The organism is Streptomyces sp. NPDC047453 (assembly GCF_040643155.1).
Taxonomy (GTDB): Bacteria; Actinomycetota; Actinomycetes; order Streptomycetales; family Streptomycetaceae; genus Streptomyces.
On record NZ_JBEYTS010000014.1, the window covers coordinates 114,227 to 165,931 of the forward strand.

The window sequence follows — 51,705 nt, forward strand, 5'->3', positions numbered from 1 at the left end:
ACCCGGCGGACCGCGCCCACGAGTACCTGTGGATGATCGGCGTCGCACCGGCCCGCCAGGGGGAGGGCCTGGGCAGCGCACTCGTCCAGCACGTCCTCGACCGCTGCGACCGCGAGGGCCTGCCCGCCTATCTGGAGGCCAGCAGCGAGCGCAGCACGAAGCTCTACGAACGCCTGGGCTTCACCTACGCCGACCGCACCCTCGACATCCCGGACGGCCCCCGGATGTGGCCGATGTGGCGCGAACCCGTCACCGGCCGGGACAGATCCTGACCCCGCGGACCCGCCGGGCTCAGGACCGCTCGTCCTGCGACCGCTCCAGGAAGCGCAGCATGTTCCCGGCCGGATCGTGGAAGGCGCAGTCGCGCACCCCGTACGGCTGGTCCGTCGGCTCCTGGACGACATCGGCACCGTACTCCTGGACGCGGGCGAAGAGGGCGTCGCAGTCGGCGGTGGTGAAGATGACCCCGCGCAGCATCATGCCCTTGGCCAGCAGCCGGGCCATGGCCTCCCGGTCGGCGGGGGAGGCGTCCGGGTTCGCCGCGGGCGGCTCCAGGACGATCTCCACGTCCGGTTGCAGCGGCGACCCCACGGTGACCCACCGCATCCCCTCGAAACCGACGTCGTTGCGGACTTCCAGCCCCAGCACGTCGCGGTAGAAGGTGAGCGCCTTGTCGTGGTCGTCGACGGCGATGAAGCACTGGCGCAGTTTGAGGTCCATGCCCTCACGCCAGTGCTGCGACCGGAAGGTTCACCGGCTCGCGACGCCACTAGGGCGCGGGCGGCGGTCCCGCTCGCCCGGGGCGGGTGAAGGTCCGGACCACGCAGGCCGGGATCACGGCGCGGTCCGTGCGAGCGCGGCCACGTCCAGCGGCTCGGCGTACTCACCGTCCATACGGTCCCGGGTCCGCCGCAGCCGCACCAGGTCCTCGGGCGTCACTCCGCCGGCATGCCACGTCGGCCGCCGGCCACATGGGCGGGAGAAAAAGACCGCACCCGGGCCGCATGGACGCCGTGTTCGGCGGTCTGCGGGCCGGGTGCGGGCCGGGTGACCGAGCGGTCGAGGAGACCGCGGGTCGGAAAACGTGATCGAAGGTCAGGCCTTCTTGGTCTCCCAGAAGATCTTGTCGATCTGGGCGATGTAGTCCAGCGCCTTCTGGCCCGTGGCCGGGTCGGTCGAGGCCTTGGCGGCGGAGAGGGCCTTCAGCGTGTCGTTGACCAGCTGGTGGAGCTCCGGGTACTTCTCGAAGTGCGGGGGCTTGAAGTAGTCGCTCCACAGCACGGAGACGTGGTGCTTGGCCAGTTCGGCGCGCTGCTCCTTGATGACGGTGGCACGCGTCTGGAAGTGCGGGTCGTCGTTCGCGGCCATCTTCTCCTGGACGGCCTTCACCGACTCCGCCTCGATGCGGGCCTGGGCCGGGTCGTACACACCGCAGGGAAGGTCGCAGTGCGCGCTGACCTTGACCTTGGGGGCAAACAGGCGGGAAAGCATGGAGCCATCCTTCCTCGTGATCGTCTTCTCAGGTGGGACATTACTCCCTGCCAGGTGTGTTTTCGCGAGTGCCCCCTAGGGCTTAGGACAAAAGTCCGGGGTGAGACTGAGACTGGTGGAGGAACGTGACCGGGGAGGTGCCGGGGATGCCGGAGCTGTCGCAGGAGACCGAGCGCAGGGGCGCCGTACTGCCCTTCGGGCTGGCCGAGGTGACCGGGCCGTCCATGGTGCCCACGCTGCACCACGGGGACCGGCTCGTGGTGCAGTACGGCGCCCGGATCCGGCCCGGTGACGTGGTGGTCCTGCGGCATCCGTTCCAGCAGGACCTGCTGGTCGTCAAACGCGCCTCGGAGCGGCGCGACAGCGGTTGGTGGGTGCTGGGCGACAACGCGTACGCGGGCGGGGACAGCACCGACTACGGGGCCGTGCCCGAGGATCTGGTCCTGGGCAGGGTACGGTTCCGCTACCGGCCGCGCAGACGCGCTCAGCGCTCGCCGCTGGCGCTGGTGCGCTGGGCGCTGTCGGCCGCCCGGCCCGTGTTCACCGACCGGTCGGCCTCCAGGCGCTTGCGGGCCCGGTAGGCGGCGACGTTCGCGCGGGTCGCGCAGCGGTCGGAGCAGTAGCGGCGCGAGCGGTTGGTGGAGGTGTCCAGGTAGGCGTTGCGGCACGGCGCGGCCTCGCACAGGCCGAGGCGGTCGACGCCGTACTCCGTGAGGTGGAAGGCCAGCCCCATCGCCGCTATCGCCGCGTAGCCGGCGGTCGCGTTGGACGGGTGGTCCGCCAGGTGCATGTGCCACAGCGGGCGGCCGTCGTCGTCGCGGTGGTCGTGTCCCGAGATCTGCGGGCTCACCGGGAACTCCAGCAGCAGGGAGTTCAGCAGGGCCACCGCGAGCGTCTCGTCGCCCTGGTCGGCCGCCTCGAAGACCGAACGCAGCCGGCCCCGCACCGAGCGGAAGCGCGTGACATCGGCGTCGGTGGCGCGGCGGGCCGCCGAGGAGTTGGCGCCGAACAGGTCCCGGATCGCGTCGACCGAGGTCAGAGTGTCCTTGCCCCGGGCCGGTTCCTCGCTGTTGACGAGCCGTACGGCGTAATCCGAGTAATAGGCCAGTTCCACTTGTAGTCCTTACGGAGGCGCTCTATGGTCGAGGGAGCGGTCGGGTAACAGCCGGCTGGCCTTCAAGGGTATTACGTGACGTGGGCAGGGAGGGCTGCGATGACGGACATGAGGACGGGCATCACCGCGGAGGGGGCCGACTGGGCCGCCTGGCAGGAGAGCTGGGACCGCCAGCAGGAGTGGTACATGCCCGACCGCGAGGAACGCTTCCGCATCATGCTCGACATGGTCGAGGCGCTCGTCGGCACCGCCCCGCGCGTCCTGGACCTCGCCTGCGGCACCGGCAGCATCACCGCCCGGCTGCTCGCTCGCTTCCCCGGGGCCACCAGTACCGGCGTCGACCTCGACCCGGCGCTGCTCGCCATCGCGCGCGGCTCCTTCGACGGCGACGAGCGGGTCTCCTTCGTGACCGCGGACCTCAAGGACCCCGACTGGCCGGCGAAGCTGCCCTACGACTCCTACGACGCCGTCCTGACCGCCACGGCCCTGCACTGGCTGCACAGCGAACCTCTCGCCGCCCTCTACGGCCGGGTCGCGGAACTCGTCCGCGACGGTGGTGTCTTCATGAACGCGGACCACATGATCGACGAGACCACCCCCAGGATCAACGCGGCCGAACGCGCCCAGCGGCACGCGCGCATGGAACAGGCCAAGCGGGCCGGCGCCCTGGACTGGGCCGAGTGGTGGCAGCTGGCCGCCAAGGACCCGGTCCTGGCCGAACCGACGGCCCGCCGCTTCGAGATCTACGGCGAGCACGCCGACGGGCACATGCCGTCCGCCGCCTGGCACGCGCGCGTACTGCGCGACCAGGGCTTCACGGAGGCCCGCCCGGTGTGGTGCTCGCCGTCGGACACGCTGCTGCTCGCCCTCAAGTAGGGCTCCCGCGCACCGCACGCGGGAGGGGCGGTACGGGATCCGTCCCGTACCGCCCCTCGTCCGTTCTCGTGCCTGCCCTGCTACAGCACCTTCGACAGGAACGACTGCGTGCGCTCGTGCTGCGGGTTCGTCAGGACCTCGCGCGGATGGCCGGATTCCACCACCACGCCCTCGTCCATGAAGACCAGGCTGTCGCCCACCTCGCGGGCGAAGCCCATCTCGTGGGTGACGACGACCATCGTCATGCCGGACTCGGCGAGGTCGCGCATGACGTCGAGGACGTCACCGACCAGCTCCGGGTCGAGCGCCGAGGTCGGCTCGTCGAACAGCATCAGCTTGGGGTCCATGGCCAGGGCGCGGGCGATCGCCACCCGCTGCTGCTGGCCGCCGGAGAGCTGCGAGGGGTAGTGCCCCGCCCGGTCGGCCAGGCCCACGCGCTCCAGCAGCTGCACGGCCCGGTCCCTGGCCTCGCTCTTGTTCACGCCCTTGACCTGGACCGGCGCCTCGATGACGTTCTCCAGGGCGGTCATGTGCGGGAACAGGTTGAAGCGCTGGAAGACCATGCCGATGTCCCGGCGCTTCAAGGCGACCTCGCGGTCGCGCAGCTCGTACAGCTTGTCGCCCTGCTGGCGGTAGCCGACGAGCTCGCCGTCGACGTACAGCCGGCCCGCGTTGACCTTCTCCAGATGGTTGATGCAGCGCAGGAACGTCGACTTGCCGGAGCCGGAGGGGCCGATGAGGCAGAACACCTCGCCGGGCCTGACCTCCAGGTCGATGCCCTTGAGCACCTCCACCTGGCCGAAGGACTTGTGGACACCCTCGGCCTTCACCATCGCGACGCCGGCGTCGCGCACGGTGGTGTCCTGCTTGGTGAGCTTGTCGGTCATGCCGTGACCTTCCTGCTGGAGAAGGACGTCAGGTGCGCCCTGACCTTCTGCCACGGCGTCGGCGGCAGGCTGCGGCTGGAGCCGCGGGCGTAGTACCGCTCGATGTAGTACTGGCCGACGCTCAGCACCGAGGTCATGATCAGGTACCAGGCGGCGGCGAGGAAGTACATCTCCACCGGGGCACCGGAGACCTGGCCGATGTCCTGGGCGTAGCGGAACAACTCCGAGAACTGGACGGCCGCCACGAGCGAGGTCGTCTTCAGCATGTTGATGACCTCGTTGCCGGTCGGCGGCACGATCACCCGCATGGCCTGAGGGATGACGATCCGGCGCAGGGTCTTGGAGTGGCTCATGCCCAGCGCGTGGGCGGCCTCCGTCTGGCCCTCGTCGACGGCGAGCAGACCGGCGCGGCAGATCTCCGCCATGTACGCCGCCTCGTTCAGACCCAGGCCGAGCAGCGCCGTCAGGAGCGGCGTCATGAAGTTCGACCAGTAGTCCTTGTAGAACGGCATCAGGTTGATGTACTCGAAGACCAGGCCCAGGTTGAACCACAGGAACAGCTGGACCAGGACCGGGGTGCCGCGGAAGAACCAGATGTAGAACCAGGCGATGGACGAGGTCACCGGGTTCTTCGACAGGCGCATCACCGCCAGGATGATGCCGCCGACGATGCCGATCACCATCGACAGGACCGTCAGCAGGAGGGTCTTGCCGACGCCGGTGATAATCCGGTCGTCGAAGAAGTAGTCCGGAACCGCGTGCCAGTTGATCTTGCCCTGGCCGAACGCGTAGATGATCGCGACCAGAATCGCGATCGCGACGGCGGCGGTGAGGTACCGCCCGTAGTGCCGGACCGGAATGGCCTTGATGGCCTGCGGTCCGGCCGGGGGCGTGTCCTTGGTCCCCGCCGTCTTGTCGATGTCAGCAGTCACGGGTGTCGCCTCTCAGCGGCTGCTCGGCGCGGTCACTTGCCGCCGTTGATGACGGATTCCTTCACGGCACCGTCCTGGGCGCCCCACTTCTCCAGGATCTTCTCGTACTCGCCGTTCTGGATGATCGCGTTCACCGCGGCCTGGAGCGCGTCGCGCAGCTGGGTGTTCGACTTGCTGACGGCGATGCCGTACGGGGCCGCCTGGACCTGCGGACCGACGACCTCGAAGTCGTTGCCGCCGCCGGAGGTCTTCACCGCGTACGCGGCGACCGGGAAGTCGGAGGAGACCGCGTCCGCGCCGCCCGAGCGCAGACGGGTCTGGGCCTGCTGGTCGTCGTCGAACGGCTCGATGGTGAGCTTCTTGCTGGCCGGGCACTTCTTCGCCTCGGCCTTCGCGAGGTCCTCCGAGACGGTGCCGCGCTCCAGGGCGATCTTCTTGCCGCACAGGTCGGACCAGCTGTTGATGCCCTTGGTGTCGCCCTTGCGGGTGTAGATCGAGACACCGGCCGTCAGGTAGTCGACGAAGTCGACGCCCTCGCCGACCTTCTTGCCCGTGCTCGGGTCGATGCCCTCCTGACGGCTCTTGTTGTCCGTCATGGCCGACATCGCGATGTCGTAGCGGCTGGACCGCAGACCGGTGAGCAGGGCGTCGAAGGTGCCGTTCTCGAACTCGAAGGTCACCCCGAGCTGCTTGCCCAGGGCGGCCGCGACGTCGGGGTCGAGGCCGACGACGTTGCCGGACTTGTCCTTGAACTCGACCGGCGCGTACGCGATGTCGGAGCCGACCTTGATGGTGCCCTTTTCGCGGATCTGGGCCGGGAGCTTGTCGGCCAGCGGGGCCGTCTTCGCCGAGCCGCTGCCCGACGGCTCCTTCTTGTCCTTGGTCTGGTCACCGCAGCCGGTGAGGATCAGGGCGCCGGTGACCACGATCGCACCGACCGCAGCTAGCCGGGAGTGCGCGGCGGTCGTACGACGGGTGGAGCGTGCGGTCATTGTGGTTCCTCCGGCTGATGGATGGAGCTGCCGACGGGGCGACGAGGACACACACCTTCGGGTGTTGCGACCTCGTGTGATTGACCGCATCTTGCCATTGGGGCTGGGCCAATCAGGGGAGTCGCCATGTCAAAATCGGATAACGGGTGACCCCCGAACCACGCGGAGCGGCTTCGGCGAAGCCGGACCATCTGCGGGAATGCCTTCTTTCGGCCGGAAGATCTTCGTCCCGTCTCAGGATGCGGTCCGCCGGGACATGATGTTTGAGTGCAGTTGCGGCTTTGTCGGGCAATCGACGACGAGTTGTCCCCATATTGGGCCAAGTGCCGCGCCTCCGTCATGTGACCTTGACGTTATGGACTCGTCGTTGACGCCGGTCGTCCGGTAAGAAGGTTCTTTACACCCCTCATCCGGGGCTCAGAGCGCGTGTGCGGCGCGCCCGTCGCGTAGGGGACCGAAGGCATCACTCACGGTCCGTGCGCGGTCCCGCCCGCTCCTCACCAGGAGCGGCAACCCTCAAACCATGAACACTTTAAGGGGTAAAACGAAGTGGCAGCGGAGATCGTCAATCCTCGCAGCGACAGCGGTACGGATCAGGACGGCGGGGCTGAGCCGCTCGATTCCTTCGATCCGGCCTTCGCGCTGCACCGCGGCGGCAAGATGGCCGTGCAGGCCACCGTGCCCGTCCGCGACAAGGACGACCTGTCCCTGGCGTACACGCCCGGCGTCGCGCGCGTGTGCTCCGCCATCGCGGAGCAGCCGGAGCTGGTCCACGACTACACGTGGAAGTCGTCCGTGGTCGCCGTCGTGACCGACGGCACGGCCGTACTGGGGCTCGGTGACATCGGCCCCGAAGCCTCCCTCCCGGTGATGGAGGGCAAGGCGATCCTGTTCAAGCAGTTCGGCGGCGTGGACGCGGTGCCGATCGCGCTGAACTGCACCGACGTCGACGAGATCGTCGAGACCGTGGTGCGCCTCGCGCCGTCCTTCGGCGGCGTGAACCTGGAGGACATCTCGGCCCCCCGGTGCTTCGAGATCGAGCGCAGGCTCCAGGAGCGTCTGGACATCCCGGTCTTCCACGACGACCAGCACGGCACGGCGGTCGTGACCCTCGCGGCGCTGCGCAACGCGGCCCGGCTGAGCGGGCGGGCGATCGGGGACCTGCGGGCCGTCATCTCGGGCGCGGGCGCGGCCGGTGTGGCCATCGCCAAGATGCTGATCGAGGCCGGTATCGGCGATGTCGCGGTCGCCGACCGCAAGGGCGTGGTGTCCACCGACCGCACGGACCTGACGCAGGTCAAGCGCGAGGTGGCCGAGTTCACCAACAAGGCCGGCATCAGCGGTTCCCTGGAGGGCGCGCTGGCCGGCGCCGACGTCTTCATCGGCGTCTCCGGCGGCACGGTGCCGGAGAAGGCCGTGGCGTCGATGGCCGAGGGCGCGTTCGTGTTCGCCATGGCCAACCCGAACCCCGAGGTGCACCCCGAGGTCGCGCACAAGTACGCGGCGGTCGTGGCGACCGGGCGCTCGGACTTCCCCAACCAGATCAACAACGTTCTGGCCTTCCCCGGCATCTTCGCGGGCGCGCTCCAGGTGCGGGCGTCCCGGATCACCGAGGGAATGAAGATCGCGGCGGCCGAGGCGCTGGCCGGGGTCGTCGGGGACGACCTCGCCGCCGACTACGTGATCCCCTCGCCGTTCGACGAGCGGGTGGCCCCGGCCGTGACCGCGGCCGTGGCCGCCGCGGCCCGTGCCGAAGGCGTGGCGCGTCGCTGAGCCGACCCGAACGGCCCCGTCCCCCGAGGACGGGGCCGTTTCTTTTTTCGCCTTCCTGTCCGGTGTGCTCCTGCCTGGCAAGAGGGTGAGCGTCACAGAGGCGCGTGGTTCCGCCGGCCGGGGCGCACCCCTATGGTCAAGGTCATGTTCGCTGTCTACGCCGCCCGAATCGACCGCGACCAGCCGCTGAGCGGCCTGGAGTCGGGGGAGCGCCCCGCCCCCGAGGCCCGACCCGGCTGGAGCACGGTCAACGTCAGGGCCGCCTCGCTGAACCACCACGACCTCTGGTCGCTGAGGGGGGTGGGGCTGTCCGAGGACAAGCTGCCCATGATCCTCGGCTGCGACGCCGCCGGCGTCGACGAGGACGGCAACGAGGTCGTCCTGCACTCCGTGATCGGACAGAGCGGGTACGGGGTCGGGCCCGGGGAACCCCGGTCCATCCTCACCGAGCGCTACCAGGGCACCTTCGCCGAACAGGTGGCCGTGCCGACCTGGAACGTCCTGCCCAAGCCCAAGGAGCTCTCCTTCGAGGAGGCCGCCTGCCTGCCCACGGCCTGGCTCACGGCGTACCGCATGCTCTTCACCAACGCAGGCGTGCGTCCCGGCGACTCCGTACTCGTCCAGGGAGCCGGCGGCGGTGTCGCCACGGCCGCGATCGTGCTCGGCGAGGCGGCCGGGCTGCGGGTGTTCGCCACCAGCCGGGACGAGGCCAAGCGCAGGCGCGCGGTGGAGCTGGGCGCCGTGGAGGCGCTGGAGCCGGGGGCGCGGCTGCCGCAGCGGGTGGACGCGGTGATAGAGACCGTCGGCGCGGCCACCTGGTCGCATTCGGTCAAGTCGCTGCGGCCCGGCGGCACGATCGTCATCTCCGGGGCCACGAGTGGCGACCGGCCGTCCCACGCCGAGCTGACGCGCATCTTCTTCCTGGAGCTGAAGGTCGTCGGCTCGACCATGGGCACCAAGGACGAACTGGAGGACCTGCTGTCCTTCTGCGCTGCCACCGGGGTCCGTCCCGTCATCGACGAGGTGCTGCCGCTCGACCGGGCCCGCGAGGGCTTCGAGCGGCTGGAGTCGGGCGGCCACTTCGGCAAGGTCGTGCTCACCAACTCCTGACTCTCGCCACCTGTTCTCCGAACGGCGGGCCCGGGCGTCTTCCGGGCCCGCCGTTCGTCTGCCCGCGCCTCGGGCGTCTCCGGCCCCTCGGATGTCTCCGCCCCCGCCAGACATGTCAACCATGGTTGACGAGCCCGCAGTGTCAATGTAGGTTGACAGCGTGACCGAAGCAACGGATCTCGCCGAGCGCGCCGGCGACCGCGATCCCCGAGTCGGACTGCGGGCCGTCGCCGCGCTGCGCCGGCTGCTCGAGCAGCTGGAGGCGGTACAGGTGCGCAGTGCGCGCAACCAGGGCTGGTCGTGGCAGGAGATCGCCGCCGAGCTCGGAGTGAGCAGGCAGGCCGTGCACAAGAAGTACGGGAGGCAGTGATGTTCGAACGGTTCACGAAGGACGCCCGGGCCGTAGTGCGGGGTGCGGTGGAGTACGCCGAGGACGCGGGAGCGCAGTCCGTGGACGCCGAGCACCTGCTGCTCGCCCTGCTCGACCGCGAGGGCAGCCGTGGGTCCTTCGCGCTGGCGGCACTGGGGCTCGACGAGCGCGGGGAGCCGGTGCGGCAGGCGCTGCGCGACGCGCGGCGGCGTGCGGGCCTGTCCCGGGCCGACACCGACGCCCTCGCGGACCTGGGCATCGACGTCTCCGAGATCGTCTCCCGGGTGGAGGAGGCACATGGCGTCGGGGCGATGTCCGGCGACCGGCAGGGCAAGGGTGCCTGGCCGGGCCGCCGCACCTTCGGCCGGAGCACCAAGGACACGCTCGAGAAGGCCCTGCGCTCGGCGGTGGCCCACCACGACCGGCACATCGGCGACGAGCACATCCTCCTCGCCCTGACCGTCCGCCCGGGCGTGCCCGCCGAGGCCCTCGCCGACCACGGCGTGACCTACGAGTCGGTGACCCGCGTGCTGTACGACGGGGGACAGGCACGGGCGGCCGGTTGAGTCGAGGGGCGGCCGCCCGAGTGGGCCGGCGGGCGGCCGTCAGACCTTCGGGCGGTGCAGGAGCGAGGCGATATGGGCCGCTGCCGTGGACAGATGGCGGCGGGTCTCACGGAGCTGGTCGGCGGTGATGCCGTTGTCCCGGGCCGTGTCGCGGATGTCGTCGCGGAAGCGGTCCAGCAGGCGGTCCAGGTCTCGGGCCGGGTCGCCGGTGAGGTCCTCGTGCGCCCAGGCCGGTTCGTAGTCGGCCGGGAAGTCCTCCGGGGTCGTGGAGTACTCGGGGCGGGCCGTGCGGCCGACGTAGTCCTTGCCGAAGTCGCCGAACTCCTTGGCCAGTTCGGTCAGGCCCTCACGCACCCCCGTGGGCCAGTCGCCCCGGTTGAAGTGGTCCTGCACCTGCTCCTGGACCCGCTTGGCGATGCGCTGCAACTCCTCCTGAGCCTGGGTCCGCGCCCGCTCCTGCGCCTCCTTGGCCTGCCGCCGGGCCCGCTGGGCCTCGTCGCGCGCCCTGCGGCTCTCCTCCTTCGCGCGCCGCGCCTGCTCCTTCCACTCCTGCTTGACGCGCCGCATCTCCTCCTTGGCGGCCTGCCAGGCCTCCTTGTCGTCGGCCTTGACGTGCTCCCCGTGCTCTCCGTGTTCCCCGGCGCCCTCCCGGGCCTGGGACGCCGCCACGCGCATCTCGCGCCGCAGATCGCCCGCGGCGCCGCGCACATCGGCGCGGATCTCCGCGGCGAGTTCGGCGACGGACTCGCGGATCTCCAGCTCCAGATCGGCCAGTTCACCACTGCGGTCGGCCAGTTCGGCGCGGCCCGCGTCCGTGATCGCGTACACCTTGCGGCCGCCCTCGGTGGTGTGCGTCACCAGGCCCTCGGCCTCCAGCTTGGCCAGCCGCGGATACACCGTGCCCGCCGAGGGGGCGTACAGGCCCTGGAAGCGCTCCTCCAGCAGCCGGATCACCTCGTAGCCGTGGCGTGGGGCCTCGTCGAGCAGCTTGAGCAGGTAGAGGCGCAGGCGGCCGTGGGCGAAGACGGGAGGCATGTCAGAGCACCTTCTTGTCGGTCGTGCCATTGCCGGTACCGCCGCTGGAATCCCCGGCCGGGCGGGCGTCCCGCGGCTCCGCCTCCCACGGTCCGTCCTCCGTCGGCGGGCGCCGCAGCAGCGCGATGGAGCCGGAGACGGTGGTCGCCTTCAGCCGGCCGTTGCCCGCTCCGAGGCGGCCGGTGATCCGCTTGGCGCCCCACTGGCCGCTGACCTTGAGGTCCTCGAAGGCGTTGGACACCGTCCCGCTCGCGGTGTTCGCGTCCACCTGAGCGTCCGCCGGGTGGGGGAGCCGGATGGCGATCTCGCCGGAGACGCTGGTCAGGCTGACGTCGGTGGGGCCGCCCGTCGGGTCGAGGTCGACGATCATCGATCCGCTCACCGAGTCCGCTTTGACCGAGGGACCGGCGCCGTCGACCACCGTCAGGTCGCCCGAGACCGAGTTGAACCGCAGATCACCGGAGAGGGCCTGCGCCTCCACGTTCCCCGACACGGTGTCGGCGCGCACCGGGCCCGTCAGGCCCACCAGGGTGGTGTCCCCGGAGACGCCCTTGACCTCCGCGCGTCCGTCGATCCCCGAGACCGTCGCGCCGGCACCGACGACTCCCAGCTCCACGCGCGCGCTCGCCGGAACGGCCACGGAGACCACGGCGCTGCGCCGCCAGCCCTTGCTGTCCAGCCACTTGAGGAAGCCCTTCCAGGGCAGGTCCTCGTAGGCCACCGTCAGCGTCCCGCCCTGCTGGGTGACGACCAGGGGCGGCCCCTCGATCTCCGAGACCTCCAGGCGGGCCGGGCCCTCGTCGGTACCCACGACGTTCACCGTTCCGTGCACGATGCGGACGTTGAGTGCGGTCACCGGCTCGTCGAAGGTGAGCTTCCTGGGCTCACCGACGGACCATTCGGACATGGTGCAGACCTCCCCGGACGGGACGCGACACGCCATATCGCGTCGCCTGCTATCCACGATATATCGCGTTCATGGGAAGTCAAGACACTCGTTCCGGTGAGGCGGGGGCAGGTCCCCTGAAAAGCGAACGGGGCACCCTCAAGGGGGTGCCCCGCACCGAACGGACGTCGGTCCCTACTCGTCGTCCTCGTCGTCCAGCCGGGCCAGCCAGGTCGCCAGCCGCTCGACCGGCACCTCGAAGTCCGGATTCAGGTCGACGAAGGTCCGCAGCTGCTCGGCCAGCCACTCGAAGGTGACCTCCTCCTCGCCCCGCCGCTTCTCCAGCTCTTCGATGCCACGGTCTGTGAAGTACATGTGTTCAAGGATAGGTGCGCCGAAACGACCGGGCCGCACCCCCGTTGAGGGGGTGCGGCCCGGTCAGGTACGGCTCGCGGGAGCGATTACGCCTCGAACACCTCGCGCACGAGCTGCTCCTGCTCCGCCTGGTGCCGCTTCGCGGAACCGACGGCCGGGGAGGAGCTGTGCGGACGGGAGATGCGGCGCAGGCGCTCGCCGGCCGGGATGTCCGCGCCGACCGCCAGGTCCAGGTGGTCGATGAGGTTCAGGGCGATGAACGGCCACGCACCCTGGTTCGCCGGCTCCTCCTGGGCCCACAGGTACTTCTCCGCGTTCGGGTACTTGGCGATCTCGGCCTGGAGCTCGGCACCCGGCAGGGGGTACAGCCGCTCGAGGCGGATAATCGCCGTCTCGGCAGCCGCAGCGTCCGTCACGCCCCGCTTGCGGCGCTCGGCGTCCAGGTCGTAGTAGACCTTGCCCGCGGTGAAGACGACCTTCTTGACCGCCGCCGGGTCCACCGACGTGTCGCCGATGACCGGACGGAACTGGCCCGTGGTGAACTCCTCCGCCTTCGACGCCGCGGCCTTCAGGCGCAGCATCGACTTCGGGGTGAAGACGACCAGCGGCTTGTGGTGCGGGTTGTGCACCTGCCACCGCAGGAGGTGGAAGTAGCTCGACGGCAGGGTCGGCATCGCGACCGTCATGTTGTTCTGCGCGCAGAGCTGGAGGAACCGCTCCGGGCGGGCGGAGGAGTGGTCCGGGCCCTGGCCCTCGTAGCCGTGCGGCAGGAGCAGGGTGACGCCGGAGGTCTGGCCCCACTTCTGCTCGGCGGAGGAGATGAACTCGTCCACCACCGTCTGGGCGCCGTTGGTGAAGTCGCCGAACTGGGCCTCCCACATCACCAGCGCGTCCGGGCGGGCCAGCGAGTAGCCGTACTCGAAGCCCATCGCCGCGTACTCGGACAGCAGGGAGTCGTAGACGTTGTACCGGGCCTGGTCCTCGGACAGGTAGAGCAGCGGGGTGAAGTCCTCGCCCGTCTCACGGTCGATGATCACCGCGTGCCGCTGGCCGAAGGTGCCGCGGCGGGAGTCCTGGCCGGACAGCCGGACCGGGACGCCCTCCAGGAGCAGCGAGCCGATGGCGAGGGTCTCGCCCATGCCCCAGTCGATCGTGCCGTCCTCGACCATCGCCGCCCGGCGCTGGAGCTGCGGCAGCAGCCGCGGGTGGACGGTGATGTGGTCGGGGATGTTGACCTGGGACTCGGCGATGCGCTTGACGACCTCGGCGGAGACGGCCGTGGACACCGCGACCGGGAAGCCGTCCTGCGGCGCCTGGACGTCCCCGGAGGCCGGCTGGGAGGTGGCCTCGCGGACCTCGGTGAAGACCTTCTCCAGCTGGCCCTGGTAGTCCTGGAGCGCCTGCTCGGCCTCTTCCAGGGTGATGTCGCCCCGGCCGATCAGCGACTCGGTGTAGAGCTTGCGCACCGAGCGCTTCTTGTCGATCAGGTCGTACATCAGCGGCTGGGTGAAGGCCGGGTTGTCCGACTCGTTGTGACCGCGGCGGCGGTAGCAGATGAGGTCGATCACCACGTCCTTGTTGAACGCCTGGCGGAACTCGAAGGCCAGCCGCGCCACGCGGACCACGGCCTCCGGGTCGTCGCCGTTCACGTGGAAGATCGGAGCCTCGATCATCCTCGCCACGTCCGTCGCGTACATGGACGAACGCGAGGACTCCGGGGCGGCCGTGAAGCCGACCTGGTTGTTGATGACGATGTGGACCGTGCCGCCGGTGCGGTAGCCGCGCAGCTGCGACATGTTCAGGGTCTCGGCCACCACGCCCTGGCCCGCGAAGGCCGCGTCGCCGTGGATGGCCACCGGCAGGACCGTGAAGTCCGTGCCGCCCTTGTTGATGATGTCCTGCTTGGCGCGGGAGACGCCCTCCAGGACCGGGTCCACCGCCTCCAGGTGGGAGGGGTTGGCCACCAGCGAGACGTTGATCTGCTCGCCGTCCAGGCCGGTGAAGGTGCCCTCGGCGCCCAGGTGGTACTTCACGTCGCCGGAGCCGTGCATCGACTTCGGGTCGAGGTTGCCCTCGAACTCGCGGAAGATCTGCGCGTACGACTTGCCGACGATGTTGGCCAGGACGTTGAGGCGGCCGCGGTGGGCCATGCCGATGACGACCTCGTCCAGGCGGGACTCGGCCGCCGAGTCGATGACCGCGTCGAGCAGCGGGATGACGGACTCGCCGCCCTCCAGGGAGAACCGCTTCTGGCCGACGTACTTCGTCTGCAGGAAGGTCTCGAAGGCCTCGGCCGCGTTCAGCCGGCGCAGGATGCGCAGCTGCTCCTCGCGCTCCGGCTTGGAGTGCGGGCGCTCCACACGGTCCTGGATCCACTTCCGCTGCCTGGGGTCCTGGATGTGCATGAACTCGATGCCGACCGTGCGGCAGTACGAGTCGCGCAGCACGCCGAGGATGTCGCGCAGCTTCATCAGCGTCTTGCCGGCGAAGCCGCCGACCGCGAAGTCGCGCTCCAGGTCCCACAGGGTGAGCCCGTGCTCGGTGATGTCCAGGTCGGGGTGCTTGCGCTGCTGGTACTCCAGCGGGTCGGTGTCGGCCATGACGTGGCCGCGGACCCGGTAGGAGTGGATCAGCTCGAAGACGCGGGCGGCCTTCGTGACGTCGTCGTCGTGCGAGGCGTCGATGTCCTTGAGCCAGCGGACCGGCTCGTAGGGGATGCGCAGCGACTTGAAGATGTCGTCGTAGAAGTCGTGCTCGCCGAGCAGCAGGTTGGCGACGGCGCGCAGGAACTCGCCGGAGGCGGCGCCCTGGATCACCCGGTGGTCGTAGGTCGACGTGAGCGTCATGACCTTGGAGATGCCGAGCTTGTTCAGGGTGTCCTGGGAGGTGCCCTGGAACTCCGCCGGGTAGTCCATGGAGCCGACGCCCATGATCACCGACTGGCCGGGCATCAGGCGCGGCACGGAGTGGACCGTGCCGAGACCGCCGGGGTTGGTGAGGGAGACGGTGACGCCGGTGAAGTCGTCCATCGTCAGCTTGTTGTCGCGGGCGCGACGGACGATGTCCTCGTAGGCCTGCCAGAACTCGAAGAAGTTCAGCGTCTCGGCCTTCTTGATGGCGGCCACGACGAGCTGGCGGTCGCCGTTGGGCTTGACCAGGTCGATGGCCAGACCGAGGTTGACGTGGTCCGGCTTGACCAGGGTGGGCTTGCCGTCCTTCTGGGCGAAGGACCAGTTCATCGACGGCATCTGCTTGATGGCCTGGACCATCGCGTAGCCGATGATGTGCGTGAAGGAGATCTTCCCGCCGCGGGCCCGCTTGAGGTGGTTGTTGATGACGATGCGGTTGTCGAACAGCAGCTTCACCGGGACGGCGCGCACGGACGTGGCCGTGGGCAGCTCCAGCGAGGCGTTCATGTTCTTCGCGACCGCGGCGGAGGGGCCACGCAGCGTGACGAACTCCGGACCCCCGGGTGCCTCCGCGGCGGGCTCGGCCTTGGCGGCGGGCTTCGCCGGCGCCGGGGCCTGAGCGGCGGGCTTCGCGGGAGCCGGAGCGGCTGCCGCGGGCCGGGGCGCGGCCGGGGGCTGCGCGGGAGCGACCGGCGCGGCGGCGGCCTGCGGAGCGGGCCGGGCCGGGGCAGCCGGAGCGGCGGGCGCCGCCTGAGCCGTGGTGGTGGTCTCCGCGGCCCCCGCGGCCGCGGTACCCGCCGGAGCCTGCGGGGCGGCGGCCCCGGGCCTGTAGTCGGCGAAGAAGTCCCACCAGGCGCGGTCTACGGAGTTCGGGTCCTGGAGGTACTGCTGATAGATCTCGTCGACGAGCCACTCGTTGGCACCGAACGCGGCCGCGGGGTTCTTCCCGGCTTGGTCGGTGTCGGTCGAGATGCTCGAGTTACTGGGGGACTGTGGCGACACGGCGGCAACCGCCCTCTTCCGCTTCACAAGAATGATGGACAGCGGGAATAAAGGCTACGCCCCTGAAGGGGGGAAGGTCAGGTCGGGCCACTCCTTCGTCATGTAAGTCACATCAAAACCCGGGTTTCGGGGCTTGAAATGGCGGGAAACAAGCGTAGTTCCGCTGCGTCAGGGAAGGGGGGACCCGGGCCTGACCCCTGTGGGATGCAGGCCCCGGCCTGATCACACGTGTCCGCCTGCGCGGATGCTCGTGGATCTTGGGGTTCGTGATCGAACTTTACGTCAACTTGGCAAAGAGGGCAGGCCCGGAAGGGTGACGAGGATCCGGCAGCCTCGCTCGGATTCGGCCACCCCGATCCGGCCGCCGTGCAGGTCCACCGCCCAGCGGGCGATCGCCAGGCCGAGTCCGGTGCCGCCGTCGCTGCCCGGGCCGTGCGGCCGGTTCACCGAGCCCCGGTTGAAGCGCTCGAAGACGCGGTGCCACTCCGAGCGCGGGATGCCGGGCCCCTCGTCCAGGACCTCCAGCTCCAGCGACTGAGGCTGTGGGCCGCGCCGTGCCTTCACCGTCACGCGCCCGTGCGGCGGGCTGTGCTTGACCGCGTTGTCGATCAGGTTGGCGACCACCTGGTGGATGCGCTCGGGGTCGGCGTGCGCGGTCAGGTCGGGCGGAAAGACGTCCAGGTGCAGATGGACGTCCGTACGGGTGTGGCTGCCGGAGTCGGAGGCGATGCCCGCGCGGGCCGAGGCGACCATGTTGGCCTCCTTCAGCACGCCCGACAGGTAGGGCCACACCTCGAAGCGGCGCAGCTTCAGCGGCACGACGCCGTTGTCGAGGCGGGACAGGTCCAGCAGCGTCTCCACCAGCCGGCCGAGCCGCTCGGTCTGCTTCAGCGCCGTGCGCATGGTCTCGGGATCGGCCTCGGTGACCCCGTCGACGATGTTCTCCAGCACCGCGCGCAGGCCCGCGATGGGCGTGCGCAGCTCGTGCGAGACGTTCGCCACCAGCTCCTTGCGCTGGCGGTCCTGGGCCGCCAGCTCGTCGGCCATGCGGTTGATCGTCTGGGCCAGGTCGCCCAGCTCGTCCCGGCGGTTCTCGCGCACCCGGCGCGTGTAGTCGCCGTGCGAGATGGAGCGGGCCACCGTGTTCATCTCGTCCAGCGGCGCGGTGAGCGAGTGCGCCACGAACTGCGTGATGAGCAGTGTGGCGATCATCGAGAAGACCGTGATGAAGCGCAGCTCGGTCGCCGTGCGCACCGCGATCATCAGCAGACCGGTGGTGATCAGCACGGATATGACGACCAGCGCGCCCAGCTTGGTCTTGATCGAGAACGGGCGCACGCCACCCCAGGGCTCGCCCTGGTCCCTCCGTGCGGCCGGCCCGTCGCTCACGGTGTCGGTGTCTCCAGCGCGTAGCCTACGCCGTGCACCGTGCGGATCCGCTCGGCGCCGATCTTCCGGCGCAGCGCCTTGATGTGGCTGTCCACGGTCCGGGTGCCGGAGGCGTCCGCCCAGTCCCACACCTCCGCCAGTAGCTGCTCGCGCGAGAGCACCGCGCGCGGGGTGTTCGCCAGGCAGACCAGGAGGTCGAACTCGGTCGGGGTGAGGTGGACGTCCTCGCCGCGCACGCGCACCCGGCGCTGGGCGTGGTCGATCTCCAGCTCGCCCAGGCGCAGGATGCCGCTGCGCGGGGTCGCCGCGGCCAGCGCGGCCCGCTCCATGCGGCGCAGCAGCACATGCACGCGTGCGGCCAGCTCCCGCATCGAGAACGGCTTGGTCATGTAGTCGTCCGCGCCGACCCCGAGGCCGACCAGCATGTCGGTCTCGTCGTCGCGCGCGGTGAGCATCATCACCGGCACCGGGCGCTGGGCCTGCACGCGGCGGCAGACCTCCAGGCCGTCGAAGCCGGGCAGCATGATGTCGAGGATCAGCAGGTCGGGCTGCCAGGCCTCGGCGGTGTCCACGGCGGCCGGCCCGTCGCCCGCGGTCTGCACGAGGAATCCCTCGGCGCGCAGGCGGGTGGCGATGGCATCCATGATGGTCGGGTCGTCCTCGACCACCAGGACCCGGCGCTGGGCGCCCGGGGTGGCCGTCGTGCCGTTGTGCGCGGTGTGTGTCTGCTCCATCGCCCGCCCCTGAGTGTGCTTTCCGGAATCCGTGGGGTGATTCCTTGACTGCGCGTAGTTGCGATTGACGCTTGAATGATCGGCGCCAAGGGAGCAGCGTACGGGGACTCCCCACACCTTTGCTATCCAGGTAGGACCGCGAGATGCACGACGTCCGGAACGCCCCGGGCAACGGGGACCTCTTCGGTGCGCACCTGTCGGAATCCGACATTCCGCAAGGTTCCTTCAAATTCCGCAGATGGCTTCGCGGACCACACGGCGAGTACCCCGCCCGGCTTCAACGCCCTTGCGCAGCTTGTCAGTCCGGCCTGTCCGTACAGCTCCTGGTTGTCCTCGGTCACCGTCCAGTCGGGGCCGTTGTCGATGTCCAGGCACAGCGCGTCGAACGTGTCGGATGTCTCATTGACGTAGGCGATCAGGTCTCCTTCGACGATCTCGGTGCGCGGGTCGGCCAGCGCGCCGGCGGTCAGCTCGGCGAGGGGGCCGCCGCGGTGCCAGTCGATGATCGCGCGTTCGCGTTCGACAACGGTGATCCGTCCCCAGTGCGGGTCCGCCGCGGCGTGCGCGAGTGAGAAGCCGACGCCGAGGCCGCCGATCAGGACGCTCGGTGCCCGCCGCTTTGGCAGCGCGGTGAGTGCCGCGTCGACCAGGAGGCGCTCGGAGCGCCCGTCGGAGGTGTCCATCAGGAAGCAGCCGTTGGCGATGATCTGCAGCAGCGCCCCGTGCCGGCGCAGCACGACCTCGCCGTGGGGGCCCTCGCGGCGGTCCAGCACCTCGGGGGCGTCGTACGAGCCGGTCATGGGGTCATCCTGCCCCAACGGACGCGTACGGCCACATGAATTAGGGGTGACACCCGTGTGCGAGCGCGTCGCTGGCCTCGCCCGTCTGCGGGTTGCCAGGGGCGCTGGGGTCGTCGGGGTCATTGGGGTCGCTGGGGTCGCTGGGGTCGCCGGGAACCTAATAGGTTGCTGAGAATTGTTGCGTGGGTGGCGTCGGTCATGGACAGGGGCGCCCGGCACACGAAGTGTGGAGCGCGACGGAAGGAGTGCCGCACCGTGGAACGGACCGCGACGGCCGGCCCCTCGGGCCCGCCGGCACCTTCGGGTCGCCCCCTGCTTCCGGACGCCGTCGTGGACGAGAGTGCGGACGGGGGCGCGGACGCGGCCGTGGCCGGCGTTCCGGTGCAGGTGTCGCAGGCGCTGTACGGGATGCCGCAGCAGCGGGCGCGCGGCGCCGTCCTGGGAGGCCAGCGCGCGGAACCGGCCCGCTCGGCGCGGTCCGCCGCGGGAATCAGGGGGCTGCGCGGTCTGCGTCCCTGGCGGCTGCTGCCCAGCCCCACCGGCACCCCTTTCACCTTCGGGTACGCGGCGCTGCTGGCCGTCACCTCGCTCGTCGCCCGGTACGCCGATCCCGCGGTGGTGGACGCCCTGTACCAGAGCTCCAGCACGGATGTCGCCCACCTCGTGCGGGCGCCCCTGCTGGTGCTGCCGGCCAGCGCGCTGTGGATCGCGGGCGGCGTCGTGTCGGCGTACTCCCTGTGCTTCCTGCTGGTGCTCACCGCGCTGGAACGCCGGATAGGCGGTCTGCGCACCGCCGGCGTGTTCCTGTTCGGGCACGTGCTGGCCACCCTCGCCACCGAGGTCCCCGTCGGGCTCGCGGTGCTCGCGGGCCGCCTGCCGGGCAGTTCGGCGCACCGCCTCGACTACGGCATCAGCTTCGGTGTCGCGGCCAGTCTCGGCGCCCTGGCCGGCCTGCTCACGCCCTGGCTGCGCTGGCCCCTGCTCACCATTTTCGTGGGCATGCTGGCCCAGGACCTGGCCGCGTTCGACGATCCGATGACGAGCTGCGGCCATCTGATCGCGGTGGGGCTCGGCGTGGCGACGTGGCCGGTGATACGGCGCTGGCGGCGGGCGCGCCTCGCGGAGTCGGGTACCGCGCCCGGGACGGCCTGAGCCTCTTCAGGCTCCCTGTGCTCTCCCTCTATCCCTCTCTCCTTTCTCTCCTCTGTCTCCCCTGCCTCCCCTGTCTCCTTTCTTTCTCCTTCCTTTCTGCCTGTGTGTGCTGTTTGTGGATGCCCGATCGCTCAGAGCGAACAGATGCCGGGGAACAATCGACCGGCGTCGTGCATTGAGTCGGCATAGCTCAACTTGACTGCCGAAGGGGAGATCATGGCTGCTGAGTCCACTGCCTTCACACCGCTCACCCTGCCTGTGCTGCCGCTCGACGACGAGGTCGTACTGCCCGGGATGGTGGTTCCGCTCGACCTGAGCGACGCCGAGGTACGGGCCGCGGTGGAGGCCGCGCAGGCCGCCGCGCGGGACGAGCCCGGCAAGCCCAGGGTGCTGCTGGTGCCCCGGGTCGAGGGGACGTATGCCAGGACCGGTGTGCTGGGCACGGTCGAGCAGGTGGGCCGGCTGGCCGACGGTGACCCGGGCGCGCTCATCCGCGGTCGCGGACGTGTGCGGATCGGCGCCGGGACCACCGGTCCTGGCGCGGCGCTGTGGGTCGAGGGGACCCGGATCGAGGAGAACCTGCCCGAGCCGCTGCCCGGCCAGATCGCCGAACTGGTGAAGGAGTACAAGGCGCTCGCCACCGCCTGGCTGCGCAAGCGCGGCGCCTGGCAGGTGGTCGACCGCGTACAGGCCATCGACGACGTCTCCGCGCTCGCCGACAACTCCGGCTACTCGCCCTTCCTGACCACCGAGCAGAAGGTCGAGCTGCTGGAGACCGCCGACCCGGTGGCCCGTCTCAAGCTCGCCACCCAGCAGCTGCGCGACCACCTCGCCGAGCAGGACGTGGCCGAGTCCATCGCCAAGGACGTCCAGGAGGGCGTCGACAAGCAGCAGCGCGAGTTCCTGCTGCGGCGCCAGCTGGAGGCCGTCCGCAAGGAGCTGCGCGAGCTGAACGGCGAGAGCGACGGCGAGGAGTCCGACGACTACCGCGCCCGCGTCGAGGCCGCCGACCTGCCCGAGAAGGTCCGGGAGGCCGCGCTCAAGGAGGTCGACAAGCTGGAGCGCGCCTCCGACGCGTCCCCCGAGGGCTCCTGGATCCGCACCTGGCTCGACACGATCCTCGACATGCCGTGGAGCGAGCGAACCGATGACAGTGCTTCCGCCTACGACATCCAGGGCGCCAAGGCGGTCCTGGACGCCGAGCACGCGGGTCTGGAGGACGTGAAGGAACGGATCACCGAGTACCTGGCGGTGCGCAAGCGGCGCGGCGACCGGGGCCTGGGCGTGATCGGCGGGCGGCGCGGCGGTGCCGTGCTCGCGCTCGTCGGGCCGCCCGGTGTGGGAAAGACCAGCCTCGGCGAGTCCGTCGCCCACGCGATGGGACGGAAGTTCGTGCGCGTCGCCCTGGGCGGCGTCCGCGACGAGGCCGAGATCCGCGGCCACCGGCGTACGTACGTCGGCGCGCTGCCCGGGCGGATCGTGCGCGCCGTCAAGGAGGCCGGGTCGATGAACCCGGTGGTCCTGCTGGACGAGATCGACAAGGTGGGTTCCGACTTCCGCGGGGACCCGGCCGCGGCCCTGCTCGAAGTCCTGGACCCGGCGCAGAACCACACCTTCCGGGACCACTACCTGGAGGTGGAGCTGGACCTGTCCGACGTCGTCTTCCTGGCCACGGCCAACGTCCTGGAGGCGATCCCGGAGGCGCTGGCCGACCGGATGGAGATCGTGCGCCTGGACGGCTACACCGAGGACGAGAAGGTCGTCATCGCGCGCGACCACCTGCTTCCGCGCCAGCTTGAACGGACGGGCCTGCGCCGGGACGAGGTGACGATCGAGGAGGGCGCGCTGCGCAAGCTCGCCGGCGAGTACACGCGCGAGGCGGGTGTGCGCACCCTGGAGCGGTCCATCGCACGGCTGCTGCGCAAGATCGCGGCGCAGCACGAACTGGGCGAGCGGGAGCTGCCGTTCACCGTCACGGACGGTGAGCTGCGGGGGCTGATCGGCCGTCCGCACCACGTTCCGGAGTCCGCTCAGGACCCGGCCGAGCGGCGGACGTCCGTCCCGGGCGTGGCGACGGGCCTCGCGGTCACCGGGGCCGGTGGCGACGTCCTCTTCGTCGAGGCGTCCCTGGCGGACCCGGAGACGGGCGCGGCCGGGCTGACCCTGACCGGTCAGCTGGGCGACGTGATGAAGGAGTCCGCGCAGATCGCGCTGAGCTTCCTGCGCAGCCACGGCGCGGAACTGGAACTGCCCGTGGGCGATCTGAAGGACCGGGGTGTGCACATCCACTTCCCGGCGGGCGCGGTGCCGAAGGACGGTCCGAGCGCGGGCATCACGATGACGACCGCGCTCGCCTCGCTCCTGTCCGGCCGCCTGGTCCGCACGGACGTGGCGATGACCGGCGAGGTCTCGCTGACCGGGCGTGTCCTGCCCATCGGCGGCGTCAAGCAGAAGCTGCTCGCCGCCCATCGCGCGGGTGTGACGACGGTGGTCATCCCCAAGCGGAACGAGCCCGATCTGGACGACGTCCCGGCGGAAGTGCTGGACAAGCTCGACGTCCACACCGTCACCGACGTCCGCCAGGTCCTGGAACTGGCCCTGAACCCCGCGACGAACGGTGCGTCACCGGAGATCCCGGCCGCCGCGTAGCGCTGCCGCGCGGTGAGCGGTTCATCGGGGCGCGGGGTTCGGCCGGGGCTTTCCCGTCCGAACCCCGCGCCCGGGGCGCAAGTACGGCCCACCTCGGCTCGCCGGGCCGGCAGGCGCCGCCCGCCCGGCTCCGGTCGCAGCACTAGCGACAGGCCACCGCGGCCGGCGCGGGAGGCCTGGCCGGGGCGACCGGACGGCGAGCGCGGCGAGCCTCCGACTGTGTGGCCACGCCCCGGGGCTCCCGGCCGTATGGCTGGGTCCCCGGGTTTCCGCTTGTCACCCCCCGGGACTCCCGGCGGTGCCGCTGTCGCCGGGGCTCCGGTCGAGACGTTGCGCCCCGGGACGGCGGGGGGTTCGTGGGGTTCGTAGGGTTCCGGGGCGCGCCCGGTGTGGGCCGCCGCGCTTGCGCCGGGGGCGCCCCGGGCCCCGGCCGGGGCGACTCCCTGCCCCGGCCGGGGGTTGGAGGCCAGTGCCGCGACCCTAGCCGTTGGCGAGTGCCTGTACGCGGTCCAGCGCGCCGTTGAACTTGTCGTGGTCGCCGACCGTCGGACCGGACGACGTGTACTGCCACATGGTGTAGTAGCCCCAGCCGGCCGGCAGGGTGCCCGGGTCGGAGGCGTAACGGGCTATCCACAGCGGGTTGTTGGCGGCGAAGCCGCCGTAGTTGCCGGTGCACTGGGTCCACCAACTGGTGGCCGTGTAGATCACGGCGTCCCGGCCCGTGCGGGCCTTGTAGGTGTTCAGGAAGTCGGCGATCCAGCCGACCATCGCGCTCGCCGTCTTGCCGTAGCAGGCGGCGCCGTAGGGGTTCCACTCGATGTCGAGGGCGCCCGGCAGGGTCTTGCCGTCGCGGGACCAGCCGCCGCCGTGGTCGACGAAGTAGTTGGCCTGGGTGGCGCCGCTGGTGGTGTCCGGGGTCGCGAAGTGGTACGCGCCGCGGATCATGCCGACGCCGTAGGAGCCGTTGTACTGCTGGGCGAAGTAGGGGTTCGTGTAGTACGTCCCCTCGGTGGCCTTCGTGTACGCCCACCTGACGCCGCTGTTCCACAGCGTGGACCAGGCGACGTTGCCCTGGTAGCCGGACACGTCGACGCCCTCGGTCTGGGTGGCGTCGCCGCCGGCCGGCGTGCCGCCCTGGCCGTCGTGCGGCACGACGCCCATGCCCATGTAGGCGGAGCCGCGGGCGGGCACGGTGGCGGCGGCGGAGGGGAGAGTGAAGAGCATGGAGAACGCGGCGAGCAGGATTCCCGCGGCGGTGAGCCGCCGTACGCGGGCCGTTCCGGATCTGTGCACGGACATGACGTGCCTCCGAAGCTCGGTGGTGCTCGGTGGGGGGATACGGGCATGTCCCGGTCACGGGCATGTCCCGGTCGCGCTGACGAGCAGGGCCACGCCGGCCCGCGGCCGCGGGCGCAGCAGTGGTGTGAGCATGCCAATAGGCCTGACAAAGAAGCTACGCACGTAGACCGCCGCCTGGGAAGGGGGCCCGGAGTCTGCCGATGGTCTACGCCTGCGAAATACTGACGGAGCTGCGGTGATGGCGCCGACTGGCGGAAACTTTCAGGAGCGGGAAACCTTCAGGCAGGGGCTGACGTGCACGAAGACGCAAACGGCGGCGGACGCGAGGTCGCGTCCGGCGCGGCACCGAGTGGTGCGGACCGGGAGTTCCTGTCCCTCGAACGGGAACTGACGGTGCTGCTTCGGCGTGCGCGGGCCAACCAGGGCGAGATGGCCCGCGAGGTCCACCCCCATCTGGAGCCCGCCGCCTACGGACTGCTGGTCCGCCTGGAGGAGTGCGGCCGCCAGCGCGCCACGGAGCTGGCCGGCTACATCGGCGTCGGTAAGGCGACCATGTCACGCCAGCTGCACGCACTGGAGCAACTCGGCCTGGTCGCCCGGGAACCGGACCCCGCCGACGGCCGGGCCTGGCTGGTGGCCCTCACCGACGACGGCCGCCGCCGAGTCGGCCAGGTGCGCGAGGCCCGCCGCGCCCGCTACGTCAGCCAGCTCGCCCACTGGGACCGCCGCGAGGTGGCCGAACTGGCCCGGCTGCTGCACGAGTTGAATGAGGTCACGGAGAAGTAGCCGGCCCGCGGCGCCGGCCGCTCACGGCTCCACGAACACCACCGTCGCGTCGTCGTGCGTCTTGCTGCGGCGCAGATACGTCCGCTCCTCCTTGTCGGCCGCCTCCAGGGCCCGCACCCGGCCCACGAGCGAGCCCGCCCCCTCCTCGCGTACGAGACCGAGGCACCGCGCCCAGTCGCCCGCGTGGAACTTCTCCACCCACCGCGCCGCCCCGTCCGTCAGCGCGGCCAGCGCGCGGACCCCGGCGCGCGGCACGCTGCCCGTCACGGCACGGGCGGCCACCGAGGGATCCGCCGCCGCGGTGAAGAAGCCGCCCTCCTTGTTGCGCACGACGGCGTCGATGAGCGCGTCCGTGGCGAGCGAGGCCCGGGGCAGCCGGGCCAGCCGGTCGTCCAGGACCGGGGTGACCGGGCCGTCGGGGGACTCCAGCAGCAGGACCGAGTCGGACAGCACCAGGTACTCGACCGCCTCCGCCGACCAGCGGGCCAGAACGACGGTTGCCTGAGGCGTGCGCGGGTGAGAAAGGTCACAGGTTGGAGCGTGTGACTCGGCGGTACGGAGGATCGCGCGCGAAAGAATCTCCGGCAGTGTCAGATCTCGGCAGGAAACCGTCAGTTCGGTCAGCGCGCCGCCCAGTCGGGCGGTGAACCAGGAGACCGAATGCGAACACCCCGTACCGGTCCGCGGCGGTGTCACCCCGTCCAGGACGACAAGGCAACCACCCTGTCCAGACGCGGGTAGTCCGATACTCGCGAAGTCCTCGTTGGGGCAGTCGGGACGGCCGGGCTCCGAAACAACCTCAGTGCGCATCCGGCCAGTCTGCACGAGCCCTTCACAAGCCCTGCGAAAGGGTGGCAACCATCCGGGATTCGGTGCGGTGACGCAGGTCAGCCGCCTGTTTTGGGCGCAATTGGATCACTCCGGCAAGGCGTGGCGGCGAATACTGCCAAAGCCCGCCGCAGACGTCCAACCGGCCCACCGCACCGTGCCCGCGCATGCGCCGGAGGAACTTGCCCGCCAACTCCCCTCCGAGGTTCACTCCTTCGGGTGGCCGGTCGGACGATGCAGGACCACTGCCCACCGGCACTGGGAGGGTCGGGAACCGATGCAGGTCCCCCCTGCTCGAGCGGAGTCGAGAGCGTGGGGAGGGTGTACGCGCCTGTCCGCGCCAGCTGACGGGCACCACCCGGGCCCATGAGTACACGAGTACAGGAATGCGAGCACCGGTGCAGAAGAAGCGGCCTCGGCGCGCAGGCAAGCAGACGGCCATGGCAGGAGACCCGGCGCAGACGCCCGGCACGCCCCCCGTCACCCCCGTCGGCAAGGGCCGTCCCACGCATGTACGCAACCGTCTGATCGCCGCCGTCGCCGTCGTGGCCGCCGCGGTGGCCGGTGCGGGCGCGCCCTCCCTCATAGCCGCCTCCGGGCAGGTGAGCGACTCCCAGAACCTGGTGACGCTCGCCGGGCAGACCCAGGACGCGCTCACCCTCGCCCACTCCCTGGCCGACGAGCGCGACGAGGTCACCTCCTACGTCGCCGCCGGCCGCCCCGGGGCGAAGGCGCCCTCCGAGCAGCGCAGTACCCGCGTGGACCGCCAGGTCGACGAGCTGCGCGCCGACCAGGACATGCCGGCCTGGCTGCGCAAGGACCTCGACGGCATCGCCGCCGTGCGCCGCTCCGCGCTCACCGGGCAGAGCACCGCCCTCCAGGTCCACCAGGCCTACTCCGTCGCCATCACCGACCTGCACAAGCTGGCCGAGCGGCTGGCCGAGCGGATGCCCACGCGGGCCGGCTCCGGCGCCTACGCGCTCGCCGAGCTCGACACCGCCGTCCAACAGGCCGCCGCGGCCCGCGGGCTGCTGCTCGCGGCGCTGAACGTGCCGCACACCACGCAGACCGTCTACGACCCCGTCACCGGCCTGCCCACGGAGACCGCCACCTCATCGGAGGCCGACACCAAGCAGCGCGACGTCCTGAGCGCCGCCGCCCAGCAGGCCCGGCTGCGCTCCGACGCCGCTCTCGCCGGCTTCCGCGACAACGCGCCGCAGGAGGCCCGAGCGTCGTACGACTCCACGGTGAGCGGAGCCGAGGTCGACACCGCGGAGAAGTACCTCGCCTCGCTCGTCCAGCAGCCGACGCTCTCCAACAGCGACCTGGACACCAGCGTCAAGAAGGCCGACGCCGCGCTCAGCGCCCGTCTCGACCTGATGCGCGGCGCGGAGTCCTCTCTGTACGACCGCCGCACCAAGGACCTGGCGCAGCTGCGTGACGACGACGTCACGGCGCTGGAGATCCGCATCGCCCTGCTCGGCGCCCTGCTGCTGGTCACCATCGGCATCGCCACCGCGCTCGCCCGCACCCTGACCCGGCCGCTCGCGGTGCTGCGCCTGGGCTCGGCCCGGCTGGCCGGCGCGCAGGACCCGGCCACCGAGGAACCCGTCAAGTTCAACGGCCGCAACGACGAGTTCGCGCAGGTCGTCCGCTCCGTCAACACCCTGCACGCGCAGGCCGTCGTGCTCGCCGAGCGGATCGCCACGCTGGAGACCGACCGCAAGCACCTGGTCGGCCAGCGCCAGAAGATGGCCGACGCCCGTGAGGAACTGCGCGCCGAACTCGCCGACTCCGCCGCCCAGCTGGAGCGGCTGCGCAGCGGCATAGGCGGCAGCTTCGTCAATCTGGCGCTGCGCACCCTCGGCCTGGTGGAACGGCAACTCGCCGTCATCGAGGGCCTGGAGGACCGTGAGCAGGACCCCGACCGGCTGTCCACCCTCTTCAAGCTCGACCACTTCGCCACGGTCATGCGCCGGCACAGTGAGAACCTCCTCGTGCTGGCCGGCTCCGAGCACGTCCAGCAGCACGCCGGACCGGTCCCGCTGGTCGACGTCGTACGCGCCGCGGTCAGCGAGATCGAGCGCTACGAGCGCGTCCGCATCGCCGCGCTGCCGCCGCACGCGCACGTGGCGGGCTTCGCGGCGGACGACCTGTCCCACCTGCTGGCCGAACTCCTGGAGAACGCCACCTCGTTCTCCCCGCCCGACCAGCCCGTCGAGGTCTCCGGCTGGCTCCTGGAGAACGGCGAGGTCATGCTCTCCGTCCAGGACGAGGGCATCGGCGTGCCCGAGGAGCGGCTGACCCGGCTCAACGCCCGCCTCACCGAGTTCGACCCGAAGTCCGCCTACGACAAGGAGGGCGACCAGGGTCTGGGCCTCGGCCTGTACGTCGTGGCCCGCCTCGCCCACCGGCACGGCGTGCGCGTGCAGTTGCGCGAGCAGAAGCAGGGCGGCATCGCGGCCGTCGTGGTCGTCCCCAAGTCCGTACTGGCGGCCGCGCCCGCCTCCGCCGTCGCGGACTCGGCTTCGGCCCCCGGAGAGGCCTCCGCGGTCTCCCTGCCCGGCGCCGATGCCGAGGCCAACTCCAACGTCCTGCCCGCCCGCGCCGAGGGCACCGACCCCCTGGTCGCGCTGGCCGAGAAGGCCGTGCGCGAGGCGGAGTCGGCGAACGAGGAACCGGTCACCGGGGAACCGGCGGACGAGGAGCCGGCGGACGAGGAGCCGGTCACCGAGGGACCGGCGGACGAGGAACCGGCTTCGCCGTCCGAGACGACGATGGAACTCCTGCTCCCGTCGCCCGCGGGGGAGCCGGACCCGGCGCGCCCGCACCCCGACCCCACCGACTTCGGGCAGGCCCCGCAGGGTCCGTCCGCACCCGACCGGGAAACCCCCACGGGCACCGCGGCCGGGAGTGAACCGGCCGAGGACGAGACCGAGGCCGCGGCCCCGCTCCCGCGGGGCACCCGTGCCGAGGGGAACGAACCGGCCGGAGGCGGCATCGAGGCCGCCCGCACCACACTGCCGCCGCAGCAGAACACCCCCGCCGACGGCGAAGCCGAGGCGGAACACCACCGGACCCCCGATGCGCCGGAGGACGAGGTCACCGCCAAGGGCCTGCCCAAGCGGACCCCGAAGATATCCGCCCCCGCCCCGGCCCCGCGCCAGCGCAGCGCTTCCGTGGACGCCGAGGCACTCCGCCGCCGCCTGGGCGGGTTCCACCGGGGAGCACGGGAGGGCTACCGCGAGGCGGAGGCGGAGGCGGAGATCGCCGACCAGAACACGGGGGGCACAGTCGAGGAGGCAAGCAGTTGACCGCGCCCAGTACCTTCGGACTGAGCAGTGAGGCCCGCAACCTGCACTGGCTGCTGACCAACCTCGTCGAGGAGGTCCCCGGCATCGAATCCGTGGCCGTGGTCTCCTCCGACGGGCTCCTGCTCCTCTCCTCGGACCCCGGCCGCAACGACGAGGCCCGCCACGCCCGCGAGACGCGCACCGGTCCGCGCGGCTCCGCCGCCGACCTCGCCACCATCGTCTCCGGCATCGGCAGCCTCACCCTCGGCGCCGCCAAGCTGATGGACTCCGGCGCGGTCAAGCACACGATGGTCGCGATGGACGAGGGCAGCCTGTTCGTCATGTCGATCAGCGACGGGTCGCTGCTCGGCGTGCACGGCTCCGCGGAGTGCGACATGAGTGTCGTGGCGTACCACATGGCGCTCTTCGTCGGCCGCGCCGGACACGTCCTGACGCCTGAACTCCGCAGCGAGCTGCGCAAGTCCCTGGAAACCGACGGGAGTACCCAAGGAGCGGCCCGATGAGCGGTACGTCCAAGCTCCCGGTCCGCGGCGGCGACCGCAAGGCCTCCCGCGTACGCCCCTATTCGCTCACCGGCGGCCGTACCCGCTTCGGCCACGTCCTCCTGGTGGAGACGTTCGTGGCCGCGCTGGAGGCCCCGGAGGAGCGCAAGGAGCTGACCAACGGCTCGCTCGCCAACCAGGGCATGCCCGAGGTACGGGCCATCGTCGAACTGTGCCGCCGGATGCGGACGGTGGCCGAGATCGCGGCGCTGCTGAAGATGCCGCTCGGTGTGGTCCGCGTGCTCCTGAGCGACCTCGCGGACCAGGGAAAGATCCGTGTGTACGGAACCGGAACCGGTCATGGCACGGGCCGGCCGGACCGCGCGCTGCTGGAAAGGGTGCTGAGTGGACTCCGCCGTCTCTGACGCCGCCGTGGGCGTCCCCCCGCTCGTCGAGGCCGACGAGGCCCCGCAGCCCTGGCAGACGGACCGCACCCGTGCCCCGGTCGCCACGAAGATCGTGGTGGCCGGCGGCTTCGGCGTCGGCAAGACCACGCTGGTCACCGCCGTCTCGGAGATCACGCCTCTGCAGACCGAGGCGCTGATGACCGAGGCGAGCGAGGAGACCGACGACCTCACCGAGACGCCGGACAAGGTGACGACCACCGTCGCCATGGACTACGGCCGGCTCACGCTCGACGACGACCTCGTGCTCTACGTGTTCGGCACGCCGGGCCAGCAGCGGTTCTGGTTCATGTGGGACGACCTGGTGCGCGGCGCGATCGGTGCCGTGGTCCTGGCCGACACCCGCCGTCTGAAGGACTGCTTCCCGGCGCTGGACTACTTCGAGAGCTGCGGGCTGCCGTACGTCGTCGCCGTCAACCACTTCGAGGGCAGCGAGCAGTTCGACCCGGAGGACGTGCGGGAGGCGCTGACGATACCCGCACACATACCTGTCATGATCATGGACGCGCGGCGCCGGATCTCGGCCATCGAGACCCTGCTGGCCCTCGTGGCCCACGCACTCGAGGAGACCCCGGAGTAGTACCGGCTCCCCGAGCAGTCCAGCGAGCAGTCCCGAAGCCGTAGGAGGCAGCACCCGTATGCGGAAGATACTCGTCGTGGGGGCCGGGCAGTCCGGTCTCCAACTGGCCCTCGGACTCCAGTCGCACGGGTACGAGGTCACCCTGATGTCGAACCGGACCTCGGACGAGATCCGCACCGGCCGGGTCATGTCGACGCAGTGCATGTTCCATACGGCCCTCCAGCACGAGCGCGACCTGAACCTGAACTTCTGGGAGTCCCAGGCCCCGAACATCGAGGGCCTCGGCGTCTCGGTCGCCGCCCCCGGCTCCTTCGACCCCGGTCCCTCGCAGCGCGCGATCGACTGGGTGGGCAGGCTCGACGGGTACGCGCAGTCGGTCGACCAGCGGGTGAAGATGGCCGGCTGGATGGAGACGTTCGCCCAGCGCGGCGGCCAGCTCGTCATCCACGGCGCCGCGGTCGGCGACCTGGACTACTTCTCCCGCACGTACGACCTCGTCCTCGTCTCGGCGGGCAAGGGCGAGCTGGTGAAGATGTTCGAGCGGGACGCCTCCCGCTCCCCGTACAGCGAGCCGCAGCGCGCGCTGGCGGTGGCGTACGTGCACGGCATGGGACCGCGCCCGGAGCACCCGGAGTTCGACGCGGTCCGCTGCAACCTGGTGCCCGGCGTCGGCGAGATGTTCATCATGCCGACCTACACCCTCTCCGGCCGTGCCGACATCCTCTTCTGGGAGGGCATACCCGGCGGCCCGCTCGACGCCTTCCGCGGCGTCAAGGACCCGTCCGAGCACCTCGCCCTGACGCTGGACCTGATGAAGACGTTCCTGCCCTGGGAGCACGCCCGGACCGCCGGCGTCGAACTCACGGACGCGGGCGGCACGCTCGCCGGCCGTTACGCCCCCACCGTGCGCCAGCCGATCGGCCGGCTGCCCGGCGGCGGCCTGGTCCTCGGTGTCGCGGACGTCGTCGTCGCCAACGACCCGATCACCGGCCAGGGCTCCAACTCGGCCTCCAAGTGCGCCGCCGCGTACCTGGCCGCCATCCTCGAGCACGGCGACAAGCCGTTCGACGAGGAGTGGATGCGGCAGACGTTCGACCGCTACTGGGCCACCGCCCGGCACGTCACCAAGTGGACCAACGCCATGCTGGCCCCGCCGCCGGAGCACGTCCTGAACGTCCTCGGGGCGGCGGGCCAACTCCAGCCGATCGCCGACCGCTTCGTGAACTGCTTCGACGACCCGTCCGACTTGGAGAACTTCTTCTACGACCCGGACAAGGCCCAGGCCTACCTCGCCGAGGTCTCCAAGGCCTCCACCGTCTAGAGACTCACGTCCGGCCCGGCCTGGGCGGCCTGGGCGCGCTCGGGGAGTCTCGGCGGTGTGTACCGCCGCAGGGGCTCCCCGCCCGGATCGGGCCGTACGGCGCCCAGCACCGGGTTGGCCGCGACCGGTGACACCTTCACCTTGGTTCCGGGCCGCGGGGCCTGCACCACCATCCCGTCGCCGAGGTAGAGGGCGACATGCGTGGCCCGCGGGAAGTAGACGACCAGGTCGCCGGGCCTGAGATCGCGGAGCGGGATGCGTTTCAGCCGGGCCCACTGCTCCTGACTGGTGCGCGGGATGGGCGTCCCGGCGTGCTGCCAGGCCTGTGAGGTCAGCCCCGAGCAGTCGTATGCCTGCGGGCCCTCGGCGCCCCACTGGTAGGGCTTGCCGAGCTGGCGCACGGCGTAGCGCACGGCCTCGTCGCCCTCCTGTGACGGCGTGCGGGCACCGCTGAGCGCCCCGGAGGCCAGGAACGAGCTCTGCGTCGCGGTGATCCCGTTCGTCTCCGTCCGGGCGAGCGCCGCCACCTGCTCGGTGCTGAGCGAGGCCAGCAGCTTCTCCACGTCGCGCAGCCGTCCCTGGACGTCGTCCCGCGCCTGCTGCTGCCGCCGGGCGAGCACGAGCCGGGTGCCGACCGCCTTGCGGGCCTCGCGGGCCAGGTCGGCGGCCTTCTTCTCGTTGCCGGTCAGCCGATTGACCGTCTCGGCCCGCTCCCGTGCCAGTCGCCCGATCAACTCCCCCTCCGCCAGCGCGTGCTGCGGGTCGGGCGCCAGCAGCAGCCGCAGATACGGCGAGAGTCCGGTGCTGCTGCCCTGGTACTGCTGAACGGCCAGCCGTGCCGCCTTCGCGCGGCTGTCGTTCAGGGCACGCCGGGCGGCGCCGAGGTCGGCGTCGAGGCGGTCGGCCTCGGCGCGCTGCCGCTTCAGCCGCTCGGCGGTGGCGTTGTAGGTCTCGGTGGCCTGATCGGCCTGCCCGTACAGCTTGTGAAGGTCCGTCAGCAGCTGGGCGACGGACCGCTGTCCGGGCTGCTGCGGCCCCGGGACGGCCACGGCGGCCGCCGGTACGAAGGCGGCCTGTGCCGCCACCGCCGCCGTACACACCAGACGCGGAACCCTTCCTGACACGTCATCACCTCCTGTGCGGGGCGGTGTTTCCGCTCCGCACGGGAGGATTCGACGTATGAACAGACTTTCTGAGCCGATGGTGCTGCGTACGGCGCAACGAGGTCACCCGTCGGTGTCACTCGGCTTGCCGCCGGCCCGGCTCTCCGGCTTGGACCACGGCCACTTCAGCCGGCCGCCGCTCCTGCCCTCGGGGTCGAACTCGTACTTCCAGCCCCTGGGCAGTCCCAGGCGCTTGCTGTGCCCGCGCGGCACCCGCCGGTAGACGAGCACGGTCGGCGGGCCGCCCGCGGCGTCCGGCACCGGGATGCGGTAGGTCTTCGGCGGGTTCCCGGTGGGTCCCACCAGCACGGACAGCACCCGCCCGTCCATCGGGCCGCCCTCGAAGGGGGTGTCTTCGCTCTTCACGGCACCAGTGTCAGCCATCCGCCGCGGCCAGGGCGCGCCCCACCAGCTCGGCGGTCTGCGCGTCCCGGGCGGCGGTCACGGTCAGCACGGCCGCGAACTGCTCGACCAGCCAGTCCCGCAGCTCGTCGGCGGGGGGCTGCTTGTCCTCGTCCAGCCAGATCAGGGAGGCGGCCTCCACGGCCGTGATCCACATCCGCACGGTCATGCGCAGCCGGGGGCCGGGGTCCGTGACCTCCAGATGACTCAGGATCCGCTCGGCGGCGGCCCGGCGCACGCCGTCCACGATGGCCGTCGTGCGGGAGGTCTCCACCACGCTGCCGCCCTGGAGCAGTGCGGTGAACCCGGCGTCGTGCTGGTCGACGAAGGCCAGGTACCGGTCCAGGGCGCGGGCGAGGCGAGGCAGCAGCGGGCCCTGCTGCGGCTCGTCGAAGCAGTGCCTCAGCTCGTCGGCGGCGGACCGCAGGGCGGCCTCGTACAGCTGCTGCTTGCCGCCCGGGAAGTACCGGTACACCAGCGGGCGCGACACCCCCGCCGCCTCCGCCACGTCGTCCAGCGACACCTCCTCGGGCGCCCGGTGCGCGAAGAGGGACAGAGCCGCGTCGAGCAACTGGGCCCGCCGCTCCTCGACACTGAGGCGACGGTACGCGGGACTGGACGCGGCAGGGCTCATGACCAGCAGCGTAATCGGCCTCCGCAGCCGGGGCCCAAGCCCGCGCTCCGAGGCCCCGGCGGAGCGAGCCGCCCCGCTCGGGGCCGGCCTGCTGTGGCGGAGCGGGGGCGGCGGATTGCGCGCGGCGCACCGGTGGTGTGCCGGATCACCGGCACCACCGCTGTGCCGCGTGGCTCCCATGGCCCCACATGGCCCATGGCCCCACATGGCACGCGGCCCCGCATGACGGCAGCTTCCGCCGGTTGTGTGGCTTCGCATGCCACACGGGTCGGGCGGCCTGGCCCGGGGACACTGGTGCCGCCGGGGGGTGTCGCCGGGATTCGTCACCTGCTGTGGACGGCGCTGCCGCCTCGGCGGCGGGACCGGCCGGATCCGCATCGAGTCGGCGGTGCCGGACGTGGGGGAGCCGCTGTCAGGGTCCGGCCCCGTGCCGAGGCCGGCGGCCCGGGCATCGGGTGGGCCGCCGGGCCGCTCGGGCGGGGTCCGGGCGGGTCAGGCCAGGAGGCCCGAGGATCGCCAGAGGCGGCGGCCGGCTCCGCGGAGGACGCCGATGTCGTCCAGGAAGTCCGTCAGGCGCTTCGCGCCCGTCTGCATGACCTCCCGCCGGTGCCCGCTCGCCTTCACCTGGGCCATCGCCTCCCGCTTGTCGAGGCCCACGTTCGTGTACACCTCGGGGTTGACGAAGGCGACCGAGAAGACCCGGGCGAACTCGCCCGAGGTGATCCGGGTGAACTCCTGCGACCACTTCGGCGCCGTCATCATCTGCCGGCGCAACTCCTCGCGGGCGTAACGGACATGGCGCGCCTCCTCCACGACATGGATCCGCGTGACGCCCCGGATCAGCGGCTGCACCCGCTCGTCCGGGAACGTCAGCCGCTGCATCCAGTCCAGGACCTCCTCACCGAGCAGGGTCGCGGTGAAGGACCCGGGGGTCGTGGAGATCGTCTTGAAGAGCCGGCCGAGGTTCTGGTGCGCTCGGCTCACCGGGTACCAGGGCGTCTCGCCCCGCGCTATCACGCGGGCGAACATCTTCGAGTGCCGGCACTCGTCCTCGATCTCCGTCAGCGCGTACCGCACGTGCGCGCTCGTGGCCGCCTTGTCGTAGATGTGCCGTACGAGCAGCTGCATGAGGATCAGCTCGAACCAGATGCCGAGCGAGGCGAGCGCCGCGGCCTCGTGCCGGGAGAGCAGGATCCGCTGCTCCTCGCCCATCCGCTTCCACAGCGGCGTGTCGTACAGCGACAGCAGCTCCGGCGGCCAGAACCACTTGCCCTCCTCGAAGGGCGCGTCCCAGTCCAGTTCCCTGTCCGGGTCGAAGGAGTGCTTGGCGGAAGAGTCGAGCAGCCGCTCGGCCACCTGCTCCCGGTCCTTGAGCAGGCCGAGCGCGTCGCGCAGGCCTGCGAGCGCGCCGTCTTCCGTCACGGTCGTCATGGCTGTCCCACCTCGTCGTACGGGATGTGGCCGGGTCGGCCGGTTACCCGTGGGTCAGGTTCTCCGCCTCTTATGAGACTGCCTGTCAGCAAGCCCGTCAATCCCTTGCGCGCGACTTGTTGACTCGACGTCTACGTGTGAACCTGCGAAGTATGCCGACCTACGACCTGTACGCCAGGAATCCGGGGGACTCGCGCTGGCAGGTCCCCGCGACCGGCGCGGCTCGCTTCAGCTGGGAGTACGACAACGGCCGCGACCGCCTCCTCGCCCTCTACCAGAAGGGCAAGGACAAGCAGTGGGACGGGCAGAAGCGGATCGACTGGGACCTGGAGGTGGACCCGTACGACCCGCTCGGCACCCCCGAGGAGGCGATGACCCTCTACGGCACCCCGCACTGGGCGAAGATGACCGACCGTGACAAGGGCGACCTGCGCCGCCACTTCGCGTCCTGGCAGTTCAGCCAGTTCCTGCACGGCGAGCAGGGCGCGATGGTCTGCGCCGCACGGATCGTGGAGTCCGTCCCCGACCTGGACGCCAAGTTCTACTCGGCGACCCAGACCATGGACGAGGCCCGGCACGCCGAGATCTACGGCCGCTTCCTGCACGAGAAGATCGGGATGCTGTACCCGATCAACGACAACCTCCAGTCCCTCCTCGGCGACACCCTCCGCGACAGCCGCTGGGACATGCCGTACCTGGGCATGCAGGTGCTGATCGAGGGCCTCGCCCTGGCGGCCTTCGGCATGATCCGCGACACCACGAACAAGCCCCTGCCCAAGCAGATCCTCGCCTACGTCATGCAGGACGAGGCCCGCCACGTGGCCTTCGGACGCATGGCCCTGCGCGACTACTACCGGCAGCTCACCGACGCCGAACTGCGCGAACGCGAGGAATTCGTCATCGAGGGCTGCTACTTGATGCGCGACCGCCTGCGCGGTGTGGAGGTCCTGGAGAACTTCGGCATCCCCAGGGCGGAGGCCGACGAACTCAGCGAACGCTCCGAATTCCTCCAGCTCTTCCGCCAGTTGCTCTTCAGCCGCATCGTCCCCTGCGTCAAGGACATCGGCCTGTGGGGCAAACGCCTCCAGCAGGCCTATGTCGACATGGGCGTCTTCGAGATGGGCGACTCCAACCTGGACCAGCTCATGGCCCAGGACGAGGAGATCGCCGAGAAGCTGGACGCGGAACGCTTCGCGGCCGAGGAGCGGGAGCGGGTGGCGGAGGTGGTGGAGGCGATCGAGGAGGGTCAGCGCCTCACCGGCTGATCACCCGGCTGCTCGGGCACCCCGCCGGCCACCGGCACCGCCCGCCGGGGCGGAAACGACGCCCGCAGGGTGAACGCGTACTCCGTCGGACCGTGCGCACGGAGGCGGAGGAGCCGTTCCTCCGCCTCCGCCACCGTCGGGCGGTGACCCGCCGGAACCCACCACAGCGCGGTGACCGCCTCCGTCATCCGCTCGAACCTCCCCCACTGCCTGAACGGCGTGGGGGGACCCCCACACGGCGGCGGGCCGGCATCTCGCGGTGCCGGCCCCGGTAGACGTAGGCCGTCAGGGCGTTCGCGTCCCGCCACACCGACATGTTGACGATGCCGGAATCGTCATGCCCGAACGGTAGGGCGGCCGCGGTGGTCCCCGGCACCCCCGTCTCACCCGGTGGGCGGCGCGTGCAGCACCGTCTCCATCACCGCCTTGGCGATCGGCGCCGCCGTACCGCCCCCGCTGATGTCGCCCCGCCGCGCGGAGGCGTCCTCCACCACCACGGCGACCGCGACCCTCGGCTCCACGTCGTCGTCGCCCTGCGCCCAGGAGACGAACCAGGCGTACGGCGTACCGGCGTTGCCCAGGCCGTGCTGGGCGGTGCCGGTCTTGCCGCCCACCGTGGCCCCGGGGATCGCCGCGTTCCCGCCGGTGCCCTCGGTGACCACGTCGGCCATCAGCTCCCGCAGCCGCGCCGCGGTCGTCGGACGCATCACCTGCCGCGCGGGCCGGGAGCCGGCCGTGGAGACCGTGCCCCCGTTCCGGCGGGTGGTCCGCTCCACGAGGTACGGCGGCCGCGCCTGCCCGCCGTTCGCGACCGCAGCCGCCACCATCGCCATCTGAAGCGGAGTGGCCCGCGTGTTGTACTGTCCGATCGACGACAGCGCGAGCTGCGCCCGGTCCACCCGGGTGTCGAAGGTGCTCGGCGAGACCGAGAAGGGAATCCCCACCTTCTTGTCGTTGAAGCCGAACCCCTCCGCCGCGGCCCGCATGGCCCGCACCCCCGCGTCCACGCCCAGCTTCGCGAACACCGTGTTGCACGACCACTCGAACGCATGCCGCAGGGAGGCGTTCTCGCAGTCGTCGGCCTCGTTGTACAGCCACGTCTTCGTGCCCGGCAGCAGATATGGGGCAGGGGAGTCGGTCGGCTCGTCCAGATCCCGCACCACGCCCGCGTCCAGCGCGGCCGCCGCGGTGACCACCTTGAACGTCGACCCCGGCGGATACGTCTGCCGCACCGCCCGGTTCAGCATCGGCTGCTCCGGGTCCTCGTTCAGCCGCGCCCACGCGGCCGACACCGCCGACCTGTTCCCGGACAGCAGCGAGGGGTCGTACGAGGGCGTGGACACCAGTGCCAGGATCCGCCCCGACGTCGGCTCGATCGCCGCGACCGCCCCCTTGCGTCCGCCCAGCCCGTCGAACGCCGCCCGCTGGGCGGCCGGGTCGATCGTCGTCACCACATTGCCGCCCGGGCTCTGCCCGCCGCTGAAGCCCCGCCACAGCCCGAACCCCGCGAGCATCGGATCGGAGCCCGACAGCACCGCGTCCTCCGAGTACTCCAGGAGCGTCGTCCCGTACAACTGCGAGGCGAAGCCGGTCACCGGTGCGTACAACGGCCCGTCCGTGTAGGTCCGTTCGAAGCGCAGTTGCTCCCGGGTGTCCTTGGAGCCGGTGACCGGCCGGCCGCCGACCAGGATCTCGCCGCGCGGCTGCTGGTAACGGGCGATGGCGGGGCGGCGGTTGGCCCGATTGCCGCCGTACTCCGGGCTCTGGAGCACCTGCAGCCAGGCGGTGTTCACCAGCAGCGCCACCAGCAGCAGCACGCAGAAGGCCGCGGCATGCCGGATGCACCGGGTCACCGGGTCGGCCTCACGGGTCACGGGGCCACCGTCCCGTCGTACTCCCGGCGCGCCACATGGCTCACCCGGATCAGCAGCGCGACGATCGCCCAGTTGGTCACGACCGACGAGCCGCCCTGCGCGAGGAACGGCAGCGCCAGTCCGGTCAGCGGGATCAGACCGGTCACTCCGCCCGCGATCACGAACACCTGGAGCGCCATGAGCGAGGCGAGACCGATCGCGAGGAGCCGGCCGAAGGGGTCGCGCAGGGCGAGGCCCGCCCGGTAGCCACGCTCGACGAGCAGCGCGTACAGCAGGAAGATCGCGGACAGTCCGGCCAGCCCCAGTTCCTCCCCGGCGGTGGCCAGGATGAAGTCGGACTTGACGGCGAAGCCGACGAGGATCGAGTGGCCGAGGCCCAGCCCGGTGCCGGTCACCCCGCCCGCCGCGAAGGAGAACAACGACTGGGCCACCTGGCCGGGCCCCTGACCGGCCTCGATGGACGCGAACGGGTGCAGCCACTCCCCGAACCGGCTGCGCACGTGCGGCTCCAGCCAGCCGACGGCGACCGCGCCGGCCGCCGCGAGGAGCACCCCGACCGCGATCCAGCCGGTGCGGCCGGTGGCCACGTACAGCATGACGACGAACAGCCCGAAGAACAGCAGCGAGGTGCCGAGGTCGCGCTCCAGGACCAGCACGCAGACGCTCAGCAGCCAGACCGTGACCACCGGCCCCAGCACCCGGCCGGTGGGCAGTTGCAGCCGCCACACCTGGCGGCCGCTGTACGCCAGCGCGCCGCGGTTGGCGGCCAGGTACGCGGCGAAGAACACCGCGAGCAGCACCTTCGCGAACTCGCCCGGCTGGATGGAGAACTCGCCCAGCCGGATCCAGATGTGGGCGCCGTTGACGGCGGGGAAGAGGATCGGCATCACGAGCAGGGCGAGCGCGCTGGCGACACCGAGGTAGGCGTAGCGCTGGAGCCACCGGTGGTCGCGCAGCACCAGCACCACCAGGATGAACAGCCCCACGCCCACCGTGGACCACACCAGTTGGGCGGACGCGGCCTCGTCGCCCGGTGTCTCCAGGTCGAGCCGGTAGATCAGCACCAGGCCCAGCCCGTTGAGCAGTACGGCGATGGGCAGCAGCAGCGGGTCGGCGTACGGTGCGCGCAGGCGCACCGCGATGTGCGCGACCAGCGCGAGTACACCGAGCCCGGCGCCGTATCCGGCTGCGCCGGGCGGGACGGTACCGTTCCTCGCCAGGCCGACGGCGCAGTAGCCGCACACCGGCAGCAGGACGGCCAGGACGATGAGGAAGAGTTCGACGCCGCGGCGCCGGGAGAGGCGGTCGGCGGGCGCGGACGGGGCGGCCGCTGCCACGGTGGTTCCGGCCTGGGTCATGGCCGGAACCTACCCAAATGGGGCGACTTGTTCGCCCTGTGTGTCAGCACCAGCGCGGCGAGGGGCCGATGTTGGCGATGTGGCGCGCCGAGCCCCACGCCCAGATGCCGTCCGAGACCAGGTACCACACGCGGTTGCCGTTCACCCCCTGGCTCAGCGTCTTGCAGTGGATCCACACGAGCCGGCCCGGCCGGGCCACCCGGAGCACCCGGCTGTCGCGGTCGGGGTGGGTGCGCAGGGCGAGCCCGCCGCGGGCCGTGACGACGCCCCGGTAGAAGCGCGGGTGGCGGTGGTCGGGGGCGCCGCTGTCCTGCCCGGCCGTGCTCGGCTGGGGCGGCGTGCCCTGCTCGGGTGTCGTGCCGTGCTGGGAGGCCGCCGTCCGGTGACCGCTCCGGCCTTCGTTGTCGGCGGTGGCGGGTGCCACGGCGACCGTCGAGAGGAGGGCGCCGGTGGCGGCCGCCATGGCCAGTCGGGTGAGGGGGGAGCGCAGGGACATGGAGTACCTCCACCTGAGGTGGCGAAGCCCTTCGAAGGCGGGCGAATCTGGCTAACCGCCACATTAGGAGTGCCGCATCCCGGAGGCCCGTCACACTGCGCCATCAGGGCGCCGCCTGAGAGGGCGTCACTCCGGCGCTGGGCCGGGCTCGTCCTGGGCCGGGTCACCTGGACGCGCTGTCAGCCTGCCCCGCGTCGCCTGCGCCTTCGGTGCCGGGGACGGTGCCGTCGACCGCTTCCCGCCCCGAAGGCGCGGGCGGCTCCTGAGGGAGCGTCAGTGTCGCCACCGCCCCGCCCTCCGGCGCGTTGGCGAACTCCAGCCGGGCGCCCAGCACCTCCGCCTGGCCCAGGGCGATCGTCAGCCCGAGCCCGTGCCCGGTCGCACCGCCCTCCGTACGGAAGCGCTGCGGACCGTGCGCCACGAGGTAGTCCGGGTAGCCGTCGCCGTGGTCCCGCACGGTGACCACCGGCCCGTCCACGGTCAGCACCACCGGCGGCCGGCCATGGCTGTGCGCGTTGGCCACGAGGTTGCCCAGCACCCGCTCCAGCCGCCGCCGGTCGGTCTCCACGTACACGTCCCGTACGACCCTGACCCGCGTGTCCGTCCCGGCTGCGGCCCCCGCCGCCCCGCCCGCCCGCACCGCTCGCTCGGCCACCGAGCTGAGGTGCCCGGCGTCCAGGGCCGGCCGCTCCCGCCCGGTGTCCAGCCGGGAGATCTCCAGCAGGTCCTCGGTGAGTGTGCGCAGCGCGGCCACCCGGTCGCGCACCAGTTCGGTGGGGCGGCTCGGCGGCAGCAGCTCGGCCGCCGCGTGCAGCCCGGTCAGCGGGGTGCGCAGCTCGTGCGCCACGTCCGCGGTGAACCGCTGCTCGGCCAGCAGCTTGCCCTGGAGCGACGACGCCATGGAGTCCAGCGCCGCGGCGACCGCGGCCACCTCGTCGTGCGGGCGGGACGCGTCCCGCGCCAGCGGGTCGTGCACGCGCGCGTCCAGGTCGCCCGCGCTGATCCGCCGGGCCACGCGCGCGGTGGCGTGCAGCCGCCGGGTCACCCGGGTCACCGCGAACGCGCCGACCAGCAGAGTCGCCCCGATCGCCAGCAACGACGACCACAGGATGGACTGGTCCAGTGCGTCGATGGTGCGGGCCTGCTGCGAGTAGTCGACCGCCACGGCCAGCGTCCGCCCCCGGTCGGCGGGCCCGGCCGCCCACATCGTGGGGCGCCCGTGGTGCACGGCGACCATCGTGCCGCGCTGTCCGCTCGCCGCCAGCCGCCGCAGTCGCTCCGGCAGCCCCTCCGGGTCGACGCCGGCGCCCGGCAGCAGCGTGTCGCCCGACTCGAACGCGGTCGTGGCGTCCTTCAGCCGGGACAGGGCGAGGGTGCGCGCCTGTCCGACGGTCTGGTCGGTCACCGAGACGTGTACGAGAACGCCGAGCAGCGCGGCGAGCGCGCAGCACATCACCGTGATGAAAGCGGCGGCCTTCACCGCGAGCGTCCCGGCCCACCGGGGCAGCGCGACCCTCATCGCGCGCCCGCGGAGGAGGAGGGGGTGAGGGAGGAGGGGACAGAAGAAGGGGCGGGGGAGGGGGCGTGGGTGGACGGGAGCGGGGAGGCGGCGAGGGGCGTGTGGGTACGCGCGTGCGTTGGCCGGTGCCGGCCGGTGCGCAGGAACTCGTCGCGCGAGAACACCATCGCCCGCTGCTCCGGGTCCCAGGACCACGTGGTGCGGTACTCGTACCCGGCGATCCCGGCCGGCGAGCGGATGATCACGGCCCGCCCGGCCAGCTCCACGCCGATCACCGCGTCGTCGTTGGCGAACACCTGCACCAGCCGGTGCCCCTCGAAGGTGTAGACGCGCACGGCGGTCTGGTTGGTCGGGTACAGCTGGAAGCCCAGTGCCATGTCGTCGTGCCCGTCACCGGTGAGATCCCGGTAGTACGGCCGCATGACGGGGCACCGCGACGGGTCCTTCCCCGGGCCGCACTCGGCGAGCCGGTCGGCCGTGTCCTGGTACGGCGCCTTGGCGCCCGTGTAGGCGTCCGGATGCGCGGCCACCTCGGCCCGTACGACGGTTACCGGATCGACCCCGTGGATGTCGTCGCCGGGAGCGGTGACGCCCTTGACCGTCTCGATCTGTATCTCGTCGTAGGGCCAGGCGGGGCTGGCCGCCGGGCGCAGCGAGGGCCACAGCCGGGCCGGGCTGACCGCGGTCGGCGTGGGCCCCGCGCCGCGCAGCCCGCCCGCGTCGCCGCAGGCAGCCGTCGTCGCCGTCAGCAGGGCGGCGAGGGCGGCGACCAGGGCGGAGCGTCTGCGGTACACGTTTCTCCGGTGGCTGGAAGAGAGCGGGGGAGAGGGAGCGGCGCGGGTAACAGCCTGGTACACCCTATTCGTTTCGTATGGAAGTCCCTTTTGCTCGCGGGCTTTCGTTTCCCGGTGGCGCGGGCCGGTGCCGGTCGGCGCGCACGACCCTTCGGTGAAACGGTTACTCGGCCAGCTCCTCCAGCAGCCGTGCCGTCGACAGGCCCGTCCGCAGATAGTCGACGAACAGCTCGTTGTGCAGCGCCCAGGGGGAGCGGCGGGCGCGGATCAGCCGGATCGCCTCCTCGGTGGAGCGTCCCCGGCGGACCAGCGCGTGCGCGATCACCAGCCCCGAGCGGTTGTATCCCGAGTAGCAGCGCACGAGGACCCGGCGGTCCTGGTCCAGCGCGTCACAGGCGGCCCGGGCCAGCCGCATCACCCCCGCGAGCTGCGTCCCGTCCAGCGGCCCGTCGGGTATCGGCCACACATGGTGCTCGACACCCGCGTCGGGCCCGTGCCCCGGCAGCCTGAGCAGGGTCTGCACAAGATCGAACTCATCGCGCACGACGGCGAGTTCCAGTTGCCCGGAGTTCGTCCTGAACTCGTGTCCGCCCATCCACAGGCCGGGCACGATCTCGCTCCACGGGCTTTCCGGAGCCGGTACGTCGGGCTGCTTCCTGCGGGTCCGCAACGGCGCCTCCCCAACTCCCCCCAACCGGAGCCCGTCCTCGGACTCCCGCCTGCCCGGCGGCGTCGGGCGTCCCACGACAGGCTCTCTCACGGTAGCCAAGTTCTTGCCCCGGGAGCACCCCGCCTGTTCCCATGGTCGTGGGGGTGATGGTGCATGAGCGGACACCGCGGACTGCGCGTCATACCGACCTGGCGCCACGGACAGGAACGGCTGTACGTCTGCCGGCCCGACGGCAGGAACATCGCCTGGTACGACCGTGAGGCCGCCCGGGTCAACCTCCTCAGCGAGGGCGAGCAGGAGGACGTGCTCCAGGCCCTGGGCCCCTTCCTCACCGGCCCGGTGGCGGTGGGCCCGCCCCCTGTACCCACCCCCGCCGAACTGGCCCGTCTGAGCCTGCACCCGGACGACGACCTGGCCCCCAACCGCCCCGGCGAGGCGCTGCTGATCGCGCTGGACCGGGAGCCCGCCCCCGCCCACCGCCTCCGCCCGGACCCGCGCCGCCGCGCCCTGACCGCCGAGCAGACGGTGGGCGAGGTCCTGGACCACCTCGACGGCGCCGGCTGGCATGCCCTCCACTCCGTCCCGCTGCCCGGCGGCGACCGCATCCACCACCTGGTCATCGGCCCCGGCGGCCTCTTCGCCGTCCACGCCCTCTACGCCCGCAAGCAGCGCGTCCGCATCGACGATCCGATGGTCGCCCTCGGCCGGCGCGACCCCGCCCCCCTCCTGCGCGACCTCCGCGGCCGGGCCGACCGGGCCTCCTACGCCCTGACGGCCGAGGTGCGCCCCATCCTGGTCCTGACGGACCCGGCCGCCCTCCGCGTCATCGCCCAGCCCAGGGGCGTACGCGTCCTGGAAACCGCCGACCTGGGGAACCTGACCCGCCTGGGCGCCGTGCTGAAACCGGCGGACGTGGAAGCGCTCCACGCGATGGCGCGGGACCGCAGGACGTGGGAGCGGGTGTGACCCGGCGGCCGGGCCGAGAGGGCGTGACCGGATGACCTGGTTCCCCCGAGCGGGTGTGACCGGACGGCCGGGTTCCGCCTGAGCGGGGGTGGACCGGAGGGCCGGATTCCTCCCTCACGGCAGCGCGGCCTCACGGCAGCGCGGCCGCACGCGCAGGGTCCAGCAGCGGGGCCAGCAGGTCGCCGTGGTCCCGCAGCCGGGGCACGATGTCCTGTGCCCGGAACTCCAGCCGCCCCGACGTCCGGCACCCCGCCACCTCCTCCCACGTGACCGGCGCCGAGGCCGTCGGCTCCCGGCGCGCCCGCAGCGTGTAGGGCGTCGCCGTGGTCTTCCGCGCCGCGTTCTGACTCCAGTCGACGAACACCTTCCCCGGGCGCAGACTCCGCGTCATCCGGTGCAGCACCAGATCGGGCATGGCGCGCTCCGCCTCCACGGCGAGCCCCTTCGCGTACTCGGACGTCCGCGCGCTCGAAGCCCCCCGCACCGCGGCCAGCAGATGCAGCCCCTTCGATCCGGAGGTCTTCGCGTGCGCCTCGATCCCGTCCTCGGCCAGCCGCTCCCGCAGCCACAACGCCACCCGGCAGCAGTCCACGACACTCGCCGGCGCCCCGGGATCCAGGTCGAACACCAGGCGGTCGGCCTCCGCGGGCGCCTGGACCAGCCACTGCGGGGTGTGGAACTCGGTCACCAGGTTGGCCGCCCACATCAGACTCGGCAGATCCTGCACGAGGACCATTCGCGCCGCCCCCGCCGACCTCGGCACCTCGGCCGTCGTCACCCACCCGGGCGTACCCGGTGGCACGTTCTTGGCGAAGAACATCTGCCCGTCCGGCCCGTCCGGGTACCGCAGGAAGGACATGGGCCGGTCCCGCAGATGGGGCAGCAGCGCGTCGGCGGTGGTCGCGTAGTAGTGCAGCACCTCCCCCTTGGTGAACCCGGTCGCGGGATACAGCACCTTGTCCAGGTTGCTGAGCGCGAGCCGTCGCCCCTCCACCTCCGTGATCGGCGCCATACGATAAGAAAACCATGGAAACTACTTGAACAATGACAAATAGTCCGAGCGGAACAAACAGCTCGGACAGATCAAGCAGTTCGTAACTGATCCGATCCGGAAGGTGCTGCACGTGCGATCCATTTGGAACGGCGCCGTCTCGTTCGGCCTGGTCAGCATCCCGATCAAGCTCGTGAACGCGACCGAGAGCCACACCGTCTCCTTCCGCCAGATCCACACCGAGGACGGCGGCCGCATCCGCTACCGCAAGGTGTGCGAACTGGAGGATCGCGAGGTCACCCAGGCGGAGATCGGCAAGGCCTACGAGGACGCGGACGGCACCATCATCCCGATCACCGACGAGGACCTGGCCCACCTGCCGCTGCCCACCGCGAAGACGATCGACATCGTGGCCTTCGTCCCGGCCGACCGGATCGACCCGCTCCAGATGGAGAACGCGTACTACCTGGCCGCGAGCGGCGCCCCCGCCGCCAAGCCGTACACCCTGCTGCGCGAGGCCCTCAAGCGCAGCCGGAAGGTGGCGATCGCGAAGTTCGCCCTGCGCGGCCGCGAGCGCCTGGGCATGCTCCGCGTGGTGGACGACGTCATCGCCATGCACGGCCTGCTCTGGCCCGACGAGATCCGCGTCCCCCAGGGCGTGGCCCCGGACGTCGACGTCACCGTCCGCGACAAGGAACTGGACCTCGCCGACGCCCTCATGGACACCCTGGGCGAGGTCGACATCCAGGACCTCCACGACGAGTACCGCGAGGCGCTGGAGGAGGTCATCGCAGCCAAGGCAGCCGGCGAGGCACCCCCCGAGGCACCCGAGCCCGCCCCCGGCGGGAAGGTCCTCGACCTGATGGCCGCCCTGGAGAAGAGCGTGCGGGCGGCCAAGCGGTCCAGGGGCGAGGAAGTGGGGGAGGAGGCCGGGGAGCCGGCGGAGGAGACGGAGGAGACGGAGGAGGCCGAGGTCAGGCATCTCCCGCGTGGCAAGCGTGCCGGCGCCGCGGCCAAGAAGACCACCGCCGGGAAGCAGGCTCCCGCGGCGAAGAAGACCGCGGCGAAGAAGACGACGGCCGCCGCGAAGAAGTCCACGTCCAAGGCGCAGTCGTCGCGGTCCGCGAAGAAGGCCGCGTCGACCGCCAAGAGCACGGCGAAGAAGACCCCGGCGAAGAAGACGGCCTCCCGCAAGCGCACCGCGTGAGGACGGGCCCCGCCCGGCGCCCGCCGCACGAGGCCCGGATCGTCTCCGGCGACTCGGGAAGGGTGTGCATCACGACACACCACCGCTGCCGTTCGGCCTCCTCCTGTGACAGGGCGAGCAGGTCGCCGGGGACGACTTCGGCGGCGGTAACCGTGCAGGGAACGACGGGGAGTTCCGGCTTCTGAGGTGAAGGGGACATATCCGTTGCGGCCTCCTGTGGCGCGAAGTGGCGTATGGCGGACGATCCCGAGTGAAAGGGGCGAAGGCAGGGAAAGCTATAGGTCCAGATAAGCGTCCCAAACAGGATGCCTGTGCGAATAGCCCCAAGTGTATCGAATGCGCGTCGAGTTGGGCGAGGCGTCCGGTGGCGGTGTGCGGCAGGTCACGCCCGCCGCCACGATGGCGGCGTGTGACGCGCGGCACGTCGACCGGCGGCGCCCGGCCCGCGCGACGGGTGAAAAAACGCGCGAACTCCGAACCCCCGCTGGGCTATGTTGCTGCTGCTCGAAGGGGGAGATGTGACGAAGCTCAACCAGATCATCGCCGTGGAGAAGGGCGTCAAGAGCAAGTCGCTCCAGGACGTCAACGCGGCTCACCACAAGGTGCAGAAGCCCGCGCTGCTGGCCGGCATCTCGCGCACGTACCAGCCGAAGGACGAGGAGGGCGAGCAGCTGCCGCCCGAGTCGACGCGGGTGCAGGTCAAGGCCGAGGAGATCCTGCGCGAGATGTCCGGGTCGCTGACGCGCCTGTTCGACGTGACCGCGACGAAGGACTGGGCCAACCGCACGGCTTGCGCGGACGTCACGGTCGACGGCCGGACGATCCTCGCCGAAGTCCCGGTCTCCTACCTGCTGTTCCTGGAGAAGCAGCTCACGGACCTGTACTCCTTCGTCAAGAAGCTCCCCGTCCTGGACACGGCCGAGTCCTGGTCGCTGGACCCGTCGACGGGCTGGTGGAAGACGGACCCGGTCCGCACGATCCGTACGAAGAAGGTCCCGCGCAACCACGTCAAGGCGGAGGCGACCGAGAAGCACCCGGCCCAGGTCGAGGTGTACTACGAGGACGTGCCGATCGGTTACTGGACCACGGTGAAGTTCTCCGGGGCCTTCCCCGCGCGGAGGGTGAACGAACTGCTGGAGCGGGTGGAAAAGCTCCAGCAGGCGGTGAAGTTCGCCCGCGAGGAGGCCAACGGCACCGAGGTCACCGACCAGCGGATCGGCGACGCGGTGTTCGGCTACCTGTTCGGCTGACGCCGGACCAGGGCAGCCCCCTGATCGCCCCCGCGTGCGAGCGCGGGGGTGCGCGAGTGGCGCGGGCCGGATTGAGGACCGGTTCGTGCCCTGGGGGCAAGCTGAAACTGAGGCTCAGCCTGAATCAGCCGGTTTCCTCCGGGAAGCCGCGATCAATCTCAGACTCTCGCTCCAGCTTCAGTATTCGCCACCGATCGCCGGACGACCGAGTGTGGACGACCGCCGCCGGATGCGAGTTCGACTCTCGCCTGCACCTCTCACACGGTGCGGTAGTTCAAAGGAAGAACACGACGGCCTGACGACTGATCCGCACTCTTGAGCACCACTGGCGTGCGCAACTGGGTGGCATCCCCAGGGGCCCGGGAGCTGGATACGACTCCCGGGCCCCGCCACGCTCCCGCCCGGAACCATCAGCGTTACTCCGGCAGGCGGGGGCGGACGGTCGCCCCGCGCCTCGCGCCCCAGGCGACCGCAAGCCCCACGAGGCGGGCCACTCCGCCCGTCACAGCAGTGTCACAGCGGGGCGTCAACCGACCTGTGAGACCGTTCAGTTGGGCAATCGCACCCCTCACCAAAGGGAGTTGACGTGACGATGGCGGGACCCACGCCACCTTGCTCGTGGCCCTCGATGAGGTGGTCGCCGCTCTCAAGGCTCCTCTGGAAGAGGCGGACCGCGCGCAGGGCTCGACCGGCGATCTCCGGCGAGAGGTGCAGGCGGAGATCTCGATCAATCGCTCGGTGCTGCGCCGTGAGGGGCTGTTCATGGTGTGGTACCTGCGCCCCCGTCTCGACGTGTGGATGGACTACGAGGGCGTACGGCCCGGATGCCTCCGGAGCCTCGTACTGGACGTGCAGCGTCGGTTCGTGGAGGCCCGGAGCACGTCGTAGGAACGCGCCCCGGGGAGGGAGGCCTAGGCGGCCTTCTGCGAGACGGCGGCGTCGGGGCGCAGGTCGTCGAGGGTGAGCGGGTGTGCCGGCGGCTCGGGCAGGACGAGGTGGTGGGCGGTGCGCAGATCGGGGCCGACATGGAGCAGCTCGCCCGCCTCCAGCAGGCGCCAGCGGGGGTTGTCGTCCATGCGCTCGCTGGCGACGACGACGGCCGGATGTCCGGCCAGGGCCTCGGAGTGGACGCGCATCCGCCCGTGACTGCCGCTGTGGTCGAGGTGCCGGGTGCCGTGCTGGCCGCCCGCCGCGCGCTCGAGGACGTACAACTCGTGGGTGCCGGGGTAACGCAGCGCCCACAACTGGTCGGGGGTGACGAGGACCAGGTTGAGGGCGTAGAGGGGCAGGTGTTCGGCGATCCAGCGCGCGGCCCGCGCGATGCCGGTGGTGACGTCACCGCCGTGCGCGCGGGTCTCCCGGGTGACGAGGGCGAAGAACCGCTCCGAGTCGGTGTCGCCCCTGACCAGTGACCGGTCCTTGCCGAGATGGTCGTCGAGCGCGTCGAGGTCCTCGACGACCCCGTTGTGCGCGAACAGCCGCCCTTCCTGCTCGAAGGGGTGCGTGTTGCGGGTGTCCAGACCGCCGGTCGAGGCGAATCGCACATGGGCGACGAAGGTGGCGGACTCCACCTGCCGGGCGTCCTCGGCGAACGCGCGGTCCCGGTAGGCGGCGATCGGCGCCTTGTCGACCCGCGGTGTGTCGTCCGCGTCGAAGTACCCCAGCCCGGTGCCGTCCGGATCACGGTGACTCTGCCGGCTGAGACTGTCAGGGGCGTCCAGCAGCCAGAAGGTGGCGCGGGTGCGCCGGGGCGCGCTGCTGAGTCCGAACAGACGGCACATCGGGTTCCTCCGCGGGTTGTCGGACGGCCCAGGCCGGCGAAGGACGGTGACCGGCGGCCGCTCCGGCCGAAACCTTCTCCGTGTTCCCCGCCGCCAGGCCGCGAACCGGGCCGTCCGAGAGCCGGCGGTCACCTCGGCGGCGGATCGTTCGGCCTTGGCTGCTCGCCGTGCGCGGGAGGCTCGCCCATCGCCATGAGCTGGAGCCGCAGAGCCAGCCGCAGGCGGGGTGAGGAGAGGTCGAGCGGGACCGTCTCTTCGAGCTTGCGCAGCCGGTAGCGCAGCGTATTGGGATGGACCCGCAGGTGCCGTGCGGCGCTCTGCGGGTCGCCGAGGTGGTCGAGCCAGGCCACGAGGGTGGTGAGGTACGGCGTGCCGTGTTCCTCGTCGTGTGCGCGCAACGCGGCGAGCGGCCCGCCGAGCCGCCACGTGTCGGTCCCGACGGCGGCCCTGGCGCGCTCCACGACGACGGCGTCCCAGGCGTCCTCCATCAGCACGATCCCCGTCCCGTGAACGAGAGGGGCGAGAGGGAGTCGGCCGGTGCCGATCAGCCGGTGGAGCTCGACGGCCTCCGCCGTGGAGCGCGGCAGCTCGTCGGGGGAGCGGGCGGGGCAGCCCGCCACGGCGTACAGGCCGGGGTCGTGCGCGCGTGTTTCGGCGAGCACGTGCCGGAGCCAGTCGACGGTGCCGGCGTCGGCCCGGACACCGGGCGCGCCCCGCCGCCCGCCCCGCCCCCGGTCGGTGACCACGCCGAACAGCAGCCCGTCGAGGTCGGCGAGCAGCGGCTGGTGCCAGCCGAACCGGTGCGCGACCGATTCCCACAGGTCCAGCTGCCTGCGGACGTCCTCCGTCCCGCCGGGCGACGACCCGAAGGCCACCACCCGCCAGGGGCCGGCCGGCAGCGCGGCGGCCGCTCCCGGTCCCTGGTCCGGGACGGCGCCTTCGCGCAGGGCGGCCCGCAGCTGCCCGGCCGACACCCGCCGTGCGATGCCGGCCTCGGCGCGCAGCCGCAGCAGATGCAGGGCCAGGACGGAGGCCACGTCGCCGAGCTCGCGGATGCGCTCCGGGGGGACCGGCGACGTGACCACGGCCCAGATCGAGCCGAGCCACTCGCCGCCGGCCCGCACGGGGATGATCAGCCTGGGCAGGATGCCGTCGGGCCCGGCGGGGGTCCAGATGGGGTCGCCGGAGCGTGCCAGCCGGCGGAAGACGCCGCTCGCCCGGAAATGCGTCAGGGTCTCCGCGGGGACGCGCCGCCCCACGATGGTGGAGACCCGTGCCGGGTCGGTGCTGTCCTGTCGCGCGGAGTAGGCGAGGACACGGGACTGCGCGTCCTCCACGGTCACGGGCGCGTCGATGATCTCGGCCGCCGCGTCGGCCAGCGCGAACAGGTCGCTGTGCGGACCGGGGGTGCCGAGCGCGCCGGCGGCGGGCGCGGAGGCCCGGTCGATGACACCGCGCAGCAGCCAGACGACGTGGGCCCACGAGGTGTGCGGTCGTAGTTCGACCAGTGCGGGGCCCGCCAGTCTGCGGGCCGCGCGGGTCACCTGCGGGTCGCGCGCGGCGGGTCGCTTGAGTACGAGGCCCGGGGCCCCTGCCGCGGCGGTCCGTTCCAGCAGGGCGAGGGCTGCGGACCGGTCGGTCACACCCACCCCCAGGACGAGTTCGCCCGGCTGGCCCGCGGTGTCACCGGGCTCGGCCAGGGCGACGTCGTGCACCTCGGCGTTCCCGGCCGGGACGACCGTACGCAGAAGCCCGGCCCCCAGGGAATCCACGAGGTCGGACACGGTG

Annotated in this window: 48 protein-coding genes and 2 pseudogenes (1 of these 50 running past the window's edge); 20 read left to right on the plus strand and 30 right to left on the minus strand. The window is 71.4% G+C overall.

All coding sequences use genetic code 11. The annotated features are described in order from the left end of the window. A protein-coding gene (locus ABZ818_RS15770) for a GNAT family N-acetyltransferase (protein ID WP_361414529.1) crosses the window boundary here: on the plus strand, positions 1-272 show its end. Its footprint begins 352 nt before the window's first position; only the last 272 of its 624 coding nucleotides appear in the window; the start codon falls outside the window, past its left edge; its stop codon occupies positions 270-272. 19 nt (positions 273-291) lie between these two features. On the opposite strand, the gene ABZ818_RS15775 is transcribed toward ABZ818_RS15770, so the two are convergent. The 3 genes and pseudogenes from ABZ818_RS15775 to sodN form a co-directional block, all read right to left on the minus strand. Further along, positions 292-720 (minus strand): VOC family protein, encoded by a 429-nt coding sequence (locus ABZ818_RS15775; protein ID WP_361414531.1) that lies wholly within the window; start codon positions 718-720, stop codon positions 292-294. A gap of 120 nt (positions 721-840) precedes the next feature. Then, positions 841-939 (minus strand): annotated as a pseudogene (locus ABZ818_RS15780) (AraC family transcriptional regulator); the annotation flags it as partial. A gap of 156 nt (positions 940-1,095) precedes the next feature. Beyond that, positions 1,096-1,491, minus strand: coding sequence for a superoxide dismutase, Ni (gene sodN / locus ABZ818_RS15785; protein WP_069765939.1), 396 nt, complete (start codon positions 1,489-1,491; stop codon positions 1,096-1,098). A 146-nt stretch (positions 1,492-1,637) separates the two neighbouring features. On the opposite strand from sodN, the gene sodX reads away from it, so the two are divergent. Next, entirely contained in the window at positions 1,638-2,072 is a 435-nt protein-coding gene (gene sodX, locus ABZ818_RS15790; RefSeq protein ID WP_361414533.1) for a nickel-type superoxide dismutase maturation protease, read from the plus strand. On the opposite strand, the gene ABZ818_RS15795 is transcribed toward sodX, so the two are convergent. After that, positions 1,976-2,605 carry a CGNR zinc finger domain-containing protein gene (locus ABZ818_RS15795; RefSeq protein ID WP_361414535.1) on the minus strand — a complete coding sequence of 210 codons (630 nt, stop codon included), beginning with the start codon at positions 2,603-2,605 and terminating at the stop codon, positions 1,976-1,978. The two genes, sodX and ABZ818_RS15795, sit on opposite strands and share 97 nt — an antisense overlap. 99 nt (positions 2,606-2,704) lie before the next feature. Between ABZ818_RS15795 and ABZ818_RS15800 the strand changes: the two genes are divergently transcribed. After that, a complete protein-coding gene (locus ABZ818_RS15800) occupies positions 2,705-3,481 on the plus strand; it encodes a methyltransferase domain-containing protein (protein WP_361414537.1) in 777 nt (258 codons plus the stop codon). 80 nt (positions 3,482-3,561) lie between these two features. Here the strand turns inward: ABZ818_RS15800 and ABZ818_RS15805 are convergent, their stop codons facing one another. The 3 genes from ABZ818_RS15805 to ABZ818_RS15815 are packed head-to-tail and all read right to left on the minus strand — an operon-like array spanning position 3,562 to position 6,292. Then, positions 3,562-4,314: an amino acid ABC transporter ATP-binding protein gene (locus tag ABZ818_RS15805; protein WP_361414620.1), complete on the minus strand. Its 753-nt coding sequence runs from the start codon at positions 4,312-4,314 to the stop codon at positions 3,562-3,564. Between the two features lie 50 nt (positions 4,315-4,364). Next, positions 4,365-5,300, minus strand: a complete 936-nt coding sequence (locus ABZ818_RS15810; RefSeq protein ID WP_361414539.1) for an amino acid ABC transporter permease — start codon at positions 5,298-5,300, stop codon at positions 4,365-4,367. A gap of 32 nt (positions 5,301-5,332) precedes the next feature. Next, on the minus strand, positions 5,333-6,292 hold the full coding sequence (locus tag ABZ818_RS15815) for an ABC transporter substrate-binding protein (RefSeq protein WP_361414541.1): 960 nt from the start codon (positions 6,290-6,292) through the stop codon (positions 5,333-5,335). Positions 6,293-6,841: 549 nt separating this feature from the next. On the opposite strand from ABZ818_RS15815, the gene ABZ818_RS15820 reads away from it, so the two are divergent. From ABZ818_RS15820 to ABZ818_RS15835, 4 genes are all read left to right on the plus strand, one after another. Further along, the gene (locus ABZ818_RS15820) at positions 6,842-8,065 is read left to right on the plus strand and encodes an NADP-dependent malic enzyme (protein ID WP_361414543.1); all 1,224 of its coding nucleotides are present in this window, start codon (positions 6,842-6,844) and stop codon (positions 8,063-8,065) included. Positions 8,066-8,209: 144 nt separating this feature from the next. Next, a complete protein-coding gene (locus tag ABZ818_RS15825; RefSeq protein WP_361414545.1) occupies positions 8,210-9,175 on the plus strand; it encodes a zinc-binding dehydrogenase in 966 nt (321 codons plus the stop codon). 160 nt (positions 9,176-9,335) lie between these two features. Continuing rightward, entirely contained in the window at positions 9,336-9,545 is a 210-nt protein-coding gene (locus ABZ818_RS15830) for an HTH domain-containing protein (protein ID WP_018571396.1), read from the plus strand. Continuing rightward, complete coding sequence (locus ABZ818_RS15835) at positions 9,545-10,111, plus strand: Clp protease N-terminal domain-containing protein (RefSeq protein WP_361414547.1); 567 nt, start codon at positions 9,545-9,547, stop codon at positions 10,109-10,111. Before ABZ818_RS15830 ends, ABZ818_RS15835 begins: the two co-directional genes overlap by 1 nt. 39 nt (positions 10,112-10,150) lie before the next feature. Here ABZ818_RS15835 and ABZ818_RS15840 read toward each other — a convergent pair whose 3' ends face one another. The 7 genes from ABZ818_RS15840 to ABZ818_RS15870 form a co-directional block, all read right to left on the minus strand. Continuing rightward, positions 10,151-11,146: a helix-turn-helix transcriptional regulator gene (locus ABZ818_RS15840; protein WP_361414549.1), complete on the minus strand. Its 996-nt coding sequence runs from the start codon at positions 11,144-11,146 to the stop codon at positions 10,151-10,153. 1 nt (position 11,147) lies between these two features. Further along, positions 11,148-12,053: a DUF4097 family beta strand repeat-containing protein gene (locus ABZ818_RS15845; protein ID WP_361414551.1), complete on the minus strand. Its 906-nt coding sequence runs from the start codon at positions 12,051-12,053 to the stop codon at positions 11,148-11,150. A gap of 174 nt (positions 12,054-12,227) precedes the next feature. Then, complete coding sequence (locus ABZ818_RS15850) at positions 12,228-12,407, minus strand: DUF6104 family protein (RefSeq protein ID WP_003992906.1); 180 nt, start codon at positions 12,405-12,407, stop codon at positions 12,228-12,230. Positions 12,408-12,493: 86 nt separating this feature from the next. Then, the gene (locus ABZ818_RS15855; RefSeq protein ID WP_361414553.1) at positions 12,494-16,318 is read right to left on the minus strand and encodes a multifunctional oxoglutarate decarboxylase/oxoglutarate dehydrogenase thiamine pyrophosphate-binding subunit/dihydrolipoyllysine-residue succinyltransferase subunit; all 3,825 of its coding nucleotides are present in this window, start codon (positions 16,316-16,318) and stop codon (positions 12,494-12,496) included. Positions 16,319-16,600: 282 nt separating this feature from the next. Then, complete coding sequence (locus ABZ818_RS15860) at positions 16,601-17,707, minus strand: ATP-binding protein (RefSeq protein WP_361414555.1); 1,107 nt, start codon at positions 17,705-17,707, stop codon at positions 16,601-16,603. Continuing rightward, on the minus strand, positions 17,704-18,441 hold the full coding sequence (locus ABZ818_RS15865; RefSeq protein ID WP_361414557.1) for a response regulator transcription factor: 738 nt from the start codon (positions 18,439-18,441) through the stop codon (positions 17,704-17,706). Before ABZ818_RS15865 ends, ABZ818_RS15860 begins: the two co-directional genes overlap by 4 nt. A 122-nt stretch (positions 18,442-18,563) precedes the next feature. Beyond that, positions 18,564-19,241, minus strand: a complete 678-nt coding sequence (locus tag ABZ818_RS15870; protein WP_361414559.1) for a spermidine synthase — start codon at positions 19,239-19,241, stop codon at positions 18,564-18,566. A 255-nt stretch (positions 19,242-19,496) separates the two neighbouring features. On the opposite strand from ABZ818_RS15870, the gene ABZ818_RS15875 reads away from it, so the two are divergent. Together ABZ818_RS15875 and lon are read left to right on the plus strand one after the other, a co-directional pair. Continuing rightward, positions 19,497-20,393: a rhomboid-like protein gene (locus ABZ818_RS15875; RefSeq protein WP_361414560.1), complete on the plus strand. Its 897-nt coding sequence runs from the start codon at positions 19,497-19,499 to the stop codon at positions 20,391-20,393. Between the two features lie 216 nt (positions 20,394-20,609). Next, positions 20,610-23,042, plus strand: a complete 2,433-nt coding sequence (gene lon, locus ABZ818_RS15880) for an endopeptidase La (protein WP_361414562.1) — start codon at positions 20,610-20,612, stop codon at positions 23,040-23,042. Positions 23,043-23,522: 480 nt separating this feature from the next. Here lon and ABZ818_RS15885 read toward each other — a convergent pair whose 3' ends face one another. After that, complete coding sequence (locus ABZ818_RS15885) at positions 23,523-24,341, minus strand: lysozyme (RefSeq protein ID WP_361414564.1); 819 nt, start codon at positions 24,339-24,341, stop codon at positions 23,523-23,525. 294 nt (positions 24,342-24,635) lie between these two features. Between ABZ818_RS15885 and ABZ818_RS15890 the strand changes: the two genes are divergently transcribed. After that, the gene (locus ABZ818_RS15890; protein WP_361414566.1) at positions 24,636-25,127 is read left to right on the plus strand and encodes a MarR family transcriptional regulator; all 492 of its coding nucleotides are present in this window, start codon (positions 24,636-24,638) and stop codon (positions 25,125-25,127) included. A 21-nt stretch (positions 25,128-25,148) separates the two neighbouring features. Here ABZ818_RS15890 and ABZ818_RS15895 read toward each other — a convergent pair whose 3' ends face one another. Beyond that, positions 25,149-25,937 (minus strand): hypothetical protein, encoded by a 789-nt coding sequence (locus tag ABZ818_RS15895; protein ID WP_361414568.1) that lies wholly within the window; start codon positions 25,935-25,937, stop codon positions 25,149-25,151. Positions 25,938-26,353: 416 nt separating this feature from the next. On the opposite strand from ABZ818_RS15895, the gene ABZ818_RS15900 reads away from it, so the two are divergent. The 5 genes from ABZ818_RS15900 to ABZ818_RS15920 are packed head-to-tail and all read left to right on the plus strand — an operon-like array spanning position 26,354 to position 32,116. Beyond that, positions 26,354-29,269 carry a nitrate- and nitrite sensing domain-containing protein gene (locus ABZ818_RS15900; RefSeq protein ID WP_361414570.1) on the plus strand — a complete coding sequence of 972 codons (2,916 nt, stop codon included), beginning with the start codon at positions 26,354-26,356 and terminating at the stop codon, positions 29,267-29,269. Continuing rightward, entirely contained in the window at positions 29,266-29,772 is a 507-nt protein-coding gene (locus tag ABZ818_RS15905; RefSeq protein ID WP_361414572.1) for a roadblock/LC7 domain-containing protein, read from the plus strand. The genes ABZ818_RS15900 and ABZ818_RS15905 overlap by 4 nt, the downstream gene beginning before the upstream one ends. Next, the gene (locus tag ABZ818_RS15910) at positions 29,769-30,176 is read left to right on the plus strand and encodes a DUF742 domain-containing protein (protein ID WP_361414574.1); all 408 of its coding nucleotides are present in this window, start codon (positions 29,769-29,771) and stop codon (positions 30,174-30,176) included. The genes ABZ818_RS15905 and ABZ818_RS15910 overlap by 4 nt, the downstream gene beginning before the upstream one ends. After that, the gene (locus ABZ818_RS15915; RefSeq protein WP_361414576.1) at positions 30,157-30,795 is read left to right on the plus strand and encodes an ATP/GTP-binding protein; all 639 of its coding nucleotides are present in this window, start codon (positions 30,157-30,159) and stop codon (positions 30,793-30,795) included. The genes ABZ818_RS15910 and ABZ818_RS15915 overlap by 20 nt, the downstream gene beginning before the upstream one ends. A 58-nt stretch (positions 30,796-30,853) precedes the next feature. Then, the gene (locus ABZ818_RS15920; RefSeq protein ID WP_361414578.1) at positions 30,854-32,116 is read left to right on the plus strand and encodes a styrene monooxygenase/indole monooxygenase family protein; all 1,263 of its coding nucleotides are present in this window, start codon (positions 30,854-30,856) and stop codon (positions 32,114-32,116) included. Here ABZ818_RS15920 and ABZ818_RS15925 read toward each other — a convergent pair. The 4 genes from ABZ818_RS15925 to ABZ818_RS15940 form a co-directional block, all read right to left on the minus strand. Next, positions 32,113-33,240: an NlpC/P60 family protein gene (locus tag ABZ818_RS15925; protein WP_361414580.1), complete on the minus strand. Its 1,128-nt coding sequence runs from the start codon at positions 33,238-33,240 to the stop codon at positions 32,113-32,115. The genes ABZ818_RS15920 and ABZ818_RS15925 overlap by 4 nt on opposite strands. A 102-nt stretch (positions 33,241-33,342) precedes the next feature. After that, positions 33,343-33,645, minus strand: a complete 303-nt coding sequence (locus ABZ818_RS15930; protein WP_361414582.1) for a hypothetical protein — start codon at positions 33,643-33,645, stop codon at positions 33,343-33,345. A gap of 10 nt (positions 33,646-33,655) precedes the next feature. Next, positions 33,656-34,315: a helix-turn-helix domain-containing protein gene (locus ABZ818_RS15935; protein ID WP_361414584.1), complete on the minus strand. Its 660-nt coding sequence runs from the start codon at positions 34,313-34,315 to the stop codon at positions 33,656-33,658. A gap of 492 nt (positions 34,316-34,807) precedes the next feature. After that, entirely contained in the window at positions 34,808-35,746 is a 939-nt protein-coding gene (locus ABZ818_RS15940; protein WP_361414586.1) for a diiron oxygenase, read from the minus strand. 152 nt (positions 35,747-35,898) lie between these two features. Between ABZ818_RS15940 and ABZ818_RS15945 the strand changes: the two genes are divergently transcribed. After that, positions 35,899-37,011 (plus strand): ferritin-like domain-containing protein, encoded by a 1,113-nt coding sequence (locus ABZ818_RS15945; RefSeq protein WP_361414588.1) that lies wholly within the window; start codon positions 35,899-35,901, stop codon positions 37,009-37,011. Here ABZ818_RS15945 and ABZ818_RS15950 read toward each other — a convergent pair. The 7 genes and pseudogenes from ABZ818_RS15950 to ABZ818_RS15980 all read right to left on the minus strand — a co-directional run. After that, positions 36,993-37,345: pseudogene (locus ABZ818_RS15950) on the minus strand (DUF3291 domain-containing protein); the annotation flags it as partial. The gene ABZ818_RS15945 and the pseudogene ABZ818_RS15950 overlap by 19 nt on opposite strands. A 49-nt stretch (positions 37,346-37,394) precedes the next feature. Then, entirely contained in the window at positions 37,395-38,864 is a 1,470-nt protein-coding gene (locus ABZ818_RS15955) for a penicillin-binding transpeptidase domain-containing protein (protein ID WP_361414622.1), read from the minus strand. Positions 38,865-38,881: 17 nt separating this feature from the next. Then, a complete protein-coding gene (locus tag ABZ818_RS15960; RefSeq protein WP_361414590.1) occupies positions 38,882-40,243 on the minus strand; it encodes an FtsW/RodA/SpoVE family cell cycle protein in 1,362 nt (453 codons plus the stop codon). A 43-nt stretch (positions 40,244-40,286) separates the two neighbouring features. After that, positions 40,287-40,739, minus strand: coding sequence for an SH3 domain-containing protein (locus ABZ818_RS15965; RefSeq protein WP_361414592.1), 453 nt, complete (start codon positions 40,737-40,739; stop codon positions 40,287-40,289). A 163-nt stretch (positions 40,740-40,902) separates the two neighbouring features. After that, the gene (locus tag ABZ818_RS15970) at positions 40,903-42,258 is read right to left on the minus strand and encodes a HAMP domain-containing sensor histidine kinase (protein WP_361414594.1); all 1,356 of its coding nucleotides are present in this window, start codon (positions 42,256-42,258) and stop codon (positions 40,903-40,905) included. Continuing rightward, positions 42,255-43,052, minus strand: a complete 798-nt coding sequence (locus ABZ818_RS15975; protein ID WP_361414596.1) for a hypothetical protein — start codon at positions 43,050-43,052, stop codon at positions 42,255-42,257. Before ABZ818_RS15975 ends, ABZ818_RS15970 begins: the two co-directional genes overlap by 4 nt. Before the next feature lie 163 nt (positions 43,053-43,215). After that, positions 43,216-43,722 carry a protein phosphatase gene (locus tag ABZ818_RS15980; RefSeq protein WP_361414598.1) on the minus strand — a complete coding sequence of 169 codons (507 nt, stop codon included), beginning with the start codon at positions 43,720-43,722 and terminating at the stop codon, positions 43,216-43,218. A 153-nt stretch (positions 43,723-43,875) separates the two neighbouring features. Between ABZ818_RS15980 and ABZ818_RS15985 the strand changes: the two genes are divergently transcribed. Next, positions 43,876-44,688 (plus strand): nuclease-related domain-containing protein, encoded by an 813-nt coding sequence (locus tag ABZ818_RS15985; RefSeq protein WP_361414600.1) that lies wholly within the window; start codon positions 43,876-43,878, stop codon positions 44,686-44,688. Positions 44,689-44,818: 130 nt separating this feature from the next. Here the strand turns inward: ABZ818_RS15985 and ligD are convergent, their stop codons facing one another. Continuing rightward, entirely contained in the window at positions 44,819-45,700 is an 882-nt protein-coding gene (ligD, locus tag ABZ818_RS15990) for a non-homologous end-joining DNA ligase (RefSeq protein ID WP_361414602.1), read from the minus strand. A 112-nt stretch (positions 45,701-45,812) separates the two neighbouring features. Here ligD and ABZ818_RS15995 point away from each other — a divergent pair, with 112 nt between their 5' ends. The 3 genes from ABZ818_RS15995 (at position 45,813) to ABZ818_RS16005 (ending at position 49,024) form a co-directional block, all read left to right on the plus strand. After that, positions 45,813-46,886 carry a Ku protein gene (locus ABZ818_RS15995; RefSeq protein ID WP_361414604.1) on the plus strand — a complete coding sequence of 358 codons (1,074 nt, stop codon included), beginning with the start codon at positions 45,813-45,815 and terminating at the stop codon, positions 46,884-46,886. Positions 46,887-47,404: 518 nt separating this feature from the next. Further along, positions 47,405-48,136: a hypothetical protein gene (locus tag ABZ818_RS16000; RefSeq protein ID WP_361414606.1), complete on the plus strand. Its 732-nt coding sequence runs from the start codon at positions 47,405-47,407 to the stop codon at positions 48,134-48,136. 618 nt (positions 48,137-48,754) lie between these two features. Next, a complete protein-coding gene (locus ABZ818_RS16005; protein ID WP_361414608.1) occupies positions 48,755-49,024 on the plus strand; it encodes a hypothetical protein in 270 nt (89 codons plus the stop codon). A 23-nt stretch (positions 49,025-49,047) separates the two neighbouring features. Here ABZ818_RS16005 and ABZ818_RS16010 read toward each other — a convergent pair whose 3' ends face one another. Together ABZ818_RS16010 and ABZ818_RS16015 are read right to left on the minus strand one after the other, a co-directional pair. Further along, on the minus strand, positions 49,048-49,917 hold the full coding sequence (locus tag ABZ818_RS16010) for a class II glutamine amidotransferase (RefSeq protein ID WP_361414610.1): 870 nt from the start codon (positions 49,915-49,917) through the stop codon (positions 49,048-49,050). A gap of 128 nt (positions 49,918-50,045) precedes the next feature. Next, positions 50,046-51,705, minus strand: a 1,660-nt coding sequence (locus tag ABZ818_RS16015) for a helix-turn-helix domain-containing protein (protein WP_361414612.1), incomplete at its 5' end; no start/stop codon positions are given.

Coding starts and splice junctions, on each gene's coding strand:
- ABZ818_RS16010 (WP_361414610.1), bottom strand. CDS start 49,917: ATGTGCCGTCTGTTCGGACTCAGCAGCGCGCCCCGGCGCACCCGCGCC.
- ABZ818_RS15870 (WP_361414559.1), bottom strand. CDS start 19,241: ATGACCGGCTCGTACGACGCCCCCGAGGTGCTGGACCGCCGCGAGGGC.
- ABZ818_RS15825 (WP_361414545.1), top strand. CDS start 8,210: ATGTTCGCTGTCTACGCCGCCCGAATCGACCGCGACCAGCCGCTGAGC.
- ABZ818_RS15815 (WP_361414541.1), bottom strand. CDS start 6,292: ATGACCGCACGCTCCACCCGTCGTACGACCGCCGCGCACTCCCGGCTA.
- sodX (WP_361414533.1), top strand. CDS start 1,638: ATGCCGGAGCTGTCGCAGGAGACCGAGCGCAGGGGCGCCGTACTGCCC.
- ABZ818_RS15920 (WP_361414578.1), top strand. CDS start 30,854: ATGCGGAAGATACTCGTCGTGGGGGCCGGGCAGTCCGGTCTCCAACTG.
- ABZ818_RS15985 (WP_361414600.1), top strand. CDS start 43,876: ATGAGCGGACACCGCGGACTGCGCGTCATACCGACCTGGCGCCACGGA.
- ABZ818_RS15840 (WP_361414549.1), bottom strand. CDS start 11,146: ATGCCTCCCGTCTTCGCCCACGGCCGCCTGCGCCTCTACCTGCTCAAG.
- lon (WP_361414562.1), top strand. CDS start 20,610: ATGGCTGCTGAGTCCACTGCCTTCACACCGCTCACCCTGCCTGTGCTG.
- ABZ818_RS15910 (WP_361414574.1), top strand. CDS start 29,769: ATGAGCGGTACGTCCAAGCTCCCGGTCCGCGGCGGCGACCGCAAGGCC.
- ABZ818_RS15865 (WP_361414557.1), bottom strand. CDS start 18,441: ATGGAGCAGACACACACCGCGCACAACGGCACGACGGCCACCCCGGGC.
- ABZ818_RS15895 (WP_361414568.1), bottom strand. CDS start 25,937: ATGCGCACTGAGGTTGTTTCGGAGCCCGGCCGTCCCGACTGCCCCAAC.
- ABZ818_RS15965 (WP_361414592.1), bottom strand. CDS start 40,739: ATGTCCCTGCGCTCCCCCCTCACCCGACTGGCCATGGCGGCCGCCACC.
- ABZ818_RS15775 (WP_361414531.1), bottom strand. CDS start 720: ATGGACCTCAAACTGCGCCAGTGCTTCATCGCCGTCGACGACCACGAC.
- ABZ818_RS15940 (WP_361414586.1), bottom strand. CDS start 35,746: ATGACGACCGTGACGGAAGACGGCGCGCTCGCAGGCCTGCGCGACGCG.
- ABZ818_RS15800 (WP_361414537.1), top strand. CDS start 2,705: ATGACGGACATGAGGACGGGCATCACCGCGGAGGGGGCCGACTGGGCC.
- ABZ818_RS15960 (WP_361414590.1), bottom strand. CDS start 40,243: ATGACCCAGGCCGGAACCACCGTGGCAGCGGCCGCCCCGTCCGCGCCC.
- ABZ818_RS15935 (WP_361414584.1), bottom strand. CDS start 34,315: ATGAGCCCTGCCGCGTCCAGTCCCGCGTACCGTCGCCTCAGTGTCGAG.
- ABZ818_RS15885 (WP_361414564.1), bottom strand. CDS start 24,341: ATGTCCGTGCACAGATCCGGAACGGCCCGCGTACGGCGGCTCACCGCC.
- ABZ818_RS15945 (WP_361414588.1), top strand. CDS start 35,899: ATGCCGACCTACGACCTGTACGCCAGGAATCCGGGGGACTCGCGCTGG.
- ligD (WP_361414602.1), bottom strand. CDS start 45,700: ATGGCGCCGATCACGGAGGTGGAGGGGCGACGGCTCGCGCTCAGCAAC.
- ABZ818_RS15850 (WP_003992906.1), bottom strand. CDS start 12,407: ATGTACTTCACAGACCGTGGCATCGAAGAGCTGGAGAAGCGGCGGGGC.
- ABZ818_RS15970 (WP_361414594.1), bottom strand. CDS start 42,258: ATGAGGGTCGCGCTGCCCCGGTGGGCCGGGACGCTCGCGGTGAAGGCC.
- ABZ818_RS15845 (WP_361414551.1), bottom strand. CDS start 12,053: ATGTCCGAATGGTCCGTCGGTGAGCCCAGGAAGCTCACCTTCGACGAG.
- ABZ818_RS15805 (WP_361414620.1), bottom strand. CDS start 4,314: ATGGTGAAGGCCGAGGGTGTCCACAAGTCCTTCGGCCAGGTGGAGGTG.
- ABZ818_RS15835 (WP_361414547.1), top strand. CDS start 9,545: ATGTTCGAACGGTTCACGAAGGACGCCCGGGCCGTAGTGCGGGGTGCG.
- sodN (WP_069765939.1), bottom strand. CDS start 1,491: ATGCTTTCCCGCCTGTTTGCCCCCAAGGTCAAGGTCAGCGCGCACTGC.